The organism is Methylocaldum sp. (assembly GCF_039794385.1).
In the GTDB taxonomy this organism is placed as follows: Bacteria; Pseudomonadota; Gammaproteobacteria; order Methylococcales; family Methylococcaceae; genus Methylocaldum.
In genome coordinates this window covers 1-49,821 of the sequence record NZ_JBDIVO010000002.1, presented here as the reverse complement: position 1 = coordinate 49,821, position 49,821 = coordinate 1, and the positions used below count along the sequence as shown (strand labels likewise).

Here is a 49,821-nt window from a genome sequence, read left to right as displayed (position 1 = left end):
CATAAAGCAGATAATCCGATACGCCAAAATGTGGCTACAAAAACGAATCGCGTTGAAACCGCGAGCGCGCGGTTTTCACCTAATCACCGAAGAATTGCTGGGGCTTTTGCCTGAATTGAGGAAATTTCGCATCGGTATCGCTCATTTTTTCATTCAGCATACCTCCGCATCGTTGGTTCTCAATGAAAACGCCGACCCGAGCGTGCGGCGCGACCTGGAAACTCACCTGAGAAGTCTGGCGCCCGACGGCTCGGCTCATTACACCCATACATTGGAGGGGGAGGACGATATGCCGGCCCACATCAAATCCTGTCTGATGGGCTCCAGCGTAACCGTTCCGGTCGGCGACGGGCGATTGCTGTTAGGCACCTGGCAAGGCATCTATTTGGGCGAGCACCGTGATCTTGCTGGGTCGCGCTCGGTGGTCGCCACTTTGAACGGGGAAACGTTTTAAACCTGGAGTGATCAATGAAATTTTTGCGTTTGATGCTACTAACGGTAGTTCTGTCGCCGTTTTCGATCCGTGCCGAAGAGAGCGTATGGGACAAAGGCGTACCGGTCCTCGAGAACCCGGTGGAAATGACCGTTTATCGCAGCCCTACTTGCGGCTGCTGCGGAAAATGGCTGGAGCACATGAAAAAACATGGCTTTACCGTGCGCGATATCAAATCCAACGATATGGACAGGATCAAGAAAGAACTGGGAGTGCCGGAGAATTTGCAATCCTGCCATACCGCGCTGGTCAACGGTTACGTAGTCGAAGGCCATGTTCCCGCTGCGGATGTCCAGAAGCTGTTGCAAGCCAAGCCCGAGGCGGCGGGATTAGCCGTTCCCGGCATGCCTGCGGGTACGCCTGGAATGGAAATGGGCGGGAAAAAGGATCCGTTCGCCGTGCTGCTCTTCGACAAGAAGGGGAGGGTGAGCACGTTTCAGGAATACCGATTTTATTGATCTCTCCTAAGAGACAGGGAGGGCCGTCATGCTATTAGCGGGCGACGTGGGTGGAACGAAAACGATCCTGGCTTTGTACGACGGGGGGCTGGAAGGACTGCCCGCATCAATATTGAGGGAGGAGACCTATCCGAGTGCGGGATATGGCTCGTTCGAGGACATCGTTAAAGATTTCTTGAGGGATCAGAGCGAACCGCTGGACGCCGCTTGCTTCGGAGTCGCGGGCCCCGTCGTCGACGGCCGCTGTCAAACCACCAATCTACCCTGGTTGATTGACGAGAGGCGCCTGATGCCCCTGCTGGGCATCTCCAAGGTGAAATTGCTGAACGACCTTCAGGCCATGGCCTTAGGTTTGCTTTGGCTGCGGTCTGACGAGTGGGTCGAGCTGAATCCCCGTGCAGTGCCCGCAACCGGCAACCGAGCGGTCATCGCAGCCGGTACCGGGCTCGGCCAGGCGGTATTGTACTGGGATGGTCATCTCTATCATGCATTGGCAACCGAAGGCGGGCATGGGGACTTTGCGCCCAACAACACGATGGAAGACGGCTTGCTTGTATATCTTCGAAACAAGTTCGGAGGGCATGTGAGTTATGAACGGATCTTGTCCGGACCGGGAATCGTCAATGTCTACGAGTATCTACGCGACATAAACTATGCGCCCGAATCGCCCGAATTGGCCGGCGCGATAAAGAAGGCGGAGGACCCCGCACGGGAAATCACCACGCATGCCTTGCATCGGGGAGATGCGCTGTGTCGGGGAACTCTGGCCCTGTTCGCGCGCATTTTTGGTGCGGAGGCCGGCAACTTGGCCTTGAGGTGTTTCGCTACCGGCGGCGTGCTGGTCGGCGGCGGCATTGCGCCAAAGATTCTGCCCGCACTACAGGACGGCCATTTCATGCAAGGTTTTTGTGCTAAAGGCCGGCTTTCAGAGTTTCTCTGCGCTGTCCCGGTCCGTGTTGCCTTGAATTTTCACACTGGGTTGATCGGGGCGGCCGATTTTGCGGCACGCATGTTGCTTGAAAAGTCCTGAGACGCTTGATGGCTGGATTTCCTTAAGGCTGGTTTGGTCCTTGTAATGCAATCATCAACTTCGTATCTCAGAATTAATCGATTTCCGGAGGAGGTTCGTTATGCGTGTCGATGAAGTTCGGGAGATCGCCAAACGTATGGGCTTGGTTCCAGGCCGCATGAACAAGCGGGATCTGATCCGAAAGATCCAGATTGTCGAAGGAAACTTCGACTGCTTCGGTACGGCTCGCGATGCTGCCTGCGATCAGCATGGTTGTTTATGGCGAGAAGAATGTTTTTCACAGGCTAAAAAGGAGAATTAGGGGCTTTCAATTAATCGATAAGTTCGTTCCAAGGAAGTTGAGACGCGTAGTCGCGCTGTTTTTATGCATCTGAAACCAAGGAGAGATTGATGATCGCTGCAGAGCTATTGAATTTAGCCCGCCATGAGGGTATCCGAGACCTCGAATATTTCCGTACAGAAAAACAACTCGTGTGGGCTATCCAGCGAGCCAGGGGTAAAGCCGCATGTTTTTTGTCCGAGGATCGCATGGAGTGCAAAGAATTCGAGTGCCAGTGGCGCCGGGAATGCCTTAAGCTGGTTGCCGAATGGCGCCGGTGAGCGATCTCGGGGACCAGACCTTCCGGTCTTGGATTCGCGTGGCAAAGCGCGAACAAGATTGTCTGCATCGGGGCGGAGGCACAAACCTCCGCCTCGCTACGATATTGAGGCCGATTCAGCCGGGCTCTGATGTTCACTTTAGAATCGCGGAGATGTCGGCCTCGATAATTGTTTTTGCTGACTGATCGCTCGACAGAGTATGTGGCTCTGGGTTACACGCCAAAGCGTCGACTACGGTTAGACTAGAGAATAAGCTCGAGTCGTTCTGAGGATGGCCTGGTTCCTCCGAACGTATACAATCGTTCATAAGTTTCAAGTCTGTAGAGCTGCATACTGCTATGAGAATCGGGGTACCTAAAGAAATCAAGAATAACGAAAACCGCGTCGCGCTGACGCCGCATCAAGCATCGATACTTGTCGAGGCGGGGCACGAAGTTTTGATCGAAACGAATGCGGGGCTCGGTTCCGGATTTAAGGATGAGGAATACGTTCGGATGGGCGCTCGTATTTGCGGCGTCGAGGACGCATGGAATTCGGACTTGGTTCTCAAGGTCAAAGAGCCGATAGAACCGGAGTACCTTTTTCTCCGAAATCAGATCGTGTTTACCTTCTTCCATCTTGCGGGGGCTCCTCGCTCGCTCACTGAGATCTTACTGGAACGCCGCACTATGGCGGTGGCATACGAAACCTTGGAGGACAGATCCGGTCGATTGCCGATTCTCGCTCCCATGAGCGCGGTCGCGGGTAATATGGCGGCACTGGTCGGTGCTTATTATCTGGCCGAGTTCAATGGCGGTAGAGGGGTGCAGCTCGGCAAGGTTCTGGGCGCGAGACACGGAAGGGTGTTGATCGTAGGCGACGGGGTCGTGGCTTTTCACGCCGCGCAGACGGCGTGGGGGCTTGGGGCTCAGGTTTCTGTTGCAGGCATCGACAAGGCCAAGGGCGAGCGGATGCAGCGCGAAATTTCAGGGGAACTCGAGTTTTTTGCTTCCGAGCCGGACGTCATTGCACGCCGTATATGTGAAGCCGATTTAGTCGTCGGCGCGGTATTGCGGCACGGGGCCAAGGCAGACTACGTGGTGACCGAGAAAATGGTCGGATCGATGCAGCCCGGTTCCGTGATCGTCGACGTCAGCATCGATCAGGGCGGCTGCGTGGAAACTTCGCGGCCCACTACTCATTCAGAACCCGTTTACGAGAAGCACGGCGTCATCCATTACTGCGTGACCAACATGCCCGGCGCTTATCCCCGGACATCGACGATCGCTTTAACCGAGGCCAGCTTTCCCTATGTCCTCCAGTTAGCCAATCAGGGCTTGACGGCGTTTCGCGAAAATCCAGGGTTTGCCAAGGCCGTAAACACTTACCAGGGACATCTAACCTGCAAGCCCGTAGCCGAAACGTTCGGATTCATCGAGCGATACAGCGCATTTCCCGCATCGTGATCGTTCGGGCGGCGACGAGGCGAGTCAAGCCAAGCGAAAATCAATGCTCGTCTTCTTCGTTTAGAAAGTCGTCCAAGGTGAGATCCCGCTGATCCGGTTCATGCAAATCCGGATCGGTGTAACCGAGGTCATCGATTTCCACGTCATCGAAAGGAGCGCTCCAGTCTTCGGGGGGCTCTATAGGCGCAAAAGGCGATTCGTACCAAGAGGCAAAGTCAAATTCGCCGAGATCGCCGTTGAGATACTGGATTTCGATGGCGTCGTTTTCCTCGTCCAATGCGACAACACGAAACGATCGTCCGGTCTCGGCATCTTGATACCAGTTTTCGAGCAGCGGATCTGCAACCGTCGGCATGGCTTTATCCTCCGATTAGGCTTGGAAACATGGCTTCCAAAAGGTACGACCCATTGATCGGTCGCCGCAAGCATAGCACGAGTCTTTGACGAAAAAACGGGGTTGCGGACTCCGCTATATCTGAAACGGATGCGGAAAAACGTTTAATTTGTTCCCACCAGCGCGATGATCGCTTCGCTCAATTGGCGCTTCTGGAGTTCGCTGTTTAGCGGATGATCGCGATGGTCGGTGATATAGAAAATGTCTTCGGCTCTGCTGCCGATGGTGGAAATTTTTGCATTATAGAGGCGCACGTCACATTCCCTGAACGCTTGGCCGACCTTCGACAAAAGCCCAGGGCGGTCGGTGGCGACCAATTCCAGAATCGAATAACGGTTCTGCGGGTCGTCGTGAAAATAAATTTGAGTGGGTACCGTGAAATGTTTTATTTCCCGCGGTTCGCGCCGATGGACGCGTAGCGGTGTGCAGCTCGGTTGTAGCAGGCATGCCCGCAATCGGCTGCAAATCTGGGCCTGCCGCAGGTGATCGTTGATCGGTTCTCCAGTCTGCTCGAGGACGTGATAGCTGTTCAACACATAGCCATCGGCGGAAGTGATGATCTTGGCGTCGAAGACGGTCAATCCGAGTTGGTCCAAAACCGCCGTACTGTAAGCGAATATGAAATCCTGGTCTTTCGCATACAGGAAAATTTCCGCGCTCCCCCGCTGGCTGACCGGGCGCAACAGGACCAGGGGTAAGTCTCCCGGCTTGCAGGCGCTGATGGCCACGGTATGCCAGGCGATTTCCTCCGCCAAATAGCGCAGAAAATATTCGTCGTTAACCATCTGCCAGACTTTTTCGATGGTTCGGTCGCTGATGCCTAAGCGCCTCAGCAGAGCAAGGCTTTCCGCTTTGACCGCATTGATCTTTTCTTCTTGTTCCAGCGGTTTTGTGAGTCCTCGTCGGAATGTCCACCGCGTCGTGAGATACAGTTCCTTGAGCAGGGCGTCTTTCCACGAGTTCCACAGGTTCGGGTTGGTGGCGCGAATGTCGGCCACGGTCAAGAGATATAGATAATTCAGCGTGTCTTGGTTGCCGATGGCGGTGGCGAACTCATGAATGACGTCTGGATCGCTGATATCCTTGCGCTGAGCTGTCATGGACATGAGCAAATGGTTCTGAACCAGCCACTTGACCAGGTCGGTGTCCCGACGGCTTATGCCGTGGCGTTGGCAAAAACCCTCGGCAATGTCCGCGCCGATGACGGAATGATCGCCGCCGCTACCTTTGGCGATGTCGTGCATTAAGCCGGCAATGTATAGAAGCTCCGGTCTTTCGATGATCTGAAAAATTTCATTGCAGAGGGGATGCTCGGCTCTGTGCTTTTCTAGAGCGAATCGTCTGAGGTTGCGTACTACGAAGAGCGTATGTTCGTCCACGGTGTAAACGTGGAAGAGATCATACTGCATGCGGCCGACGACGCGGCCGAAAGCCGGGAGATACGCGGCCAGAATGCCGTAGCGGTTCATCCTCCGCAGTTGATGCGTGATGCCTCCCGGTTGGCGCAGGATTTCCATAAAAAGCCGGCAAGCTTCCGGATCGTTGCGGAAATTCTCGTCGATCAGGTAGAGATGTTGGCGAATGAGCCGGATGGTCGCGGCGCGTATGCCTAACAAGCTGGCGTTTTGCTGCAATAGGAGAAATATTTGCAGCAGGGCAAGAGGCTGTTCCCGAAAAACGTTCGGGTGCAGTGCCTCGATGTAGTTGTTGACCGCCTGAAAGTTTCTGTTGATCGGGAGGATTACGGCATCTTCATCGCGATGCAGTGCGGCTTCCTTGAACAGTTGCAATAGCATTTCGTTCAGCCGCTCCAGTCCCATGACGGTGCGGAAATAGCGCTGCATGAATTGCTCGACCGCTTGGTTGACGTCCGGATCCTGATATCCGAACTGTAGGGCCAGCTCCTTTTGATACTCGAACAGCAGGCGATCTTCGCAACGCCCGGTCAACGTGTGCAAGGCGAAACGGAGCTGCCAGAGGAAATGCTGCGCTTGCATGAGCTCGCCGTGCTCCGCTTCGGTTAGCCAGCCGTGCAGGAGCAGATCGTTCAGATTCGACGCATTGTAATGGCGCTTGATAATCCATCCGATGATTTGGATATCCCGGAGACCGCCCGGGCCCTCTTTGATATTAGGCTCCAGGTTGTAGGCCGTGTCGTGGTATTTGGCATAGCGTGCGGCTTGTTCAGCCATCTTGGCTTCGAAGAACTCTCGCGAGGACCAGAGATGTTCGGGGCCGATACGCGCCCACAGCTCCTTGAACAACGCCGAGGAACCATGGAGCAGTCGGGATTCCATGAGATTGGTGATGACCGTCACATCTTGCCGGGCCTGTTCCACGCACTCTTCGATCGTACGGACGCTGTGAGCGGGCTTGAGGCCAATGTCCCACAGCAAATTGAAGAAATCGGCCAAGCCTTGCCGGTAGGGCGGTTCTTCGGCTCGATTCGCGCCGCTGTGGTGAAAATCGAGGAGAATCAAAACATCGATATCGGAGTAAGGGTGCAGCTCGCGTCGGCCATAGCCCCCTACCGCAATAAGTGCGAGCTGTTCGGCGTCGGATCCGAGGAAATGATTCCAGCAGGCTCCGAGCAGTTCATCGATGAAATCGGAGCGCGCCTGAATCAGTTCGGCGGCTGGTATGCCGGCGTGAAAGCGCTCGGTTAGCTCCGCATTATTCTGTTGGATATGTTCTCTAAGCGACCTGATGCGCTCGGCGGACGAAAGGATATCGTCATAACGCGGCGAGTTTAAGTCGGCCGTTTTCAATCGCGTGTGCCTCTTCTTGACGCAGGGTGAGGATTTCGTAGCCATCCGCCGTAACTAAAACCGTGTGCTCCCACTGTGCGGACAGGCTGTGGTCTTTAGTTACAGCGGTCCATCCGTCGGGAAGTATTTTCACGTAGCGTTTGCCCAAGTTGATCATGGGTTCGACGGTGAAAATCATACCCGGTTCCAGCATTATTCCGGTATTAGATTTGCCGTAGTGGAGCACCTGGGGGTCTTCATGAAAGTTCCGGCCGATACCGTGCCCGCAGAACTCTTGCACGACGGAATAGCCGTGGGACTCCGCATGACGCTGAATGGCAAAGCCGATATCGCCCAACCGCGCGCCAGGACGTACTTGCTGAATTCCCAGATACATGGCCTCCTGACAGATCTTCACCAGGCGTTTGGCTCGTATGGGCACTTCACCGACCAGAAACATTTTACTGGTGTCGCCGTGATAGCCGTCCTTAATTACGGTGATGTCGATGTTGACGATATCGCCGCTTTTCAGTTTCTTCGGACCTGGTATGCCGTGGCATACCTGATGGTTCACCGAGGTGCAGATGGATTTGGGAAATCCCTTGTAATTCAGGGGAGCGGGAATGGCTTTTTGCACATCGACAATGTAGTCGTGGCAAATTTGATCCAGTTCTTCAGTCGTTACCCCGGGAACCACGAATGGCTCAATCATTTCCAATACTTGTGCAGCGAGTCGGCCCGCGACACGCATTTTCTCAATTTCGGCAGGCGTTTTCAGGATGATGCTCATCGCGAGATTCGTTGGTTCGTGTGGCGCTCGGTCGAGCGAGGATGCGGGAAAAGGGTCGGATTGTTGAATAAAGCAGGTTATGGTATAAAGCGCTGCTATTTTTGGCAATAACACACACGTATCGTCACGTCCGGCGGGGTGCCACATCCCCGTGATTTGGTCGCCGGTTGGGGTGCGTGGAGGCTCAACCCATCGCCGGTTCAATCCGGCTCAGCTCTATTAGGAGATTTGAATGTCCAATGTAACCATGCGCCAAATGCTGGAGGCCGGCGTACATTTCGGTCACCAGACGCGCTATTGGAATCCCAAGATGGCTCCGTATATTTTCGGCGCGCGGAGCAACATCCATATCATCAATCTGGAAAAGACTATACCTCTGTTCAATGAGGCCATGAAATACCTCGAACAGCAGGCGGCCAACAGAGGCAGAGTTCTTTTCGTCGGCACCAAGAGAACCACCCGCAAGGTCATCGAAGATGAAGCCAAGCGCTGTGGTATGCCTTATGTGAATTATCGCTGGTTGGGCGGAATGCTCACCAATTTCAAGACCATCAAACAATCTATCGCTCGCATGAAAGAGCTTGAAGCGATGCGGGACGACGGTCGCTTGCAGCGGTTCAACAAGAAGGAAGCGCTCGGCATGATGCGCGAGTTGGAGAAGTTGGAGCATAGTTTGGGCGGGATTCGGGATATGGACCGGCTTCCGGAGGTGTTGTTCATTATGGATGTAGGCTATGAAAAGAATGCCATCAGCGAAGCGAAAAAGCTGGGCATTCCGGTCGTCGGCATTGTCGATACCAACAACAGCCCGGTCGGCATCGACTATGTCATACCGGGCAACGACGACTCCATTCGTGCTGTTCAGCTGTATGCGCAGAGCGCCGCGACAGCCATCCTGCAAGGCAAGGCGCACAGTCTCGATTTTGCCGGAGGGGAAGACGAATTTGTGGAGATGGAGTCAAATACCGAGACGAGTTCGGATTCCGCTGCGGAAGCGGCTAGCGCATATGCCGAGTAAGGCATGCGTTTTTCGTGCCTGAATGCGTTGATACGCTCAAAACGCCTCCATCAGGGGGCGTTTTTATAAGCGTAAATGCTTGAATAGCGATGATAAGCAATTAATGATGAGGTTCGGTCAATGAATATCAGTGCCGCAATGGTGAAGGAGCTCCGCGAACGCACCGGTTCGGGGATGATGGAATGCAAGAAGGCGTTGCAGGATGCCAACGGTGATATGGAAGCCGCAGTTGAGTTGATGCGGAAAGCGGGTCTCGCGAAAGCAGACAAGAAGTCTGGCCGCACTGCCGCCGAAGGCCGTATTTCTACGAAAACGAGTGCCGATGGTAAGCGTGCGGTCATCGTGGAAATCAACTGCGAGACCGATTTCGTCGCCAAGGGCGATGATTTCGTAGAGTTCGTCAATAACGTCGTGCAAACCGCATTGGATTCGACAGCTAGTTCGCTCGACGAATTGCTCGCTACTGTGATGCCGTCCTCGGGATCCAGCGTGGAGGAAACGCGCCGGGCTATGGTTGCCAAAATCGGCGAGAATATCAATGTGCGGCGGTTCGAGAGCATTACATCGGAAAGCGGTAATATCGCGAGTTATTTGCACGGAACCCGGATCGGTGTTCTTGTCGAGTTGGTCGGCGGTGATCAGGAGTTGGGTCGGGATATTGCCATGCACGTCGCGGCTAGCAAACCCTTGTGCGTGGACGAAAAAGGCGTGCCTGCCGAAACGGTCGCCAAGGAGCGGGATATCGCCAAGGCGCAGGCTGAAGCCGAAGGGAAGCCTGCTAATATCGTCGAGAAAATGGTAGAGGGCAAGATCAAGAAATTCCTGGGGGAAGTTACCTTGCTCGGTCAACCTTTCGTCAAAGATCCCGATCAGACTGTCGGTAAGTTGCTGAGTAGCCGAGGAGCTAGCGTAGGTCGCTTTGTACGATTCGAGGTTGGCGAAGGCATAGAAAAGGTAGAAAGCAATTTCGCCGAAGAAGTGATGGCACAAGTAAGAAACAGTTAAACTTTCGTGAGTAAACCTCTGGCGGAGTGCTTTGCACGGCGACCCGTCAGGGGTTTGCGGATAACCAATCGACAACACAGAATTTGAACCGATGAGCGCGCCTAAATACACCCGAATTCTGCTGAAGTTAAGCGGCGAAGCGCTTATGGGTGAACAGGGAAGTGGTATCGACCCACAAACGATTAAGCGTCTAGCGCACGAAATAAATGATTTGTGTCAGATCGGTGTCCAGGTGGGGCTGGTCATTGGGGGCGGCAACATCATACGTGGCTCGGAAAAGGCATCAGAAGGCTTGGATCGGGTTACCGGCGATTACATGGGTATGCTGGCCACAGTCCTGAATGCCCTTGCTATGCAGGACGCCCTTGAAAAACTCGGGCAGCCGGTCCGCGTCATGTCGGCTTTGAAAATCAATCAGGTTTGCGAGGATTACATCAGGCGTCGTGCAGTCCGACACCTTGAGAAAGGGCGGGTAGTCATCTTTGCTGCGGGTACCGGCAATCCATTTTTCACGACGGATTCGGCAGCCAGCCTGCGTGCGATCGAGATCAATGCCGAGTTGCTGATTAAGGCCACTAAAGTGGAGGGGGTTTATTCGGCGGATCCGCTCAAGGATTCCAATGCGCGGTTTTACTCGAGGCTGACCTATGACGAGGCCTTGGATCAACGCCTTAATGTAATGGATGCCACGGCGCTGGTTTTGTGCCGCGACCATAATATGCCGCTGAGGGTGATGAACGTGTTCGATCCCGGGGCCGTCATGCGCGTGGTTCTGGGCGAAGATATTGGATCCTTAATTGAAACCGGTAGATAACCATGATCGACGATATTCAAAAACGGACTGCGGAACGAATGAAGAAGAGTATCGAGGCGCTCAAGCATGAGTTTGCCAAGATAAGGACCGGCCGAGCTCATCCCAGCCTCTTGGATCACATCATGGTGTCTTACTACGGCAACGAGGTACCGTTAACGCAAACGGCCAACGTCGCTGTCGAAGATGCCCGAACACTGACCGTGACCCCATGGGAGCGCAGTATGGTTCAGGCTATCGAAAAGGCGATCATGACGTCCGATTTGGGGCTGAATCCCTCGACTGCCGGTTCGGTAATCCGTGTCCCCATGCCGCCGCTTACCGAAGAACGGCGGCGCGACCTGATCAAGGTCGTGCGTCACGAAGCCGAAAATGCCCGGGTCGCGATTCGCAATATACGGCGCGATGCCAATAATGAGCTCAAGGCTGCGTTGAAGGAAAAGCAAATCTCGGAAGACCAGGAGCGACGCAGTCAAGAGCAAGTTCAAAAATTGACCGATCAGTACATTAAAGACGTCGATGGTTTGCTGAGCGAAAAGGAAGCGGACTTAATGGCAATTTAATCGGTCCCTTCCGGTCGTGTCGAAATTCGGCTCTTTCTTCAATAATTATCAGCCAGTATTCGATGGTGCCCCCGGCGAAACCGATTTCACTCAGGAACGGTTGGGCATCTCGTTTTCCAAAATGATGATCAGTTCGGAACCTAAATATGGAAGTGCCCGCTGTCCCTATCGATGATGACCGGCTGCCCCGCCATATCGCCATCGTTATGGATGGTAATGGCCGTTGGGCAAAAAAGCGTTTTCTGCCGCGTACGGCTGGGCATCGCGCCGGTGTCTCGGCAGTACGAAAGGTTATCGAACACTGTCTGAAGCGCCGAATCGAGGCGCTCACCCTGTTCGCCTTCAGCAGCGAAAACTGGCGGCGTCCTCCGCAAGAGGTGTCTCTGCTCATGGAGCTGTTTTTGACAACCTTGGAGCGGGAAACCGAAAAGCTTCATGAAAATGGCGTCCGGCTTCGGGTGATCGGCGATCGGGCGGCGTTTTCGCCCGCGCTGCAGGAAAAGATTTCGGCCGCCGAAAGGCTTACCAGTTCGAATACCCATTTGAACCTGACCATCGCGGCTAATTACGGCGGCCGCTGGGATATTTTGCAGGCTGCCCGTGCGCTGGCCGAAAAGGTCGCACGAGGCGAGCTGTGTTCCGGAGACATTAGCGCGGATGTCTTTGAATCTCAGTTGACCCTGACGGATCTGCCCGAGCCCGATCTTTTCATTCGCACCGGTGGCGAACAGCGGATTAGCAATTTCTTGTTGTGGCAGCTGGCTTACACCGAACTCTATTTCACGCCTGCCTTGTGGCCAGATTTCGACGAACAATCACTCGAACTCGCGTTGAACGACTACGCAAGTCGACAGCGCCGCTTCGGATATACGAGCGAGCAAGTCGAGGATCTGGTTCCAGAAAACGTTTGCACTAAGACAAGCGAATCCCGTTAATTTTGCTATTTACGAGACAGTCATGCTGAAAAATCGAGTCATTACCGCTTTGGTGCTGGCGCCGCTCATTATCGCCGCGATTTTATTCTTGCCCGCTGACGGTTTTGCGGTGTTTTGGGGCGCGATTATTTTAGCTGGCGCTTGGGAGTGGGCGAATCTTTCCGGTCTCGGTAGCTTATCGTCGCGTCTCAGTTTCGTCGGTGTGGTGTTCGCTTTTCTGCTTGCTGCGCGGTATTTCGCCATCGACTGGGCACCGGGTGAACTGCCTGAGTGGTTTTACTGGCCCGTAGTGGCCTGGTGGTTCGTGTGGGGAATCGCGTTCCGTCGGATACCTGAGCGTTTGGTCAAGATCCAGTATCCGCTTGCTGCGAAACTGGCCGCCGGTGCATTCGTGCTGATCACCGGTTGGATCTTGATGGTCTGGCTGCGCTTGAATTTTCGTCAGGAACAGGTTTTTTATCTGGTATTTCTCGTTTGGGCGGCCGATGTGACGGCTTATTTTGTGGGCAAGCGCTGGGGCCATACCAAGTTGCTGGAACCGATCAGTCCCGGCAAGACCGTTGAAGGGGTTTATGGGGCCTTGTTCGCTGCGGCGGTCCTGGCAATTGCGGTAGGGCTATTCGCAAAGCTCGAAGCTATCGCCCTTGCCGATTTCGTGTTCCTGTCTTTGTTTACAGTGGCAGCGTCAGTATGCGGCGACCTTTTCGAAAGCCTAGCAAAGCGCGTTCGCGGGGTGAAGGACAGTGGCGCCGTATTACCGGGGCACGGTGGAATTCTCGATCGCATCGATAGCTTGCTGGCGGCAGTTTCGATCTTTTATGCCGGTTCGTTGCTGCTCGGAGTATTTTTGACGGCGGAGTTGGAAACAAATATCGTCATTCCCGAGGAGCTGCCTGCTGAAAGTTCCGGAGACATAACGCCTCATGACGAGGAGGGGACAAACGATGAAGGTTTTGTGGAAGAAGGCGTCGTAAACGAAGAAAAATCTCCCTCGAACAAGGGAGCCCATTAAGATGAAAGGCATTTGCATTCTTGGCTCGACAGGATCCATTGGCGTCAGCACGCTCGATGTGGTTGCACGGCATCCGGATCGTTACCGGGTCGTGGCGCTTACCGCGAATAACAATCTGGACCGGCTTTATGAGCAATGTCAGCAGTTCCGGCCTTCATATGTGGTTCTCCGTAGCGAAGGGCAGGCTGAAGAATTGAGACGGCGGCTCTGTGCTGCTGGGCTGCCGGATACCGAAGTGCTAAGCGGCACGAAATCTCTGGAAGAGGTGGCCATGTTGCCTGAAGTGGATGGCGTCATGGCCGCTATTGTCGGGGCGGCGGGGCTTTTGCCGACTTTGGCGGCGGCAAGAGCCGGCAAGACCGTATTCTTGGCGAACAAAGAGGCGCTGGTGATGTCGGGGCAGCTTTTCATGGCCGAGGTTGCCAAGTCGGGCGCCAAGCTGCTGCCGATCGACAGTGAGCACAATGCCATTTTTCAGTGCATGCCGGCAGATTACTGCGCCGGTCAGACGGCTTCCGGCGTCCGGCGGATTTTGCTTACCGCTTCCGGCGGTCCTTTTTTGCGTAAGCCATTAGATGAGTTGGACGACGTAACGCCGGATCAAGCCGTGGCTCATCCCAACTGGGTTATGGGGCGGAAAATTTCGGTCGATTCGGCTACTATGATGAACAAAGGGCTAGAAGTGATCGAAGCATGCCTGTTGTTCAACATGCTGCCTGAGCGCATTCAAGTCGTTATTCATCGGCAAAGCGTCATTCATTCGTTGGTCGATTATGTCGACGGGACGGTGCTGGCGCAAATGGGTAGCCCGGATATGCGTATTCCCATCGCCCATGCCTTAGCTTGGCCGGAGCGATTCGAGTCTGGGGCGGAACCTCTGGACCTATTCAGTGTCAGACAATTGGACTTCGAGGCACCGGATGAAGCTCGTTTTCCATGTTTGAGTTTGGCTTATCAAGCTGTTCGTGCAGCCGGAACGATGCCGGCTATTCTAAATGCCGCGAACGAAGTGGCCGTTTCGTCGTTCTTGGATCGTAAGATACGGTTCACGGATATTCCAGAGACAATCAAGCATTGCATGGCGACTATTGTGCCGGGCCCCGCCAATACAATCGATGCCGTTCTCGATGCGGACCGAATCGCTCGCTCGACGGCCGAGTCATATATCAATCGGCTAGCGGTGTATTAACGCTCCCATGTTTTCGCTCCTTCATACGCTTTTTTACTTCATCGTAGCGTTAACAATCCTGATCGCCTTTCATGAGTTGGGCCATTTTTGGGCTGCGCGGAAATTAGGAGTTAAGGTTATCCGGTTTTCGTTGGGGTTCGGGAAGATTCTCTGGCGTCATCAAAGAACGCCTGATAGCACCGAATTCACCGTGGCGGCGCTTCCCTTGGGCGGCTATGTGAAAATGGTGGATGAACGGGAGGGAACAGTAGCACCGGCTGATCTGCCTTATGCTTTCAACCGTCAATCTCTAATTCGTCGCGTAGCGATTGTATTTGCAGGACCGTTCTTCAATTTCATTTTAGCGATTCTGGTCTACTGGGCGGTTTTCATGATCGGCGAAACCGGCATGCGCCCCGTGTTGGGACCCGTGGCCAGCGGCTCGTTGGCGGCTCAGGTCGGGTTTGCGGAAGGCGACGAGATTGTGGCTGTGGCAGGTGAAGCGACGCCTACCTGGAACCAAGCCATGGGCGAATTGCTGGAGCGAATCATGGAGGGTGAAGCGATTCCCGTCGACGTCAAGACGAAGGGCGGTGAACAACTGCAGCGAACCCTGACGGTACCGGAGGAACTCGCACAGCAGCCTAATTTATTGTATCAGCGCCTGGGCATTCGTCCTTGGGAGCCGGATATTCCGCCGATTATCGATAGGGTCGAGCCGGGCGGTGCGGCGGAGAGAGCCGGGTTGCAGGCTGGCGATAGGCTGGTAAGTGTGGACGGCAGACCGATTAGGACATGGCGGGAGTGGGTGGATCATGTGCGCGCCCATCCCAACGCTTCGCTCGAAGTCGTCGTGGAGCGCGGTGGCGAGCGCTTGTCTCGCTCGGTAACGCCGACGCCGGTTGAATCGGAAGAAGGTCGTATCGGGAGAATAGGCGCTGCAGTTCAGATACCCGAGCACCTTATTGATGCAATGCAGGTAGAGTATCGTCTCGGCGTGCTTCCTGCGTTTGTGGCCGCAGTAGAAAAAACCGGCGATTACTCCGTTTTGACTTTGAAAATGATCGGGCGGATGCTGGTCGGTAAAGCAGGCATCGAAAACCTGAGTGGTCCGATCAGCATCGCTCAGTATGCCGGAAAATCGGCGAGCATAGGCTTTAGTCAATTTCTTAAGTTTCTCGCCATTGTCAGCGTCAGCTTGGCCGTGTTGAATTTATTGCCGATTCCCGTGCTCGACGGCGGACATCTCATGTTTTATCTGGTCGAGGCTGTCAAAGGCAGTCCCGTGTCGGAGCAGACGCAAGCGTTCTTTCAGCAAATCGGCTTATTCATTCTGTTATCCTTGATGAGTCTGGCATTCATTCTCGACATCGAGCGTTTGCTGACATAAATCGAAACCGAAGCAACCCACGGATACATTCATGAAAACACATTGGGGCGTCGCATTCTTGGGCATGGCGGCTCTTTTTTTCGGGCCGGCCTATGCCGACAATAAAGCCATTGAACAAGCGTTAAAGGACGCTTTGCCCGGAGTCAAGCCGGATTCGATCACACCGTCCGCCATGTCGGGGCTTTACGAAGTCGTTGTTGGGCCGAAGCTGTTCTATGTTTCGGAGGACGGTCGGTATTTGTTTCAGGGCTCGATGATCGATATTAAGGCGCGCGAAGATTTAACGGAAGGCAAGCTGGCCGACGCTCGAGTCAGTTCTCTGAAAAAAGTCGGCTCAGACAACATGATAGTCTTCAAGCCTAAGAGTTCGAAGCACTTGCTATACGTGTTCACCGATATCGATTGCGGCTACTGTCGAAAACTGCATTCGGAGATCGATCAGTATCTAACGGAAGGTATCGAGATTCGTTACCTGTTTTTCCCGCGCGCTGGCGAAGGCTCTGATTCCTACAAGAAAGCGGTGTCGGTGTGGTGTGCGGACGATCGCAACGCGGCTTTGACCAAGGCGAAGCGTGGCGAGACCATCGAAAACCGGCAATGCGACAACCCGGTAGATCGGCATCTGACACTGGGAACGCAAATGGGCGCCGCCGGAACGCCCATGCTTGTCACCGAGAAAGGGAACATACTGCCGGGATACGTGCCGGCTAGTCAATTGGCCAAGATTTTGGCTCAAGAGAGCGAAAAATAAGCGCCCATTTAGGCGTGGTCGACTCCAGCGTCTTGCTCTCAGTTCGTCAAGTCCTTTAGGGTGAACAGCAAGTCCAAGGCCTGTTTGGGCGTGATTTCTTCGGGTCTGATCGTTCTGAGCAGATCCAACGCAGGGTGAGGCTCGGCATTCGCGAAAAGGTCGAATTGCCGTGCTTCGCTTTGATGTTCCGCATAGGTCTGGTTCTCCAGAACCGTCAACTTCTTGCGCGCGTTGTCAATCACCGTTCTCGGCACGCCAGCCAGAGCAGCCACCTGGAGTCCGTAGCTCTGGTTGGCCGGGCCGTCCTTGACGGCATGAAGGAACACGACCCCATCGCCGTGCTCTACTGCGTCCAGATGGACGTTCTGTACCCCGGGGCACTCGTCAGGCAGCGTAATCAATTCGAAGTAGTGGGTCGCAAAAAGCGTGAACGCCTGGATCTTGCGTGCCAAGTAGTCGGCCGTTGCCCAGGCCAGCGCCAAGCCATCAAAGGTGCTGGTGCCGCGACCGATCTCATCCATTAGCACGAGACTTGATGATGTCGCGTTATGAAGGATGTTCGCGGTCTCGGTCATCTCGACCATAAATGTCGATCGGCCGCTGGCCAAGTCGTCGGAGGCACCGATCCGGGTGAAAATCCGGTCGATCGGGCCTATCATCGCCGCTTCCGCAGGCACGTAGCTGCCGATATGAGCCATTAAGACGATAAGTGCGGTTTGGCGCATATAAGTGGATTTCCCGCCCATATTGGGGCCGGTGATAATGAGCATGCGGCGGTCGGAGTTGAGTTCCAAATCGTTGGGGACAAACGGCGTATCGGCAACCGTTTCGACGACGGGATGGCGGCCGCCTGTGATGCGAATGCCTGGTTCCTTGATTAGTAGGGGCATGGTGAGGTTCAGGCTTTCGGCGCGCTCGGCCAGGTTGGCCAAGACGTCCAGCTCCGAGAGCCCTGAAGCGCAGTCCTGCAGCGCTTTTATCGACGTGCCAAGAATATCCAATAGCTCGTCATAAAGGGCTTTCTCAAACGCTAGGGAGCGTTCCCGTGCGCTCAGCACCTTATCTTCAAAGGCTTTTAGTTCTGGCGTGATATAGCGCTCGGCACCCTTCAAGGTTTGGCGCCGGATGTAGTCTGCCGGGACCCTGTCGGCCTGCGTGCGGGAAAGCTCGAGATAGAAGCCTTGCACACGATTGTATCCGACCTTTAGGTTTGATAGCCCAGTTCGCTGGCGTTCCCGCTGCTCGAGGTCAACCAGGAAGCGTTCCGTGTTTTGGCTGAGGTTGCGTAGTTCGTCCAGTTCCGGATGGTAACCTTCGGCAATGACGCCGCCATCGCGGATCAGCATAGGCGGGTTTTCTATGATCGCGCGATCGAGCAGTTGGTAAATTTCAGGCTGCTCTCGAATCCGCTGCCGTATGTCCGTAAGGAGCGTGCTCTCCAGGGTTTCGAGCTGATTTAAGAGCTCGGGTAGCGTACCTAACGATGCTCGCAATACCACGAGATCCCGCGGCCGCGCCGATTTGAGCGCGATGCGGGCGACGATGCGTTCAATGTCCCCGACTGATGCAAGCACATCGCGAATGGAAGCGTAATTCCTATCTTTGCGTAGTGCCTCTATGGCCTCGTAACGCTGATAAAGAATGCGTTGATCTCGTAGAGGATGATGGAGCCAGCGTCGCAGCAGGCGTCCGCCCATGGCGGTTGAGGTGCGGTCGAGTACGCCGAACAGGGTAAGATTGACCCGACCCGACGGATGAAAATCCAATTCCAAGTTGCGCCGGCTTGCCGCGTCCAGGATGATGCTTTCCTCGCCAGTTTCTGTCCGTAACCCTTGGATGTGGGGCAGCGCGCTTTTTTGGGTGTCCTGAACATATTGAAGCAAACAACCTGCGGCGGCGATCGCCGCGGGCGAACCTTCGCAGCCGAAGCCGGAGAGATCTTGAGTTTTGAATTGAAGAAGCAATCGATGGCGTGCGCTCTCGGGGTCGAAGTGCCAAGACGGTCGCCGGGTGATCCCACGCCTTGCGGCTATGGTTGGTGGTGGCGACCATTCTTCGCTGATGAGTAGCTCAGAAGGATTTAAACGCTCCAGTTCGCCGGCTAATCTCTCCAGGCTGGTGACCTGCTGAACTGTGAATCGTCCGCCGGCCAGGTCTAATCCGGCGAGACCATAAATTTCGCCGAGCTGGACTATGGCGACCAATAGATTCTCTTTGCGATCCTCCAGCAAGGCCTCTTCGGTCACTGTGCCGGGGCTGACGATGCGTACGACCTTGCGTTCGACGGGACCTTTGGAAGCGGCTGGATCTCCAATTTGTTCACAGATCGCAACCGATTCACCGAGTTTGATCAGTCGAGCGAGATAACCATCGACGGCATGATAGGGGACACCCGCCATAGGTATGCGTTCGCCGGCCGATTCGCCCCTAGCGGTCAAGGTGATGTCCAGGAGTTGTGCGGCTTTACGCGCATCCTCGTAGAAGAGTTCGTAAAAATCCCCCATTCGGAAAAAGAGAAGCTGCTCGGGGTGTTCGGCCTTGATGCGCAGGTACTGCTGCATCAGTGGGGTATGTCTGGAGAGTGTGGTTGCTTGATCGGTCATCAGAGTAGTTTATCGGATAGAATAAAGGTCTGCGATTGAGCGAATGGCTGACATATGGCGGAGGACGAAGCGTTATACGCGTTGGCGCGCGAGGTTGGGCAGATCCTGAGGCTTCAGGAGCGAGTGCTAGTCTTGGCCGAGTCTTGCACCGGTGGGTGGGTGGCCCAATGTATCACCGATGTGCCCGGAAGCTCCGCTTGGTTCGATAGAGGGTTCGTCACCTACAGCAATCAGGCGAAGTACGAGTTGCTGGGCGTGCCGAGCGAAATCATCGAAGTTTATGGCGCTGTCAGCGTCGAAACGGTGCGAGCCATGGCTGCGGGTGCCTTGAGTCATAGTGCGGCGGGCGTGGCGGCGGCCGTTAGCGGAATCGCCGGGCCGACCGGCGGTACGCCGGATAAGCCTGTGGGCACCGTATGGTTCGCTTGGCAGCGGGGCGATGGCATCTGCCGCGTAAAACACATGCAGTTCGGCGGTGATCGGCGTCAGGTCAGGCGGCAAGCGGTTAGAGTCGCGCTTCAAGGTATTCTTGATGTCTGCCGAGATTAAAACGCTTCGTTTGTTTTTCGCTCTTTGGCCAGACGGGGCGGTACGCGCTTCACTGGCGCAGCTTGTCGATACGCTCAAGCAAACGGCTACGGCTAAGTGGGTAAAGGGGGAAAATCTTCATATTACACTGGCTTTTTTGGGAGAAGTGAATGAAGATCGGTTGCCGGTGGTCAGTCAGGTTGGCGACAGCATTGTCGGACAGTCATTTGAGCTGAGTCTCGATCGAATCGAGTTTTGGCCGAAAAAGGGAATTATCTGCCTGTCGCCCCTGAGTGCGCCGGAAGCGCTGAACCATTTGGCAAACAGTTTGACTGCCGGCCTCGGTCGAATTGGGTTTGTCATGGAAAACAGGCCATTCCGGGCGCATCTGACGCTGGCCAGGAAAGCTTGCCGCGACAGTGTGTCGTCACAGACTATCGACGATCCGATCCGTTGGCGCGTGAGTTCGTTCAGTCTGATCGAGTCCCAAATTAGCCGCGCCGGCTCACTGTATCTGGTGCGGAAGAGCTGGAACCTGCCGAGTTTTCAGGCTATTCCCGACGATTCGTCTGTGAGATAATTAGTAATTATTTACAACGGTTTAGTCAGTATTAATCTAATGGACGAAAACAAAAAGAAAGCGTTGAGTGCAGCGCTTTCGCAAATCGAAAAGCAGTTTGGCAAAGGGTCCGTGATGCGGATGGGGGATGTCCCCGCAATGCGTGACCTCGAAGTCATTCCCACGGGCTCGCTGTCTCTCGATATCGCATTGGGCTGCGGCGGTTTGCCTCGCGGACGTATCGTAGAAATATACGGTCCCGAATCATCCGGCAAGACGACTCTGACGCTCGAAGTCATTGCTCAGGCTCAAAAGCGGGGCGGGGTTGCGGCTTTCGTCGATGCCGAGCACGCCCTAGACCCCGTTTACGCGGAAAAAATTGGTGTCAATCTGGACGATTTGCTGGTATCCCAGCCCGATACCGGCGAGCAGGCACTGGAAATCGCCGACATGTTGGTTCGGTCGGGCGGCGTCGACATCGTCGTGATCGACTCAGTGGCGGCTTTAACGCCTAAAGCGGAAATCGAAGGCGAAATGGGCGACTCCCATGTCGGTCTTCAGGCTCGTTTGATGTCTCAGGCGCTGCGAAAACTTACGGCCAATATCAAGCGCTCGAATACTTTGGTCATTTTCATCAATCAGATCCGCATGAAGATCGGCGTTATGTTCGGCAATCCGGAGACGACAACCGGCGGAAATGCACTCAAATTTTACGCTTCGGTTCGTCTCGATATTCGCCGTTTGGGGGCGATCAAGAATGGTGACGAAGTGGTCGGCAACGAGACTCGTGTCAAGGTGGTGAAGAACAAAGTGGCGCCTCCGTTCAGGAATGCGGATTTCGAAATTCTTTACGGCGAAGGCGTTTCCCACGAAGGCGAATTGGTCGATTTGGGCGTGAATTACGGCATTCTGCAGAAGTCGGGCTCCTGGTACAGTCTCGGAGCGGAGCGTATCGGTCAAGGTAAGGATAACGCTCGCAATTTCCTGAAAGAGCGTCCGGAGTTGGCTGAAAGCATCGAGTCTAAGATTCGTGAAAAAGCCTTCGGCAGCAGCGCCCCTGCAGTGGGGCAGGTCGCTGCGTCCGATCCGCTTGAGGAGGCCGGATCCTGAGCGACGTTCCCGACTCGTTGCAGGCGGTAAAGGCTGCGGCCCTGCGTTATCTTTCACATCGCGAATGCAGCAGTGCGGAGCTGCGGCAGAAGCTTTGCCGCAAGGGGTATTCGGAAGCCGTGGTTGAGCAAGTCGTTGCAGATCTGGCATCTCAAGGCTTGCAGAGCGATGGGCGTTTCGCTGAAGTGTTCGCGCGCAGTCGCGCCGAAAAGGGATACGGAGCGTACCGGATTAGACAGGAGTTGCGACAGCACGGCGTCGACGTGGATAAATCGCTGGAAAATGATCGGGATTGGGACGCGTTGATCCATAAAACTTATGTCAAAAGGTATGGCGAGACCATTCCGGATTCGCTCCTAGAGCGTGCGGCGCGGGAGCGCTTTCTTAGGCGACGTGGCTTCGAATCGGATCAGATCCGCCGCTTGTTCAAACGCTTGAGATATCCTGACAGCGAATAATCCTCACAAGAATAAGAATGAAACCATCGGTAGCAGCGAAATGACCAGCGCAGAACTGCGTTCACTTTTTTTGAAGTATTTCGAGGAGCGGCAACATACGGTCGTTCCATCCAGCTCGTTGATTCCGGCCGATGATCCTACTCTGCTGTTCACGAACGCGGGTATGGTTCAATTCAAAGACGTGTTTTTGGGGCGAGAAGAGCGTCCGTACGTTCGCGCGGCCTCGGCGCAACGCTGCGTAAGAGCGGGTGGTAAGCACAACGACTTGGAAAACGTTGGATATACGGCGCGCCATCATACGTTCTTCGAGATGCTGGGGAATTTCAGCTTCGGCGATTATTTCAAGCGTGATGCGATTCATTACGCGTGGGAATTTTTGACCGGGGTTTTGAAGCTGCCGGCCGAGCGGCTCTGGGTTACGGTTTACGACCAGGATAAGGAAGCCGAGGCGATCTGGCTTAACGATGTAGGCGTTGATCCAACACGGTTTGCACGCATAGGCTCTAAGGATAACTTCTGGAGCATGGGCGACACGGGGCCCTGTGGCCCTTGTACCGAAATTTTCTATGACCATGGCGAAGGGATTCCGGGAGGTCCGCCCGGTTCGCTCAACGAGGATGGCGATAGGTACATCGAAATCTGGAATCTCGTATTCATGCAGTACGATCGTGCTCCGGATGGAACGCTTACGCCATTGCCTAGGCCGTCGGTCGATACAGGTATGGGCTTGGAGCGGATTGCTGCCGTCGTTCAAGGCGTACACAGCAATTACGAAATCGACATCTTTAAGGCTTTGATAAGGGCCGCAGCGGATCTTGCGCGAGTCGGAAGCACCGACAACAGCTCGTTGAGAGTACTGGCCGATCATATTCGCTCGTGTGCTTTCCTGATTGCCGACGGCGTTTTGCCGTCCAACGAGGGGCGCGGCTATGTGCTCCGTCGTATCATTCGAAGAGCGATTCGCCACGGTTACAAGCTGGGGATTCGCGAGACCTTCTTTTACCGGTTGGTTGGTCCGCTTTGCGCTCAGATGGGTGATGCGTATCCGGATTTGGCTGCGGCGCGGTCCATGGTGGAGCAAGTCCTAAAGAAGGAAGAAGAGCGTTTTGCCGAAACCTTGGAGCAAGGGATGAGAGTTCTGGAAGCCCATCTCAAGGGGATGAGCGGCAAGACGATTTCCGGCGATGCTGTGTTTCAGCTTTATGACACCTACGGCTTTCCGGTTGATTTAACAGCCGATTTTGCCCGTGAGCATGGTCTGATTTTGGACCTGGAAGGTTTCGAGAAAGCAATGGAGGAGCAGCGGGAGCGTGCGCGCGCGGCCAGTCATTTCGGCGTCGATTACTCCCACGATGTACATCTCGACGTACGCTGTGAATTCACCGGTTATAAGAGTTCGCATGAGGAGACAGCCGTTGAGGCGGCGCTACGGGATGGCAAGCCCGTTGAGACTCTATCGGCCGGCGAGGAAGGCATTCTGATTTTGGCCAAAACTCCGTTCTACGCCGAGTCTGGTGGACAGGTCGGCGATCGAGGCATCATTCGCGCGGGCGACAATCTGTTCGAAGTATCGGATACCCAGAAGAAGACCGGCGATTTGATTCTTCATATCGGGCGAGTATTGAAAGGCGAGTTCAAAGCCGGTTCGATTTGCGAGGCGGAAGTCGATGTCGAGTCTCGCAATGCTACGGCGCTCAATCATTCCGCGACTCATTTGCTGCATGCGGCATTGAGGAAAGTTCTAGGGGACCACGTGACTCAGAAGGGCTCCCTGGTTGATCCCGACCGGTTACGTTTCGATTTTTCCCACTTTGCGCCGGTAACGGCGGAGCAAATCGAGACGATCGAACGGTTGGTGAATGAACAGATTCGTGCCAACGATGCCGTAACGGCGGAAATGATGCCGAGGGAGACTGCCATCAAGGCGGGAGCGATGGCCTTGTTTGGTGAGAAGTATGGCGATAACGTGCGTGTCCTTCGGATCGGCGATTTTTCGACCGAATTGTGCGGCGGAATTCATGTCAAACGCGCTGGTGACATTGGCTTGTTTAAGATCGTGAGCGAAACCGGAGTGGCAGCCGGAGTTCGTAGAATCGAAGCGGTTACAGGTGAGGCCGCTGTCGATTGGATAGAGAAAAACGATCGCATCTTGCTGTCTCTCGAAGAGAGAGTGAAAGCCGGGCGGGACGCTTTGGATGAAAAAGTGAACCAGCTTCTCGAAAGAAATCGTTCTTTGGAGAAGGAATTGGACCGACTCAAAGCAAAGCTGGCGAGTGCCGCAGGTGACGATCTGGTCTCTCGGGCGATATCGGTCGACGGAGTGAAAGTTTTGGCGGCAAAAGTGGAAGAAAGCGATCCGAAAGGGCTTCGGGATATGGTCGATCAACTCAGGAATAAGCTGGGGAGCGCAGCGATCGTGCTGGGGTCGGTCAAAGAAGATAAGGTGACGCTGATCGCCGGAGTAACCAAAGATCAGATAAACCGGATCAAGGCCGGGGATTTGGTTAACGCAGTGGCCGTGCAGGTCGGCGGAAAAGGTGGCGGCCGAGCCGATATGGCTCAAGCTGGGGGGACCAATCCGGCAATGCTGGACGCAGCGTTGAAGAGCGTACCGGATTGGGTGCGGCGCCATACAGCATAATCACAGACAGACTTCTCAGAAGAACATGGCCTTATACGTACACAAATACGGCGGTACGTCGGTGGGTAGTACCGAGCGAATACGACATGTCGCCGACAACATCGTCAAGGCGCGAGGGAGAGGCGAGGACATCGTTGTTGTCGTATCTGCAATGAGTGGAGAAACCAATCGTCTGGTGACCTTGGCTCAGGAGATTCAAGCGCGTCCCGAGCCGCGGGAAATGGATGTACTGCTCGCTACGGGTGAGCAGATCACCATAGCTCTTCTGTGCATGGCTCTGCACGAAAAGGGCATCCCGGCATGCTCATACACTGGCGGGCAAGTCAGAATCGTCACCGACCGCGCCCATACGAAGGCGCGTATTTTGAATATCGACACCGATCGCATCTTGAGTGATCTCGGTCGGGGCAGGGTGGTGGTGGTAGCCGGTTTTCAAGGCATCACCGAGGATGGTGATATCACCACATTGGGGCGCGGCGGGTCGGATACCACGGCGGTAGCCCTGGCTGCGGCGCTCAAAGCGAGTGAGTGCTTGATCTACACCGACGTGGATGGTGTTTACACCACCGATCCGCGCGTTGAGCCGCGCGCCAGGCGGCTGGACCGAATTACATTCGAAGAAATGTTAGAAATGGCGAGTTTGGGATCGAAAGTATTGCAGATTCGATCAGTCGAGTTCGCCGGTAAATACAATGTCCCTCTACGGGTGCTTTCGAGTTTTAAGGAAGGCCCTGGCACGTTGATCAGTTACGAGGAAGAAAACGTGGAAAAGCCGCTAATTTCCGGCATAGCGTTCAATCGAGACGAAGCTAAGCTGACCATTATGGGTGTGCCCGATCGTCCAGGCATCGCCTATAAAATCCTTGGTCCCATCGCAAATGCGAATATTGAAGTCGATATGATTGTCCAAAATATCGGAGAGGACGGCACAACCGATTTCACGTTTACAGTGCATCGCAATGACTATGGAAAAGCTTTGGACATTCTGCATAGCACTTGCGCCGAACTCGGCGCGCGCGAAGTTGCTGGTGATGACAAGATTGTCAAAGTATCCTTGGTTGGTGTCGGGATGCGCTCGCACGCCGGGATTGCCAGCAAGATGTTCGAGGCTCTTGCAAAAGAGGGGATCAATATCCAGATGATATCGACCTCCGAAATCAAGATTTCTGTAGTTTTGAATGAAAAATATCTGGAACTCGCAGTTCGGAGTTTGCACGAAGCCTTTAATCTCGATCAGTCGGTGGAAGCGGCGTGAGGTCAAATTTTCATTATAAACATAAGAAAAACTGATATAATATAGCGCTTAACCGTTTGTGTTGGTTGGCTTGGTGTTGCGGCAAGCGGCACCATTTTAAGGTAGGTCACGAGCGACCGGAAAGGAAGGATTTATGTTGATATTGACTCGTAGAGTCGGTGAGACTCTGATGATCGGGGATGATGTAACGGTTACCGTATTAGGGGTAAAAGGTAATCAGGTTCGCATTGGTGTGAACGCGCCCAAGGAAGTTTCTGTGCATCGGGAAGAGATCTATGAGCGCATAAAAAGAGAGCAGCAGGCTCAAACACCAGAAAAAACAGCTGAGCATACGGAATAAGTCGATTATAATCTCGTCAGTTTCGGAGAGATGGCCGAGAGGCTGAAGGCGCTCCCCTGCTAAGGGAGTATAGGGTCAAAAGCTCTATCGAGGGTTCGAATCCCTCTCTCTCCGCCATTCCATTAAAGCGCAGAAGATCTCGAGTGGCGATTACCCGGTTCGGGTGGGTTCGGGAGCTGCGAGTCTGTTTTCAATCTAGCCCGTATGACGCAAATCTGTTTCAATTTTGGCGCTGAGTCTTGGTTTGGCATGATTTTGGCGGCCAAGTCTTCACATAAACAGGTTTTTCGGTAAAATATCTGGTTTTTTCGGGTTGTTCTTGCATCCTTAAGAGGAAATTTAATGGTCACGATTCGTCTTGCCCGTGGTGGCGCAAAAAAGCGCCCTTTCTATCATGTCGTTGTTGCCGACAGCAGATGTAAACGAGATGGTCGTTACATTGAGCGAGTTGGGTTTTTTAACCCGATCGCTTCCGGGAAAGACGAAAGACTGCGTTTAAATGATGCGCGTGTTCAGTATTGGCTGAGTCAAGGCGCCAAGACGACCGAACGGGTTCACTCCTTGATTAAGGAATTTCGGAAAGGCGCAGACTCGGCTGCGGCTTAAATTTATTCCCGCGACACAGGTTTACAGTGGCGCGGCAGATTGTCGCCGGTGAAGTGTTGGGTGCGTTTGGCGTCCGAGGGTGGGTAAGAGTTCGCTCACATACCGATCCGCCAGACAATATCTTGAGTTATTCGCCGTGGCTGATCGGCGATGAGAAAGCTCAAAAGGAATTTAAGATCGTCGGCGGGCGCCGGCATGGGAACACGGTCGTAGCGCATCTGGAGGGTGTGGATAACCGTGACCAAGCGTTGCAGTTATCTACGCTGAATATCTTCGTTAACAGAGAACAGTTTCAGCCAACGAAGCCAGGCGAATATTATTGGGCGGATTTGATCGGGCTTGAGGTCCGTACGACATCCGGCATTAGTCTGGGTGCCGTGACCGGCATGATGGAAACCGGTGCGAACGATGTTATGACGGTTCACGGCGAGCGAGAGCGCTTGATCCCTTTTGTGGTCGGCGAATTCGTTAAGAGTGTCGACTTGAATGAGGGTGTTCTAATCGTAGATTGGGATCCGGATTTTTAGAGCCGTAGCTCAATGCGTTTCGATGTCGTTACCCTGTTCCCCGAAATGGTCGAAAGTGCCGCCAGGTGCGGTGTAACCGGGCGGGCAATCGAAAGAGGGATTGTCGATCTCAAGCTCTGGAATCCGCGGGACTGGACCTCGGATCGGCATAGAACGGTAGATGATCGTCCCTACGGCGGTGGGCCGGGCATGGTTATGAAAGTCGAGCCGTTGCGCAGTGCAATCCGTGCGGCACGAGCTGACTCGAATCTAGCCGCAAAGACGATTTATTTGAGCCCGCAAGGCGGTTTGTTGACTCAAGATGTTGTCGTTCGTCTTTCTCGGCAGCCGAGACTTGTTCTGGTTGCCGGACGCTACGAGGGAGTCGACGAGCGCCTGATCGAAGCCGAAATCGACGAAGAGTGGTCGATAGGTGACTATGTCTTGAGCGGTGGCGAGTTGGCGGTGCTGGTGATGTTCGATGCGGTGGTTAGATTGCTGCCTGGTGTTTTAGGGCATGCAGATTCGGCTGTTCAGGACTCGCACATGGCGGGGTTGTTGGATTGCCCCCATTACACTCGGCCTGAAATGCTCGATGGCCGGCGAGTTCCTGAGATTTTGCAGAGTGGAGACCATGCTGCGATCAGACGCTGGCGCTTGAAACAGTCCCTGGGCCGAACTTGGTTAAGAAGACCAGATTTATTAGCTAAGCTTGAGCTCGATGCGGAGCAGCGGAATTTGCTGGAAGAGTTTAAACACGAATTGAAAGCCGGAACGAATTAAGGGGAATCGCAATGTCCAGTCACATTATTCAGCAACTTGAGCGCGAATGGATGAGCCAGAAAACGGTCCCGGACTTTGGTCCAGGCGACACCGTGGTCGTACAGGTGAAGGTGAAAGAGGGAAATCGCGAGCGCCTGCAGGCCTATGAAGGCGTGGTCATCGCCAAGCGGAACAGGGGATACAATTCCGCTTTCACGGTGCGTAAAATTTCTCATGGCGAGGGCGTGGAAAGGGTTTTCCAAACCTATAGTCCTCAGGTCCAGGATATTCAGGTTAAGCGCCGCGGCGACGTTCGTCGCGCGAAACTTTATTATCTCCGCAGCCGCACTGGCAAGGCCGCCCGTATCAAAGAAAAAATTTGATCGGAACGAGAAATCGCCGCGGCGATTGATGCGGGAATCGAGGACGGGCAGCGAGCGCTGCCCGTTTGTCGTATGGGGACCGAGATAAATCAGGCGCGTTTTGTGAAAACGCCATCGTTCATAAGGCATGAAGGCTGTTGGCTCGATTGAACCTCGCATTGCCGATTCGGATGGTGATCTGATCCGGCGTTTCATGAACGCCCTCTGGGTCGAAGAAGGATTAAGCGAGAACACTCAAAAAGCGTACGGAAGTGACGTCAGCCTGTTTGCCGTTTGGTTGAGCAATACGCACAAAAAATCGCTTTGCCAGGTAGAGGCGGGCGAGATAGAAGGCTACTTGGCGCTGAAATATCGTCAGAAGGCGAGTGAGCGGACCAGCGCCCGACTCCTTTCGAGCCTGCGGAAGTTTTACTTATTCGCCACTCGCGAAGGCTGCGTAGATAGAGATCCGACCGTGTCCATAGAGGCGCCTCGCATCGGGCGCCCGCTACCGAAAACGCTCACGGAGAAGGATGTGGAAGCCTTGCTGGAGGCTCCGAACACCGATGAGCCTTTAGGCTGCCGGGATCGGGTTATGCTGGAAGTCCTTTATGCCACCGGACTTCGTGTAAGCGAATTGGTCGGGCTTACGCTCGGGCAATTGAATCTCCGCCAAGGTGTCGTTCGCGTAGTGGGTAAGGGACGCAAGGATCGCTTGGTACCCATCGGCGAAGAGGCGGAAGATTGGGTGAACCGTTACCTGAAGTCGGCACGGCCGATGATCCTGAGGGGGAGACGCAGCGACGATGTGTTCGTCACGGATCGCGGAGCCGCAATGACGCGCCAGGCCTTTTGGCACCTCATTAAGCGCTATGCTTTGCTGGCCGGCATTCATAAGCCGCTTTCGCCCCATACTTTGAGACACGCTTTCGCTACGCATTTGCTGAATCATGGCGCTGATCTTCGGGTGGTTCAACTCTTATTAGGGCACAGTGATTTGTCGAGCACACAAATTTATACCCACGTCGCCCAGGAGCGCTTAAAAGACCTTCACGCCCGCTGTCATCCGCGCGGTTGAAACCGTTCTGAGCTTAGCCGAGGATTTATGATTGCGAATATACATCCTACCGCCTGCATCGCTCCGGATGCCAAACTAGGGATAGGCGTTTCGGTGGGTCCTTACGCCGTGATTGAGAGCCGCACCGAAATCGGGGAAGGTTGTCGCATCGAGGCCCATGCCGTCATTCATTCGTACGTTCGCATGGGAAGGAACAACCACGTCTGTCCACAGGCGGTCATCGGCGGATTGCCCCAGGATCTGGGGTTCGATCCTCTAACGGAAACCTATGTGGAGATTGGCGACGCCAATGTTTTTCGCGAAGGCGTGACCGTGAGTAGAGCCACCCGAAAGGGCGACGCTACGCGGATCGGCGCGAATAACTATCTGATGAACAATAGTCACGTGGCACACGACTGCCGGTTGGGCGACAACAATATTTTCGCCAGCGGTGCCACACTCGGCGGCCATGTTCAGGTAGGGGACCGGGTTTTTTTCGGGGGCGGGGTCATGGTTCACCAGTTCTGCCGCATCGGTAGCTTCGCGATCTTGCAGGGACTTGCGGGTATCAATAAAGACGTTATTCCCTTTACGATGGTAGGTGGAAGACCGGGTAAGCATTATCGGCTGAACCTGGTAGGTATGCGGCGCGCGGGGATCGACGGAGACCGTCTGAGGGCCGTATCGACCGCCTACCGGCGTTTGCGGAACAAAAAAAGCCTGGACGACTTGCCGGATACGCCGGAACTGGCCTATCTCCGTCGCTGGCTGGGGGAAGAATCGAAGCGCCACGGGACTTTGGGGTTTATCGATATACATGCCCGTGGTGAAGATTGAATCGGTCGATACATCGACGCATCCACTTTCTTTCTCAGTTTAAAAAGCGCCATGAGTTCACTGAAATGTGCCGTGATCGGAGTCGGTTACTTGGGGAAGTTCCACGCGGAAAAATATGCTGCACTTCCTGATTGCGAATTGGTCGCCGTAGTCGATACGGATCTGCGGACAGCCCAAGCCGTAGCGGATAAGACCGGTAGCCAGGCGCTGACTGACTACCGGGAACTGCTCGGCCGAGTCGATGCCGTGAGCATCGTGGTACCGACCAGCTTGCATCACCAAGTGGCCAAGGATTTCTTGGCGGTGGGAGCGCATGTGCTGGTGGAAAAGCCGATCACGGTGACGGTAGAGGAGGCCGATGAGCTTATCCGCATCGCCGAAGAAAAGTGCCGCGTGCTCATGGTGGGGCATCTGGAACGCTTCAACGCCGCTCTATTGGCTCTCGATCTGACCGAGGACAAGCCGATTTTTATCGAATCGCACCGTTTGGCGCCGTTCAAACCACGCGCCAACGACGTCAGCGTAGTGCTTGATCTTATGATCCACGATATCGATATCATCCTGGATTTGGTCGATTGTGAAGTCGACCGCATCGACGCCAAAGGCGTGCCGGTATTGACCGGTGACGTCGATATCGCCAACGCGCGCATTGCGTTCAAGAATGGCAGCGTGGCCAACGTCACGGCCAGCCGCGTCAGCCAGAAAGTCGAACGCAAGATGCGTATGTTCATGCCCAATGCTTATATTTCCGTTGATTTCCAAAATCGCGCGCTGACGCGCCATCGTAAAGGTGAGGGCGAGATGTTTCCCGGCATACCGGAAATCGTCAGTGAAGAGTCCGTGTTCGACAACGGAGATGCTCTGATGGAGGAGATCAAGCATTTCGTCGCTTGCATCCGGAACGGACGCGAGCCTTTAGTGTCCGGGCATGCCGGACGGCGCGCTCTGGCAACGGCTACCGAAATCACCCGGCTACTCAACGCCTGACCATTCACGCCTGAATGGTTTTCCTGCCCCTGGCGCTGCGGTCGCGGGGGCTTAATGTCGCTACGCAACGCTTGTCATGACAACGCCTACAGGAGAGATAGATCTCATGATCCCCATGGTCGACCTAAAAGCCCAATATCTGCAAATCAAGGACGAAATCGATCAAAGCTTGAGGCAGGTCTTGGATAGCTGCGCCTTTGTTCTGGGGCCGAACGTCAAGGCCTTTGAAGAGGAAACGGCGGCTTATCTGGGGGTCAAGCACGCGATCGGTGTCGCTTCGGGAACCGACGCCCTGCATTTGGCCCTTTTGGCAGCCGGTATCGGCGAAGGGGACGAGGTCATTACGACACCGTTTACCTTTATCGCGACGGCGGAAGCCATTCGCTACGTTGGCGCCAAGCCTGTTTTCGTGGACATCGATCCCAAGACCTTCAATATCGATCCTGATGCCATCGAGGCGGCGATCACCGAAAAGACTGCGGCCGTCATGCCGGTACACTTGTTTGGCCAGCCGGCGGACATGCAGCGGATTTCCGCGATCTGCGAAAAGCACGGGCTCAGGATGGTGGAAGACTGCGCCCAGTCGTTCGGCGCATCCATCGGCGGGCAGCAGACCGGCAGCTTCGGCGTGAGCGCCGGATTCAGCTTTTTTCCGAGCAAGAATCTCGGCTGCTATGGCGATGGCGGTTTGGTCACCACGAATGAGGATGATATCGCCGACAAGGTCAAGGTGTTGCGTAACCACGGGTCCGAGGTGCGGTACTACCACGACGTGATCGGTTACAACAGCCGGCTCGACGAATTGCAGGCGGCAATCCTGCGCATCAAGCTGCGACGTATCGACGATTTCAACCACAATCGCCGCCGTGTTGCCCATCTGTATTCGGACCTGATGGCGGATCTGCCGGTAACCACGCCTTATGAGGACGGCATAGGCGTACACGTTTACCATCAGTACACACTGCTGACCGACCGGCGCGACGCCGTCATGCAGGCACTCCAGAAGTCCGGCATCGCCTGCGCGGTTTATTATCCGGTGCCGTTGCATCGGCAGAAGGTATTTGCCGAAGAGTGTGCCGGGCTAACTCTGCCGGTCACGGAAGCGGTCGCGGCGCGTTGCCTGTCCTTGCCCATTTACCCCGAACTTCAGGAAGCCGATGTCCGCCGCATCGAGTCGGTCATCCGTGCGGCTTTGAATGACTGAGCGCTCGCCTCTCGTCATGTTGAGCGCCGGAGAAGCGTCCGGCGACCTCCATGCCGCCCATCTATTTCGGGAGCTCAAAAAACTCATCCCGAACCTCCGCGGCATCGGCATGGGCGGCGTCAGAATGCGCGAGGCGGGGATTGAACTCCGTTGCGACTCCACCCATCTCGCCGTCATCGGGCTCGCCGAAGTGGCCAAGCATTACGGTGAAATTCGGCGAGCGCTCCGTTCGATGCAGCAGATAGCTTGCGAAGAGAAACCGGATTTGCTGATCTGTGTCGACTACAAGGAGTTCAACTTTCGTTTGGCGCGGAAGGCAAAGGAATGCGGCGTCAAAGTCCTGTTCTATGTGAGTCCGCAGGTTTGGGCTTGGCGCCCTGGGCGGGTGAAGAGCTACGGCCGGATCGTGGACCACATGGCGGTGATATTCCCGTTCGAAGTGCCGTTCTACGAGGCCTATAAAATACCGGTGACCTACGTGGGCCATCCTTTGGCGGGAAAGGTAAAGCCCTCCATGGAGCGATCCGAAGCTATGGCTAAATTCGGATTTGCGGGCAAACGCCCGGTTATCGGACTGTTGCCGGGTAGCCGGGTCAACGAGATTAACCGGCTTATGCCTGTCATTCTCGACGCCGCGGGACGGTTGGCGCACGAGTTTCCGGGAGCGCAATTCGTTCTTTTTCGCGCCCCTTCGATATCGGACGAGTTGCTGCACAGCCATCTTGCGCTTAGCGATCTACCCGTCCGCGTGATCGAAGGGCAGGATTACGATGCCCTGCAATGCTGCGATGCCGTGATCACCGTTTCCGGCACCGCGACGCTTGAAGTGGCATTGCTGGGTATACCGATGGCAATCGTCTATCGGCTGACTCCGCTCAGTTATTGGTTGGGGCGCCTGCTGGTCCGCATCCCTTATATCGGATTGCCGAACATTTTGGCGGGTCGTCATGTGGTCCGCGAGTTTATTCAGCACGATGCGACGTCGGGCAATATCGCCGGCGAGATCACCCGAATTCTTCGGGATCACGATTATGCAGAAGCGATGCGGCAGGCGCTCAGGCAAATCAGGGACGACTTGGGAGACAAGAATGGCGCGCTCAAACTCGCGCAGCTGGCAGCGGAAATGCTGAACTTGGAATCGAAGCCGAAAGCGGCATCCGATCAATCAGTCAGTCAGTGCATGAACAACTTGGTTTGAATGGCGATTTCTTCCAGGGTCGAAGTCAGATTGATTCGTTCTTCGCTCTCGAGATTTTCGATGTACATCGCGTTGCCGCAAGATTCCTTAGCCTTCTTTTTGGCTATCGATGCCAGTTCGGCGATAACTTCCTTGGTCAAGCCATTCTGACTCGCGGCCACCGGCAAAATGCCGATCGAAAGAGATACGAAAGGAAAATATCGTTTCTCTCCATACCTGTCGCACGCTTCGATGCCGCCGATTTGTCGGTCTTTGGCGGTGTAATGTTCCGGTACGAGCGTCTCGAAGGTTTGTAACAGGTGTCGACAGCGTTCTTTCCAGTCGGCGCTCCGGAACAGGACGATAAAATCGTCGCCGCCGATATGCCCTACAAAGTCCAAATCGGTATCGGCCGTTTCTGTCATGAGTCGGCCCACAAGCTGGATGAGATCGTCGCCGCGTAAATAGCCATAAACGTCATTGTAAGCTTTGAAGTAATCGATATCGCAATATGCGACGACGAAATCCTCTCGATTACGCAGGAACTCATCCAGTTTCTGTTGAATCAAAACACTACCGGGCAATAGTGTCAGCGGGTTCGCGTAGCGGGCTTTAGTGATCTGCAAATCGGTGATCGTGCTCAGGAGATCCAGAAGAGTGCCTTTGCCGATCAAACGTCCGTTTTCCGTAATAATGAATTCGTCCGTTTGGTGATTGACCGCGCTGGTCAGGCAGCGACTGACGTCCTCGAGGGATGTGTGGAGGTCGAACTTGAGCGTTGGCCTGAAGGCGAATTCCTGTATGGGTTTTCGACCATGCAAGTCGCGTCCGTATCGGCTCGCCAAGAGATTCATCAGGTCGTTGCGCAAAATCAGTCCCAAGGGTTCGCCATTGTCTACAATGGCCACCGATTGGAGCGTTTCACTGATTCGGAAGAGATCGCCGACTTCTTCCATGGTTGATTGTGGCGATATGGTCGGAACTTCTTTCAACAGGTGTGCGATCGTCAGCTTTTCCGAATAAACGTTGCGTTTTTGTCGGTCACTGAACAGTTGCGGGTTAAGCGCGATATCGGGAGTCTTTTTCGGTGGAGCAAAATAGAATCCCTGGGCCATGTCGATGCCCAGGTTGCGCAAGGCAGCATATTCGTGTTTATGTTCGATACCCTCGGTTATAGTCTGGCAACCCAGAGACTTGGCGATTTCTATGATGGACTTGATGAATTGGCGCTTGGTTTGGTCTTCGTCGACGCCCTCGATGAAATGCCGATCGATCTTGACGAAATCCGGGTTCAGCTCTGACCAGAGCTTAAGACTGGAATGGCCGGCTCCGAGGTCGTCCAAGGCGACTTTGAAACCCATTCCGCGATAGTGCTGGAGGGCATGCTGAAAAACTGTCCAGTCTTGAATGGGTTGCGTTTCGGTGATTTCGACAACGACGCGATCCGGATCCAATTTGTGATTCTGTAGGTACATGAGTGTTCGTCCGTGAATGAATTCGTCGTCGGTCAAGGTAATGGGATTGATGTTGACGAAGAGATGTCCCGACAGAGCGAGTTTGGCGAATTGGCGGATGATGAGCTTGCGGCAGAGAAAGTCCAGTTCCACCAGGCGCCCATACTTGGCCGCCGCGGCGAACAGAACGTTGGGCCTATGTAGCAAAGATTCGGACGGTCCTCGAATTAAGCCCTCATATCCAAAAATCGCTTGTTTATCCAATACGACTATCGGCTGAAACAAAACGGTTAGCTGTTCCAGCGCGAGAATACGATCCAGCAGGCTTTTGACGTGGACTTCTTGCTTCTGCACCTAGGACTCGTCGCGATCGGTGAATGAGGCAGTCGTTTAATGATGAACTATAGCAGTTTGTATCATTTTGACCGACAAATATGACAGCAAACGTTTTAGGAACGTGTAAACATAAATTGCAACTGGCCTTGGCATTGGCTTCGGCAATGACGCCGAATGCCTCGGCACTTCCGGGCACGGGATTTTTCCATGCCTCTCTCGGTAAGATTTTGAGGTGGTTATCATGAGTCGCGCTTTTGTCAAAGAACCGGATGGCGAACAGCTTGGTGACGATCTTCCCGAACGGCCTCGGAGCTCGTATACCAATTATGTTACTCCGCAGGGATTGGCGCAGCTGCAACGGCGGGTTCGCGAGCTTAGTGCGCAAAAAGAGGCCCTGATTGGGAACGACGATCTGGGCGCCCGGCAACAGCTTAAGCAGGTGGAGCGCGATTTGCACTATTACGAGGAGCGTGTTCAAAGCGCCGTGGTGGTGCAGCCGGAAGCCCAGTCCGACGACAAGGTACGCTTCGGTTCAACGGTCGAGGTTCTCGATTCCGACGGCCAGACGCTGCGTTTTACCATCGTTGGCGAGGACGAGGCGGATGCGACTCATGAGAAGATCAGCTGGATGTCGCCTTTGGCACGGGCTTTACTGGAGGCTCAAGTGGGGGATGTAGTGACGTGGAAGAGACCGGTGGGGGATAAGGAATTGGAAGTCGTCGCGATTCGAAAAGGCTAGGCCGTGTCGTCAGGCTTTCCTTTGCCTTACAGCATTCGCCATAGCCGACGGGCCAAGCATCTTCGTTTGGTCGCGAAACCCGAAGGAATCGAGCTCGTCGTGCCGCCCACGATCAGCGAAGCTCGAGCCCTGGCGTTCTTGCACAAGCATCGCGACTGGGCCGAACGCAAGCTTTCGGAGATGCGTTCGACGACTGCTCAATCCGGGCCGGCGCAGCGTTTGGAGAACGGTTCGACCGTTCCGTTTCAAGGTCGTGAAGTGCCGCTCGTGATCCGCGAGCATACCGGGCGGCGGACGCATATCCAGTATGATGGCCATTTCCTGGTCTCCGTACCTGCGGGTACGGAGAACCAGCCGCATCTCGCCAGGAATGCACTTTTTAACTGGACGAAGTTGTGGATACGAGATCAGGCCGGATTCATCATACAAAGACATGCTGTTCGCTTCGGATTGTATCCGCGTCAAATCAGGGTCAAGCGGATGAGTAGCCGATGGGGGAGTTGCGGCCCTAGGAACGACATCAACCTGAACTGGCTTCTGGCTTTTGCGCCGCCGTCGGTATTGGAATACGTGGTTGTGCATGAACTATGTCACATCCGCCATCGGAATCACTCGGCCGATTTCTGGGCCTTAGTCGCCCGGCATCTGCCCGCCTATTCCGGCGAACGCCAGTGGCTGCGCCAGAACGGTGCTGCTCTTTTGAGACGGTTCGAGTAGCGCCGTGGCAAACAAGCTGAAGCAAATAGTGGTATTCGGCAGTACCGCGGTTGTGCTGTACATCGGTGTGCAGTTGATCGCCACTCGCAGCTTGGTGTCCGGGATGCCGCCCCCGATACGGGCAACTGCTTTGGACGGCACGGCGTTGGATGTACCCAAGCCGGAAGGACGGCCGGCCGTAATCTACTTTTGGGCGAGTTGGTGTCAGATCTGCAAGGCGATGCAGAGCTCCATTCGATCATTGGCACGAGATACGCCGCTGGTCAGCGTGGCGCTGCTTTCCGGGGACGAAACCGAGGTCCGTGAGTACGTCAAGCGGGAAGGATTCGAGTTTCCGGTAGTTCTCGACCAGGATGGCGCTATCGGCAGAGACTACGGAATTCGGGGTGTGCCGGCCGTGTTTATTTTGGGTCCTGACGGTCATATTCGTTTTTCCACCATCGGCTACACCAGCGAATTGGGGCTTCGGTTTCGGCTTTGGCTGGCGGGTCTATAGGAGTTTTTTGATTTGACTGGTATTTTCCCCGGCACGATGGCGGCCGTCGAGATCGCCCAATCGGGCGGTCCGGAGGTTTTGCAGTTGTGTCGGCGACCGATGCCGCAGCCGGGGCCTGGCGAAGTGCTGATCAAGGTAGCTGCGGCCGGGGTGAACCGGCCGGATGTCATGCAGCGCAAAGGGCTTTACCCGCCTCCGCCGGAAGCGTCCGATATACCGGGCTTGGAAGTCGCGGGCAAAGTGGTAGCTTTGGGCGAAAGCGTGCGTGAGCCCGCCATCGGCGAATCGGTTTGTGCCCTGGTGAGCGGCGGGGGATATGCTGAATATTGCGTGGCCGCCGCGGCACTCTGTTTACCTATGCCGAAAGGATTTGGGCCGATCGATGCCGCCGCCATGCCTGAGACGTTTTTCACGGTCTGGACCAATGTATTCGAGCGGGGCGGGCTGAAACCGGGAGAAAGCATGCTGGTACACGGGGGCAGCAGCGGCATCGGCACCACGGCGATTCAATTGGCCCGTGCATTCGGCGCCAGCGTGTTCGTAACCGCGGGAAGCGCGGAAAAATGCCGGTTCTGCGAGCAGCTCGGGGCTACCGCGATCAACTATCGCGAGGAAGACTTCGTCGACCGCATCAGGGCACTGACCGAGGGCAAGGGCGTGAACCTGATTCTCGATATGATCGGCGGCCCTTATCTCCAGCGGAATCTCAGTTGTCTCGCCGCAGATGGCCGCTTGGTCGTGATTGCGGTTCAGGGCGGACCCAAGGCGGAAATCAACCTGCTTCCCATTTTTTTGAACCGTCTGACCTTGACCGGCTCAACCTTGCGGCCGCGGAGCGTGGAAGAGAAGGCCACGATTGCCGATGCGCTGAGGCGGAAAGTGTGGCCGCTGCTCGAATCGGGTCAGGTCAAGCCGGTGGTGCACGCCACGTTTACCTTGGCCAAGGCAGCAGAAGCCCATCGACTGATGGAAAGCAGCCGGCATATGGGCAAGATCGTCTTGTCGGTCGCTTGAGTGCGGACAGGCTAGCGGCTTGCGCGCTTTTTTAGCTGAATTCAAGAAACCGGAATAAATCGTGATCTCAGTTGGCTACAAGAAATTTCCAGTTCTGACGTTATTGGCGGCGAGCGTCTGGCTGGTCTCCCCGGCATCGGCTTGGGCCGGATTCGAGGAAGGTATGGCGGCCATCGAACGGCGTGACTATTCCGCGGCCTTCGCTGAATTCAAGCCTATGGCGGAGCAGGGCATGCCGGAAGCTCAAGTCAATTTGGGCAATCTTTACATGAAAGGGCTAGGTGTGCCGCTGGACTATGTCGAGGCGCGGCACTGGTACGAGCAAGCGGCCAGGCAAGGCGATACAACGGCCGAAAGCAAGCTCGGCGTTCTTTACTTCTATGGTCTGGGAGCTCCGATCGACATGGGCGAAGCTGCGCGTTGGTTCAGCAAAGCGGCCGAGCAGGGCGATGCCAGCGCCCAAGCCGTGCTGGGTTCGCTTTATGCATCCGGCAACGGCATCGACAAGGACAATGCTCAGGCGTATTTCTGGTACACGCTTGCGGCAGAACAGGGTAATCAGAACGCGGCCGATGCCAAGGACAGCCTGGTCGAGGAAATGGCTCCCGGCGAAATGGCCCTGGCTTTGGACCGTCTCGCCGAGTGGCAGAAGCAAAAGGAGAATGCTGAGGCGCTTTCGCTAGAGAAGCCAAAGGCAAAAAACGCGCACGTTAAGAAAGCATCGAAGAAAGCGACTCAAAAGACCAAGATGAACCATAAGAGCCAATCGCGTTAGTTTTTGTTTGTCTTAGGCGAAGTGGCAAACATAATCCAGCATGTCAATCACTTCGATATCGAATCGGCTGTTGCCAGGAATTTCAAATGAATCGCCGGCCCCGTAAGTTTTCCATTCCGTCTCGCCCGCTAAGCGCACTCGGCAAGCGCCGGCATTGATTTCCATGGTTTCCGGCGCGGCGGTGCTGAAAGCCAGGGCGGACGGGAAGATCACGCCGACAGTCTTGCGGCTGCCGTCCGGAAAAAGGACGGTATGGCTGACGCATTTGCCGTCGAAATAGACATTGGCTTTCTTGACGACGCTGACGTTGTCGAATTGCGACATGGTGGCTCCTTAAAAACAAAGGCCGCCATTATACGTGACGGTTCGGCGTCTTGAAGAATCTCGCGGTTTCACGGAGAGCGTAATCGATATCGAGTTGGTGAATGAGCATTCAGGCCACCTGGCCGTCAAAGTCCTTGCCGGTTAATATGAAAGGTTTCGTAAACCTCGCACCTGTCGAATGTTCGAGCAACTCCTCTGGTCCTTGATCCATCGTCCGTACATCACGGTTTTTCTGATCGCATTCCTGCTGCTTTCCTGGCTGGAGCAAGGCGCTCGGCGAACGGTGATCTGGGTGATCAGCAGCTATTTGGTGGCTCTGCTGGCCGAATGGGGGAGCATCAACCATGGAATTCCGTTCGGGAAGTATGTCTACCATTACGAGGCGCTGAGCAACGATTTGGTCGTTTTTGGCGTTCCGTTCTTCGACAGCCTGTCGTTTTCATTTCTCAGCTATGTCAGTTTCTCGCTGGCGCAGTTCTTTATGTCTCCCCTATGGATCAAGGCGTACGACGTGCAGCGCGTAACCTCGGTAGAGGTCCGAAATTCGGTGTCGGTGTTGCTGCTCGGTGCATTTCTTATGCTGGTCGTCGACCTTATCGTCGACCCGATCGCCAACCTCGGCAAATATTGGTTCTTGGGGGACATTTATCATTATCCTGACCCTGGCGTTCATTTCGGCGTGACCCTCGAAAATTACGCCGGCTGGTATATCGTCGCGACGGTGACGATTTTGCTGAATCAGCGCATCGATCGGCTGTTGCTGGACCGGGAGCAAAGGCGCGGAGAGCCGGTTAGACTGGTCTATGTGCCGTTGAAGGGATTGTTCGCTCCGTGTTTCTGGAGCGGCATCGTGATTTTTCAACTGGGAGTGACTTACTGGCTCGCCTATGGGGTAGAGGCGGTTCCCGATCAAGAACAATTGAAGTTACAGGCGCTGACCGGCAGCTTCATCATCGCGCCGATCCTGGTACTCGCCGCGGCGCAGCTGACCAAGCCTTCCAACCGTGTAAAGGGCGACGATATACGGGAACGAATCGGTACCTATCCGTTGGGTTCTGCTGTCCGCAGCGACGACGAACCACGCGGGGCGTCGCCGCCGGCAACGCTCGTTGCGGCGTCGCAAGACCATGAAGGTTTTTGACAGCTCCGGCGTCGCACAAACCGGCGCGGCCCACATCCGACCGGAGATAATTCTTGACATAAGATCCGGGCAGGGTTACGAGGCCTTGGCGCGTGCCGGCTTTGCATGTGAACCGGTGTCGGCGTAGCGCCAGGTCAGGCCCAAGGATTTTTGCAGGCTGTTCAGCAAATCCCCGAGATCTACCGGCTTGGTGATGAAGTCATCGAAGCCCGATGCCAGGCACATGTCTCTGATGTCATCGAACGCATGCGCGGTGACTGCGATGACTTTGACGTTTTGCCCGGATTCCGTCTGCCGTAAATGTTTGACCGTTTCTGCCCCATCCATATCGGGCATCAAGAGATCGATCATGATCAGGTCAGGTTCGAAAAGCGCGAACTTGTCCAAGCATTCTCTGCCGTTCGAGGCCGTTTCTATGACAAAATCCAGTGATTCCAGAAGCGCCGACAGCATCGTCAGATTATCCGGATTATCGTCGACGATCATGATCCGTCGCGCTTTTCCGGTGTAACCAATGACCTGATTCTCATCGGCTTTCGGTTTCGACGGATTCGATGCTGCCGGCAACGCCAGCGAAACCGTAAAAACACTGCCTTGGCCGCGAGTGCTTTGCACGTCGATTTGTCCGCCCATGGCATCCACCAACCGCTTGCTGATAGCTAGCCCTAAGCCTGTTCCTTCCGTAGAGTCGTGATCGGCCACTTGCTCGAAGGCCAGGAAAATTCGTCCCATATCCTCTTCGGCGATACCCTGGCCGGTATCTTCAATCCGGAAATAGACGGTTTCTCCATGACTGAAGACTTTCAGAGCGGCATACCCCTGATGGGTGAACTTTATGGCGTTGCCGAGGAGATTGATGAGTATCTGCCGTAAGCGCTTTTCATCACCGATAACGTATTCGGGTAGAGTCGCGGCCTTTTCATAGATAAAACCAACGCCCTTATTTATTGCTCGGAATTCGAACATCTCGGCAATGCCGTCGAGAAACTCTACGAAATGGAAAATGGAATTTTCCACCTCCAGTCGCCCCGCCTCGATTTTGGATAAATCGAGCAGATCGTTGATCAATGTCAGCAAATGATGTCCGGAGCGGCCGATATAACCCAGATATTCCTTGTGTTTTGAGGTGAGATCGGTCTGTTTTTGAAGCACCTGGGTAAACCCGAGTATTCCGTTCAAAGGAGTTCTCAACTCGTGGCTGATGTTGGCGAGAAACTCGGTTTTGGCGCGATTCGCGGCTTCGGCGGCCTCTTTTGCTTCCTTTAGGGCCAGTTCGCCTTGCTTGCGTTCCGTAATATCGACCCAGGCGCCGATCGCTTCGATCATGTTTCCCTCGGAATCTCGAAGCGATCTAAGCTTGTCGTGAATCCACCGGTACGAGCCGTCCTTGTGTCGAAACCGGTATTGATGCGTGAGTTCGCCTTGACTAATCAGGAGGCTTTGATTTTCCAGAGCGGCAGCACGGTCGTCCGGATGAACATGATCGATCCAGAAGGTCTCGTCGCAATACCATTGGTGCGGTTCATAGCCGGTCACCAGGGTTATGGTTTCGCCCATGAAATCGACCTTGAAGGGGCATTCCGGATTGCCCGTTCGGGAGAGTATGTAAATTACGGATGGGCTGGTATTGACGATATATTCGAGCCGATTCTGGGATTGCTCCAATTTCTGCTGTTGGGTGCGCAGAGCAAGTTCAAGCTGTTTGTAGTCGGTGATATCTGTGAATACCGCTTGGATCAATTTTTTTTGATTGAGCTGAATGACCTTGGTGGTGACGCGGATATTCCGTACGATGCCGCTTTTTGTAATATGCTCGGTTTCGAATACATCTTCCCCGGTATCACGAGTTTTCTCGATATGTCGCCTGATGTCCTCTTCCGATTGCTGCCGATCGATATCGCTTATTCGCAGTTTCCGGAATTCGTCACGCCTATATTCGAGATTTTGGTGAGCCTTCGGATTGAAGTCGATCAATTTGCCGCTTTCGATATCCATCAGCACCAGCGCATCGGGCATTTGCTCGAATAACGTGCGATAGCGGCTTTCCGATTCGCGTAACGATTCCTCGATGCGGAGGCGCTCCAAGATTTCGTCCTCGAGTTGGGCGTTTGCTTCGACCAGTTGCGCGGTGCGTTGCTCCACCATTTTTTCGAGATTGGCGTTTAGTTGTCTGATTTCCTGCTCCTTCCCTTTGCGCTCTTCGATCTCATGCTGCAACTGGCGGTTTGTCTCTTCGAGCTTGGCAGGACTCGGGAGTTTGAGGGCGTGGGGAATCAGCGGCCAAAGCAGGACCGAGGTCGCGATCGAGACTAGGCCGGTAAACAGTTTGACGAATCCTTCCAGCACGTAATTGGGATGCCAAATCGTCCAGATTTCCATTAGATGCGTTGTCCCGCACGCCATGATGAAGATGCCGAACAGGACAAAGATCGAGCGGAACTCAAGGTCCCGCCGCTTGAGGACGAAGAAAATCAGTGCCGCGGGGATGGAATAATAAGCCGCCGTAATCAGCGAATCCGATAGGACATGAAGAAGCAGCAAATCGGAGCGCCAAAGAAGGCACGTCCCGTGAGGTATGAAATCTTTGATCGTCTGAGAATCGAAGAGATTTTCGAACATGGTAGGCTCACTTGAAGTGAAAACCGCATCCGGTTGCGCAGTCAGATCCGATTAAGGATTAACCTTTACCAGTTCCACATCGAAGATCAGAGCCGCGTTTGGCGGAATCACGCGGCCTGCGCCACGTTCGCCGTAGGCCAGTTCAGGGGGGATGAAAAAGCGGTATTTGGCGCCTTCCTTCATGAGTTGCAAACCTTCGGTCCAGCCGCGAATAACCCCGTTCAAAGGAAAACTCACGTTTTCGCCGCTGTCGAATTCCTGGCCCGAGATCAGGCTGCCGCGATAGTTAACGGTTACGGTGTCGGTGGCCTTCGGTGAAAGGCCGTTGCCCTCGCTAAGGATCTGGTACTGCAACCCGCTCGCGGTACTCAAGATGCCGGGCTTTTTCTCGTTGTCGACCAAAAATTTCAAGCTTTCCCGCTTGTGTTTTTCTGCATCGGCAGACGGCGAAGGGGTGCAGCCGGACAGCCCGAATATGACAAGAGCAACTGCTCGGGCAAAAGATCCGAGTTTCTTCATAGTGTTTACACTCCATTTTAGGTTTGATGTGCGAACCGGATGCCGTGTTGGGCGCCTCGAAAAAACTACTTGCGGCCCGAGTCCAAGACGTCCGGACAAATCCGCCGAAAGCGACCATTCCGCAGGGAGCGGAATGAGACGAACCGCGTTCGTCCGAAGGGCAAAGTCCACGGAAGGACATTGCCAATTTGGACTGCCGATGGCAGGCCCCGTTAAGGGCGGCTCCCACGGATGGGAGCCGCGACACAGGAACCGGAGTGTACATGGAGTACATGAGGATTCCGCAGTCCTGTGCGGCGTACGTCCCTGTGCCGCAGGACTGTCCGAGCACGCGCAACACAGCAATCGGGCCGCAAGTAGGTTCTTCGAGGCGCACTGTCGCACGGGCTCCAATGCGCGGCATATTGTCGGACAAGAAAAAAAGCCGAGTCCGAATAGCAGCTCGAATCATCGAGCGAACCACGTTTTTACTCGGCTGGGCCTGCTTCTGCAAGAGTGGCGTCAAGTAAACAGTCTCGCTACTGCGCTGCATAACGCGAGAGATCTGTGCTCGTATCGGGAAGAAAACCCCCTGCCTGCATGGTCCACAATTTGTGGTAAAAGCCTTTTGCTGCAAGCAATTCCCGGTGATTCCCGTCCTCGACGATGCGGCCTCGGTCGAAGACCAGGATACGGTCGAGATGCGCGATCGTGGATAAGCGGTGGGCGACGACGATGACCGTTTTTTGGCCCATTAGCCGATCGAGATTGTCCTGAATCGCCTTTTCCGTTATCGAATCGAGACTGGACGTAGCCTCGTCGAGTATCAAAATCGGCGCGTCTTTGACCATGACCCGGGCAATTGCGATACGTTGCCGCTGGCCGCCGGACAACTTGACGCCGCGTTCGCCCACCAGGGAGTCGTAGCCGTCTTTCATGCCGTCGATGAACTCGTCGGCGCGCGCCATTCGCGCTGCGGCGGCGATTTCGGCATCTTCGGCGTCCGGCCGTCCGTAACGTATATTTTCCCGCAGCGAACGATGGAATAGGCTGGGATCTTGGGGAATCAGACTGACTTGCTCGTGAAGCGAGTCCTGGGTTACGTGAGCGATGTCGGTGCCGTCGATCAGGATCTGACCGCCTTGAGGTTCGTAGTAGCGGAGGATCAGCCCGACGAAGCTGGATTTTCCGGAGCCCGAGAATCCGACCAGGCCGACCCGCTGACCGGGCTCGATGACGACGCTCAACCCGTCGAATACCCACTGTCCCGGCACATAGCCGAACCGGACATCGCGGAATTCGATCCGTCCGCGCGTTATTCGCAATGGTTGTGCCTTTGGCGTATCAACGATGTCATGGGGTCTGACGATGGTGGTGACGCCGTTGCCGACATTGCCCACATATTCGAAGAACTCCAGAAAGCGGCGGCTGAGATTGCGGGCATCACCGATGATCAGAAGCGCCAGTCCGGCGCTCATCGCGAAGTCGCCGACCCCGATCAGACCTTGGTCCCAGAGCCTCAAGGCGAAGTATATCGTGCCTACCTTCAAGGCAGCCGCGGATATGAACTGAAACCAGCGCACCCGCTCCATGTACCAGAAAGTCCGGCGCCCGGCTTTGACCTCCGTTTCGAGATAACGGTCGAGATAATCCCGCTCGTGACGCAGTCGGGCGAACAATTTGACATTCAGGATATTAGTCACGGAGTCGACGATTTTGCCGTTCACTTGGCTGCGGGTTTCGGCATAAGCCTGAGCGTAAGGACGGCAGCGTTTGGCCAGCCAGAACGATACGCCTACGTAGACCAGCACCCAGGCCGCTACGAACCATCCGAGATTATCGTGAGTTCTCAGCAGCAACGCGACGGACACGGCGAATACGACTCCGACCGGCCAGAAATCGAAGAGAATCGCCCAAGCGGTATGATTGACGCTCATGGCGGTTTCGGTGATCCGGTGCGCGAGTGCGCCGGCAAAATGCCCGCTGAAATACCGGACGGAATGGTGCTGCAGGTAGGCGTACAGTATTTGCGTTGTCCTTTTGCGCAAGCGCGGTCCCACCATGATCAGACAGGCGCCGCTGGCCCGGCTGAACAGGATTTCGGCGATATTCAATGCGGCGAAAAGCATCAAGGGCGTTTTCAAGCGCTCCGTCAAGGGAATCGAATCACCGCTTGCCTCGGTCACGCCATCGATGATTTGCCCGATGGCGTAGGGTACGAGGATGTTGCTCATGGCCTGTCCCGTTTCCAGAATCAGCATCAGCAGAAACCATCCACGAAACCCTGCCATACAGTGAATAATGAAGCGAACGCTGGTATTCGGCAGAGCGGGGGCGTCAGTTGCGCGTTTAAAAGCGAACCTTGTCGAATCGTTCATGATGAAGGCAGTGTGTTTGGGGAAACGGTGGCGGCGGTCAGTTTCAGGGCGACTCAGGCGCTATCTATCCGCACGAGCCCGGAAAATCTCGTCGATTACTGCTTTTGGGGCAAGAGGACAACTCTGTCGCGAAAGTCGCAAGACAGGCGTTGTTGACGACATGAGCGGCGGGCGGACTACGCCCGCGTCTGTGGTTAGCTTCGTTGCCCGAACGGATCGGGCAACGAAGCGAGGCGGAGCCTCTGGTCCTCGGGATTATAGGGATAGCCGAAATGCTCGGACGAGTGGGGTCGCGTCAATCCGTAAGCATTCGCTAACGGGCTTGCGCGTGGAAGCCAGACTCGAAGCCGATCGAATGGGGGCGTTCATAGCGGTCTTCGTTGTCTGCATCCATTTCGTCATCGGGTTGAATCCGGATATCCAGCCTATCAACATCGTCTGCCCATTTGTCTAAAAGCGCTGGCAGACTCTTCCTCAAATAGTCTCCTTTGATTCTCATGGTACTTTCCTTATTTTGAGTGAGTTTGCGAATTAAGTCCTGCACCTCGGCAAAGCCTCGGTAGTCAATTTATAAAAAAATTCAAGTCGCAGGTAAATCAGAATTCCTTATGAATATCGAGTTATAGATAAGTAACTATGAGTCATTCCTGAGACAGTGAACGTAAAAAAACCTTACGGATTCGAGCTCGAATCCGCCGGTTTCAGTACTGCCCGCAAGGGCAGATGATCGGAGGTTTCGCGCGCCAGAGGCGTTGAGTATGCCGCAATGTCCGCAAGAAGCTCGCGGGGTTTGACCCAAATTCGGTCGAGAGGGAACAGAGGAAATATGGACGGGTAAGTGGCGATATCGGGTATGTGTCCGAAATGGTTGCGCAGCCAGCGAAAAGGCCTTCCCCATAGAAACCACTCATTCAGATCGCCGAAGAGAAGCGCGGGCGGCGGGGCATCGGCCAGTATGCTCAGAAGCCGGGTCATTTGTTTCCGCCGCTCGCCGGGAAACAATCCCAAATGAGTCCCGATCGCGCGAAGAGGCCCGCAAGGACTGTCGACCGACAAATCGATCGCTGCACGGGGTTCCCGGTGCGGTATGCTGAGATCGACACGCCTAATGTTACGAACCGGCAGCCGGGTAAGGATGGCGTTGCCGTAGTGCCCGTTGCGGCGGAGCAGCGTCGGGCCCGGAACGGCCCGGTAGTGCAGACGGGAGGCGAAATGCTGAAGCAGGTCGAGAGCGACTTCAGGCTCCCATTGCAGTTCCTGGAGCGCGATGAGGTCGGCATCGAGTTCCCGAATGATGGTCAGGACTCTCTCCGGATCGTAACGTCCGTCTCGTCCGATGCAGTCGTGAACATTGTAAGTTGCAACGACTAACGACATGCCGGACCCGTTACCCGATCGAGCCGCCGGCGCATGCCGTGTTTTCCGCTTCGCGCCGACGCAGCCATCGGTGCGTAGCGAATGCGGCAGCCCCGATAATGGCGGCGGCGGCGACGAGCAAGGCGATATTGATCGGACTCGGGTGATGGACCGCAGCAGCCAAGCGATCCGAAAAAACCGTGATGGCCATGGCGCCGGGGACCATCCCAAAGATCGTTCCCAATAGAAAGTCGCGGAAACGGATATGGGAGGCTCCCGCAACTAAATTGACCACGGTGAACGGCGCGACGGGTATCAACCGGACCGTAAGCATGGCCAGCAAGCCACGATGACGCAGCCAGCGGCTGAGCGTATTGAGTCGGGCGCCGCCCAGGCGCCGCACGATATCTCGACCGAAAACGTGGCCGAGCGCAAAGGTGAGAGAGGCACCTACCAGTGACCCGAGAATCGCATAAACAAAACCCGTGATAGGACCGAACACAACTGCCGTCGTGAAGATCACCAATGTGATCGGTATCGCTGTTATAGCGGCAAGTATATAGGCGCCGATGACCCATACCGGCGTTGCCGGAGTCCGTTGCAGTGTGCGTCCGACATTGATCAGCGTCTCCTTGTCGAGCCATTCGTGCAGTGGCCCCCAGCGCCACGCGGCCGCAAGCGCCCCGATAGCTGCGAGCAGGCTGAGGGTGGCGGTAATCCGTTTGCGGGCGGAAGGCCGGTGTTCCACGGGGATGAGTTCGTCGATCAATCGATCGGGATCGATGGGCGCTTCCGGATCGACTACGCTGGCCTGGGGTAGAAGGGCATCGGCCTCGGGCGATACTTCGCCTTCAAGGTGCCGAAGCGTGTGCGGGTTTCCCCGTAAGCTTTCTATGGCGACAATCAGCGAGCCCGCCTGTCTGATAGCCAGTTCCATTCGATCCGTTCCGACGCCCAAATGCTCGGCCAGCAAGCGATTTCTTAAACCTGTAATCGCTTTTGCCGTATTTGGCTCGGTCGCTTCGATGGCAAGATTGCATTCCGTGTCCAGCCCCATCGAGCGATTGTTAAGATTCGCCGAGCCGACGAGCGCAAGGCGGTCGTCCACTACCATCAGTTTGGAATGTACGTTGATGCACTGATCGTTCAGCCCATCGCAGTCGGGATAATAGATCCGGAACTTGCCATGTCGGTCGGCTGCGCGAAGGCGGCGAAGCAATCGAGCCCGCAAGACTTCCATTGTGGTTTGCTCGAGCCAACCGCCGCCGGTCAGTCGCGATACGACGACGATCTCCGGCGGATTCGGCTCACGAAGTCTCAATTCGAGTAGAGCGCCGACCGAAGAAGCCGTCAGATACTGGTTCTCGATATAAATCGTGTTCTTCGCTGACCGGATTGCATCGACGTACAGCTCCCGGAGTTCGAGAATTTCGACACCGCCGTTGAACCGTGGGACCGTTCGGACGATTGCGACATCGACATCGCTGATGTCCGGGACGATCGACGGGGGCCAGGGATCGGTTCCGGCATCGCTGTCGGCACGGAGTTGGTTGCCTGTCGCATTGCGCCAGCGCTCACGGGCTAACATGCCGAGCGCCGCAGCTGCTTCTCCGTCCACCATCATCTGCACATCGTGGACCGGGGCGTAGGCTTGGCCGTTGGATCTTCGACGGTAGGGGGCGTTGGGTTCATGGTCCGGCGTATCCCAACGTTCCTGGGCGAGATCCATGCCACCGACAAAGGCCACGGCGTCATCGATCACGACGATTTTCTGGTGGTGCGAGGCACCGACCGGATGCCGGCCATCCAGATAAAAGTGAAGGTGCCGATGTCTTTGCCAGCCAAGCGTGTAAATCGGCAGGACTTCGCGGCCGGGTGCATAAAGCATTGCGAAGTCCCAATTCAAAATATAGACATCCAATCCGCGGCGGTCTTCGATAAGCGCTTTCAGAAAGTCGCCGAGCTGGATCGGAAATCCATCGCTGACGCCATCTTGGGCTAACTTGGTTCGGCTATCGATATCCCAGCCGATGATGAAAATAGATCGCTGAGCACGAGTCGCTGCCGCTCGCAAGGCCGGAAAATACGCCGAGCTGTCGATCAAAAATGAAGCTCGACGGGCGCGGGCAATTCGCCAACAGTTGCGTCCAGGTTGCAGTATGCGGTTCTCGCCTTCTCGTTGGGCATCGAAATTCCTCATTCTTGTCCCTTGGTGGTGATCTAAAGGCATTGAAAATTGCCGGAGCAAGTCTGCCGGCTTGTATGATCGAGATCGCGGAAACAACGGTCGGATCTCTTTTTAGAGTGTTTGACAAGCTCTAGCCCGCATTTCTCACACCCTCTCGTCGCGAGGGCGTCGAGACGATGCTGTG

The 49,821-nt window shown here is 55.0% G+C and carries 49 protein-coding genes and 1 tRNA gene; 38 read left to right on the top strand and 12 right to left on the bottom strand.

All coding sequences use genetic code 11. From position 1 onward, the window contains the following. Positions 1–28: 28 nt before the first annotated feature. The 6 genes from ABJK70_RS00255 to ald all read left to right on the top strand — a co-directional run bounded on the left by ABJK70_RS00255 (position 29) and on the right by ald (position 4,026). Positions 29–454 carry a secondary thiamine-phosphate synthase enzyme YjbQ gene (locus tag ABJK70_RS00255; RefSeq protein WP_077731275.1) on the top strand — a complete coding sequence of 142 codons (426 nt, stop codon included), beginning with the start codon at positions 29–31 and terminating at the stop codon, positions 452–454. Positions 455–468: 14 nt separating this feature from the next. Continuing rightward, entirely contained in the window at positions 469–951 is a 483-nt protein-coding gene (locus tag ABJK70_RS00250; protein WP_086134459.1) for a DUF411 domain-containing protein, read from the top strand. A gap of 28 nt (positions 952–979) precedes the next feature. Then, a complete protein-coding gene (glk, locus tag ABJK70_RS00245; protein WP_347257229.1) occupies positions 980–1,981 on the top strand; it encodes a glucokinase in 1,002 nt (333 codons plus the stop codon). Positions 1,982–2,081: 100 nt separating this feature from the next. Then, entirely contained in the window at positions 2,082–2,282 is a 201-nt protein-coding gene (locus ABJK70_RS00240; RefSeq protein ID WP_077731273.1) for a Rho termination factor N-terminal domain-containing protein, read from the top strand. A gap of 89 nt (positions 2,283–2,371) precedes the next feature. After that, entirely contained in the window at positions 2,372–2,581 is a 210-nt protein-coding gene (locus ABJK70_RS00235) for a hypothetical protein (protein WP_077731272.1), read from the top strand. A 338-nt stretch (positions 2,582–2,919) separates the two neighbouring features. Continuing rightward, complete coding sequence (gene ald, locus ABJK70_RS00230; RefSeq protein ID WP_077731270.1) at positions 2,920–4,026, top strand: alanine dehydrogenase; 1,107 nt, start codon at positions 2,920–2,922, stop codon at positions 4,024–4,026. A gap of 40 nt (positions 4,027–4,066) precedes the next feature. Here ald and ABJK70_RS00225 read toward each other — a convergent pair whose 3' ends face one another. From ABJK70_RS00225 to map, 3 genes are all read right to left on the bottom strand, one after another. Then, positions 4,067–4,381 (bottom strand): DUF6763 family protein, encoded by a 315-nt coding sequence (locus ABJK70_RS00225; RefSeq protein ID WP_077731269.1) that lies wholly within the window; start codon positions 4,379–4,381, stop codon positions 4,067–4,069. 143 nt (positions 4,382–4,524) lie between these two features. Further along, the gene (glnD, locus tag ABJK70_RS00220) at positions 4,525–7,188 is read right to left on the bottom strand and encodes a [protein-PII] uridylyltransferase (protein WP_347257228.1); all 2,664 of its coding nucleotides are present in this window, start codon (positions 7,186–7,188) and stop codon (positions 4,525–4,527) included. After that, complete coding sequence (gene map, locus ABJK70_RS00215; protein WP_077731267.1) at positions 7,154–7,957, bottom strand: type I methionyl aminopeptidase; 804 nt, start codon at positions 7,955–7,957, stop codon at positions 7,154–7,156. The genes glnD and map overlap by 35 nt, the downstream gene beginning before the upstream one ends. Before the next feature lie 232 nt (positions 7,958–8,189). Between map and rpsB the strand changes: the two genes are divergently transcribed. The 9 genes from rpsB (at position 8,190) to ABJK70_RS00170 (ending at position 16,610) form a co-directional block, all read left to right on the top strand. Continuing rightward, the gene (gene rpsB / locus ABJK70_RS00210) at positions 8,190–8,975 is read left to right on the top strand and encodes a 30S ribosomal protein S2 (protein WP_077731266.1); all 786 of its coding nucleotides are present in this window, start codon (positions 8,190–8,192) and stop codon (positions 8,973–8,975) included. A 120-nt stretch (positions 8,976–9,095) separates the two neighbouring features. Beyond that, positions 9,096–9,980: a translation elongation factor Ts gene (gene tsf / locus ABJK70_RS00205; RefSeq protein ID WP_077731265.1), complete on the top strand. Its 885-nt coding sequence runs from the start codon at positions 9,096–9,098 to the stop codon at positions 9,978–9,980. Positions 9,981–10,071: 91 nt separating this feature from the next. Then, positions 10,072–10,794, top strand: coding sequence for a UMP kinase (pyrH, locus tag ABJK70_RS00200; RefSeq protein WP_077731264.1), 723 nt, complete (start codon positions 10,072–10,074; stop codon positions 10,792–10,794). Positions 10,795–10,796: 2 nt separating this feature from the next. Continuing rightward, positions 10,797–11,354 carry a ribosome recycling factor gene (frr, locus tag ABJK70_RS00195; protein WP_077731263.1) on the top strand — a complete coding sequence of 186 codons (558 nt, stop codon included), beginning with the start codon at positions 10,797–10,799 and terminating at the stop codon, positions 11,352–11,354. Positions 11,355–11,500: 146 nt separating this feature from the next. After that, entirely contained in the window at positions 11,501–12,289 is a 789-nt protein-coding gene (uppS, locus tag ABJK70_RS00190; protein WP_077731262.1) for a polyprenyl diphosphate synthase, read from the top strand. 22 nt (positions 12,290–12,311) lie between these two features. Further along, entirely contained in the window at positions 12,312–13,301 is a 990-nt protein-coding gene (locus tag ABJK70_RS00185) for a phosphatidate cytidylyltransferase (protein WP_347257227.1), read from the top strand. 1 nt (position 13,302) lies between these two features. Continuing rightward, positions 13,303–14,490 carry a 1-deoxy-D-xylulose-5-phosphate reductoisomerase gene (ispC, locus tag ABJK70_RS00180; RefSeq protein WP_077731260.1) on the top strand — a complete coding sequence of 396 codons (1,188 nt, stop codon included), beginning with the start codon at positions 13,303–13,305 and terminating at the stop codon, positions 14,488–14,490. A gap of 7 nt (positions 14,491–14,497) precedes the next feature. After that, positions 14,498–15,859: an RIP metalloprotease RseP gene (rseP, locus tag ABJK70_RS00175; RefSeq protein ID WP_077731259.1), complete on the top strand. Its 1,362-nt coding sequence runs from the start codon at positions 14,498–14,500 to the stop codon at positions 15,857–15,859. Positions 15,860–15,890: 31 nt separating this feature from the next. Beyond that, positions 15,891–16,610 carry a DsbC family protein gene (locus ABJK70_RS00170; protein WP_077731258.1) on the top strand — a complete coding sequence of 240 codons (720 nt, stop codon included), beginning with the start codon at positions 15,891–15,893 and terminating at the stop codon, positions 16,608–16,610. A 38-nt stretch (positions 16,611–16,648) separates the two neighbouring features. On the opposite strand, the gene mutS is transcribed toward ABJK70_RS00170, so the two are convergent. Further along, complete coding sequence (mutS, locus tag ABJK70_RS00165; RefSeq protein ID WP_347257226.1) at positions 16,649–19,213, bottom strand: DNA mismatch repair protein MutS; 2,565 nt, start codon at positions 19,211–19,213, stop codon at positions 16,649–16,651. Between the two features lie 54 nt (positions 19,214–19,267). Here mutS and ABJK70_RS00160 point away from each other — a divergent pair, with 54 nt between their 5' ends. From ABJK70_RS00160 to lpxB, 17 genes are all read left to right on the top strand, one after another. After that, positions 19,268–19,762: a CinA family protein gene (locus ABJK70_RS00160; RefSeq protein WP_077731256.1), complete on the top strand. Its 495-nt coding sequence runs from the start codon at positions 19,268–19,270 to the stop codon at positions 19,760–19,762. After that, positions 19,746–20,321 carry an RNA 2',3'-cyclic phosphodiesterase gene (gene thpR, locus ABJK70_RS00155; RefSeq protein WP_077731255.1) on the top strand — a complete coding sequence of 192 codons (576 nt, stop codon included), beginning with the start codon at positions 19,746–19,748 and terminating at the stop codon, positions 20,319–20,321. Before ABJK70_RS00160 ends, thpR begins: the two co-directional genes overlap by 17 nt. A gap of 39 nt (positions 20,322–20,360) precedes the next feature. Continuing rightward, a complete protein-coding gene (gene recA, locus ABJK70_RS00150) occupies positions 20,361–21,410 on the top strand; it encodes a recombinase RecA (RefSeq protein ID WP_077731254.1) in 1,050 nt (349 codons plus the stop codon). Positions 21,411–21,427: 17 nt separating this feature from the next. After that, positions 21,428–21,868 carry a regulatory protein RecX gene (locus tag ABJK70_RS00145; RefSeq protein ID WP_168175468.1) on the top strand — a complete coding sequence of 147 codons (441 nt, stop codon included), beginning with the start codon at positions 21,428–21,430 and terminating at the stop codon, positions 21,866–21,868. A gap of 40 nt (positions 21,869–21,908) precedes the next feature. After that, positions 21,909–24,509: an alanine--tRNA ligase gene (alaS, locus tag ABJK70_RS00140; RefSeq protein WP_347257225.1), complete on the top strand. Its 2,601-nt coding sequence runs from the start codon at positions 21,909–21,911 to the stop codon at positions 24,507–24,509. Between the two features lie 25 nt (positions 24,510–24,534). After that, positions 24,535–25,764, top strand: a complete 1,230-nt coding sequence (locus ABJK70_RS00135) for an aspartate kinase (protein ID WP_347257224.1) — start codon at positions 24,535–24,537, stop codon at positions 25,762–25,764. 133 nt (positions 25,765–25,897) lie between these two features. Then, a complete protein-coding gene (gene csrA / locus ABJK70_RS00130; protein ID WP_077731250.1) occupies positions 25,898–26,104 on the top strand; it encodes a carbon storage regulator CsrA in 207 nt (68 codons plus the stop codon). A gap of 24 nt (positions 26,105–26,128) precedes the next feature. Beyond that, positions 26,129–26,221 (top strand) — tRNA-Ser (locus tag ABJK70_RS00125). 225 nt (positions 26,222–26,446) lie between these two features. After that, positions 26,447–26,710: a 30S ribosomal protein S16 gene (gene rpsP / locus ABJK70_RS00120; protein WP_077731249.1), complete on the top strand. Its 264-nt coding sequence runs from the start codon at positions 26,447–26,449 to the stop codon at positions 26,708–26,710. A 26-nt stretch (positions 26,711–26,736) separates the two neighbouring features. After that, on the top strand, positions 26,737–27,237 hold the full coding sequence (gene rimM, locus ABJK70_RS00115) for a ribosome maturation factor RimM (protein ID WP_240507009.1): 501 nt from the start codon (positions 26,737–26,739) through the stop codon (positions 27,235–27,237). Between the two features lie 12 nt (positions 27,238–27,249). Next, positions 27,250–27,999 (top strand): tRNA (guanosine(37)-N1)-methyltransferase TrmD, encoded by a 750-nt coding sequence (gene trmD / locus ABJK70_RS00110; protein ID WP_086134462.1) that lies wholly within the window; start codon positions 27,250–27,252, stop codon positions 27,997–27,999. An 11-nt stretch (positions 28,000–28,010) separates the two neighbouring features. Next, positions 28,011–28,361: a 50S ribosomal protein L19 gene (gene rplS / locus ABJK70_RS00105; protein ID WP_077731246.1), complete on the top strand. Its 351-nt coding sequence runs from the start codon at positions 28,011–28,013 to the stop codon at positions 28,359–28,361. Between the two features lie 127 nt (positions 28,362–28,488). Continuing rightward, the gene (gene xerD, locus ABJK70_RS00100) at positions 28,489–29,418 is read left to right on the top strand and encodes a site-specific tyrosine recombinase XerD (RefSeq protein ID WP_077731245.1); all 930 of its coding nucleotides are present in this window, start codon (positions 28,489–28,491) and stop codon (positions 29,416–29,418) included. Positions 29,419–29,445: 27 nt separating this feature from the next. Then, entirely contained in the window at positions 29,446–30,234 is a 789-nt protein-coding gene (gene lpxA, locus ABJK70_RS00095) for an acyl-ACP--UDP-N-acetylglucosamine O-acyltransferase (protein ID WP_347257223.1), read from the top strand. Positions 30,235–30,285: 51 nt separating this feature from the next. Further along, the gene (locus ABJK70_RS00090) at positions 30,286–31,221 is read left to right on the top strand and encodes a Gfo/Idh/MocA family oxidoreductase (protein WP_077731244.1); all 936 of its coding nucleotides are present in this window, start codon (positions 30,286–30,288) and stop codon (positions 31,219–31,221) included. A 106-nt stretch (positions 31,222–31,327) separates the two neighbouring features. Continuing rightward, entirely contained in the window at positions 31,328–32,425 is a 1,098-nt protein-coding gene (locus ABJK70_RS00085; RefSeq protein ID WP_347257222.1) for a DegT/DnrJ/EryC1/StrS family aminotransferase, read from the top strand. After that, on the top strand, positions 32,418–33,623 hold the full coding sequence (gene lpxB / locus ABJK70_RS00080) for a lipid-A-disaccharide synthase (RefSeq protein WP_156880763.1): 1,206 nt from the start codon (positions 32,418–32,420) through the stop codon (positions 33,621–33,623). Before ABJK70_RS00085 ends, lpxB begins: the two co-directional genes overlap by 8 nt. Here the strand turns inward: lpxB and ABJK70_RS00075 are convergent. Continuing rightward, the gene (locus ABJK70_RS00075; protein ID WP_077731241.1) at positions 33,599–35,410 is read right to left on the bottom strand and encodes a bifunctional diguanylate cyclase/phosphodiesterase; all 1,812 of its coding nucleotides are present in this window, start codon (positions 35,408–35,410) and stop codon (positions 33,599–33,601) included. The two genes, lpxB and ABJK70_RS00075, sit on opposite strands and share 25 nt — an antisense overlap. 223 nt (positions 35,411–35,633) lie before the next feature. Here ABJK70_RS00075 and ABJK70_RS00070 point away from each other — a divergent pair, with 223 nt between their 5' ends. The 5 genes from ABJK70_RS00070 to ABJK70_RS00050 all read left to right on the top strand — a co-directional run bounded on the left by ABJK70_RS00070 (position 35,634) and on the right by ABJK70_RS00050 (position 39,133). After that, on the top strand, positions 35,634–36,131 hold the full coding sequence (locus tag ABJK70_RS00070) for a GreA/GreB family elongation factor (protein ID WP_077731240.1): 498 nt from the start codon (positions 35,634–35,636) through the stop codon (positions 36,129–36,131). Between the two features lie 3 nt (positions 36,132–36,134). Next, on the top strand, positions 36,135–36,848 hold the full coding sequence (locus tag ABJK70_RS00065) for a SprT family zinc-dependent metalloprotease (RefSeq protein ID WP_077731239.1): 714 nt from the start codon (positions 36,135–36,137) through the stop codon (positions 36,846–36,848). 4 nt (positions 36,849–36,852) lie between these two features. Continuing rightward, positions 36,853–37,344 (top strand): protein disulfide oxidoreductase, encoded by a 492-nt coding sequence (locus ABJK70_RS00060; protein WP_347257221.1) that lies wholly within the window; start codon positions 36,853–36,855, stop codon positions 37,342–37,344. A 36-nt stretch (positions 37,345–37,380) separates the two neighbouring features. Further along, positions 37,381–38,358, top strand: coding sequence for an NAD(P)H-quinone oxidoreductase (locus ABJK70_RS00055; protein WP_347257230.1), 978 nt, complete (start codon positions 37,381–37,383; stop codon positions 38,356–38,358). A 61-nt stretch (positions 38,359–38,419) separates the two neighbouring features. Next, positions 38,420–39,133, top strand: coding sequence for a tetratricopeptide repeat protein (locus ABJK70_RS00050; protein WP_086134467.1), 714 nt, complete (start codon positions 38,420–38,422; stop codon positions 39,131–39,133). Between the two features lie 12 nt (positions 39,134–39,145). Here ABJK70_RS00050 and ABJK70_RS00045 read toward each other — a convergent pair whose 3' ends face one another. Next, on the bottom strand, positions 39,146–39,457 hold the full coding sequence (locus ABJK70_RS00045; protein WP_086134468.1) for a pyrimidine/purine nucleoside phosphorylase: 312 nt from the start codon (positions 39,455–39,457) through the stop codon (positions 39,146–39,148). A gap of 178 nt (positions 39,458–39,635) precedes the next feature. Between ABJK70_RS00045 and ABJK70_RS00040 the strand changes: the two genes are divergently transcribed. Further along, positions 39,636–40,598, top strand: coding sequence for a carotenoid biosynthesis protein (locus ABJK70_RS00040; RefSeq protein WP_077731234.1), 963 nt, complete (start codon positions 39,636–39,638; stop codon positions 40,596–40,598). Positions 40,599–40,673: 75 nt separating this feature from the next. Here the strand turns inward: ABJK70_RS00040 and ABJK70_RS00035 are convergent, their stop codons facing one another. The 6 genes from ABJK70_RS00035 to ABJK70_RS00010 all read right to left on the bottom strand — a co-directional run bounded on the left by ABJK70_RS00035 (position 40,674) and on the right by ABJK70_RS00010 (position 49,553). Beyond that, a complete protein-coding gene (locus tag ABJK70_RS00035; RefSeq protein ID WP_077731233.1) occupies positions 40,674–43,217 on the bottom strand; it encodes an ATP-binding protein in 2,544 nt (847 codons plus the stop codon). Between the two features lie 51 nt (positions 43,218–43,268). After that, positions 43,269–43,736, bottom strand: a complete 468-nt coding sequence (locus ABJK70_RS00030; RefSeq protein WP_077731232.1) for an FKBP-type peptidyl-prolyl cis-trans isomerase — start codon at positions 43,734–43,736, stop codon at positions 43,269–43,271. A 518-nt stretch (positions 43,737–44,254) separates the two neighbouring features. Further along, complete coding sequence (locus ABJK70_RS00025; protein ID WP_240502571.1) at positions 44,255–45,976, bottom strand: ABC transporter ATP-binding protein; 1,722 nt, start codon at positions 45,974–45,976, stop codon at positions 44,255–44,257. A 430-nt stretch (positions 45,977–46,406) separates the two neighbouring features. Further along, complete coding sequence (locus ABJK70_RS00020) at positions 46,407–46,592, bottom strand: hypothetical protein (protein ID WP_077731230.1); 186 nt, start codon at positions 46,590–46,592, stop codon at positions 46,407–46,409. A 173-nt stretch (positions 46,593–46,765) separates the two neighbouring features. Beyond that, positions 46,766–47,470, bottom strand: a complete 705-nt coding sequence (locus ABJK70_RS00015; RefSeq protein ID WP_077731229.1) for an endonuclease/exonuclease/phosphatase family protein — start codon at positions 47,468–47,470, stop codon at positions 46,766–46,768. 10 nt (positions 47,471–47,480) lie between these two features. Continuing rightward, entirely contained in the window at positions 47,481–49,553 is a 2,073-nt protein-coding gene (locus ABJK70_RS00010; RefSeq protein WP_168175467.1) for a VTT domain-containing protein, read from the bottom strand. Positions 49,554–49,821: the final 268 nt, after the last annotated feature.

Excerpts from the sequence above, each read along its gene's own strand:
- ABJK70_RS00255 (WP_077731275.1), top strand. The coding sequence starts at position 29 with ATGTGGCTACAAAAACGAATCGCGTTGAAACCGCGAGCGCGCGGTTTT.
- ABJK70_RS00250 (WP_086134459.1), top strand. The coding sequence starts at position 469 with ATGAAATTTTTGCGTTTGATGCTACTAACGGTAGTTCTGTCGCCGTTT.
- glk (WP_347257229.1), top strand. The coding sequence starts at position 980 with ATGCTATTAGCGGGCGACGTGGGTGGAACGAAAACGATCCTGGCTTTG.
- ABJK70_RS00240 (WP_077731273.1), top strand. The coding sequence starts at position 2,082 with ATGCGTGTCGATGAAGTTCGGGAGATCGCCAAACGTATGGGCTTGGTT.
- ABJK70_RS00235 (WP_077731272.1), top strand. The coding sequence starts at position 2,372 with ATGATCGCTGCAGAGCTATTGAATTTAGCCCGCCATGAGGGTATCCGA.
- ald (WP_077731270.1), top strand. The coding sequence starts at position 2,920 with ATGAGAATCGGGGTACCTAAAGAAATCAAGAATAACGAAAACCGCGTC.
- ABJK70_RS00225 (WP_077731269.1), bottom strand. The coding sequence starts at position 4,381 with ATGCCGACGGTTGCAGATCCGCTGCTCGAAAACTGGTATCAAGATGCC.
- map (WP_077731267.1), bottom strand. The coding sequence starts at position 7,957 with ATGAGCATCATCCTGAAAACGCCTGCCGAAATTGAGAAAATGCGTGTC.
- rpsB (WP_077731266.1), top strand. The coding sequence starts at position 8,190 with ATGTCCAATGTAACCATGCGCCAAATGCTGGAGGCCGGCGTACATTTC.
- tsf (WP_077731265.1), top strand. The coding sequence starts at position 9,096 with ATGAATATCAGTGCCGCAATGGTGAAGGAGCTCCGCGAACGCACCGGT.
- pyrH (WP_077731264.1), top strand. The coding sequence starts at position 10,072 with ATGAGCGCGCCTAAATACACCCGAATTCTGCTGAAGTTAAGCGGCGAA.
- frr (WP_077731263.1), top strand. The coding sequence starts at position 10,797 with ATGATCGACGATATTCAAAAACGGACTGCGGAACGAATGAAGAAGAGT.
- uppS (WP_077731262.1), top strand. The coding sequence starts at position 11,501 with ATGGAAGTGCCCGCTGTCCCTATCGATGATGACCGGCTGCCCCGCCAT.
- ABJK70_RS00185 (WP_347257227.1), top strand. The coding sequence starts at position 12,312 with ATGCTGAAAAATCGAGTCATTACCGCTTTGGTGCTGGCGCCGCTCATT.
- ispC (WP_077731260.1), top strand. The coding sequence starts at position 13,303 with ATGAAAGGCATTTGCATTCTTGGCTCGACAGGATCCATTGGCGTCAGC.
- rseP (WP_077731259.1), top strand. The coding sequence starts at position 14,498 with ATGTTTTCGCTCCTTCATACGCTTTTTTACTTCATCGTAGCGTTAACA.
- ABJK70_RS00170 (WP_077731258.1), top strand. The coding sequence starts at position 15,891 with ATGAAAACACATTGGGGCGTCGCATTCTTGGGCATGGCGGCTCTTTTT.
- mutS (WP_347257226.1), bottom strand. The coding sequence starts at position 19,213 with ATGACCGATCAAGCAACCACACTCTCCAGACATACCCCACTGATGCAG.
- ABJK70_RS00160 (WP_077731256.1), top strand. The coding sequence starts at position 19,268 with ATGGCGGAGGACGAAGCGTTATACGCGTTGGCGCGCGAGGTTGGGCAG.
- thpR (WP_077731255.1), top strand. The coding sequence starts at position 19,746 with ATGTCTGCCGAGATTAAAACGCTTCGTTTGTTTTTCGCTCTTTGGCCA.
- recA (WP_077731254.1), top strand. The coding sequence starts at position 20,361 with ATGGACGAAAACAAAAAGAAAGCGTTGAGTGCAGCGCTTTCGCAAATC.
- alaS (WP_347257225.1), top strand. The coding sequence starts at position 21,909 with ATGACCAGCGCAGAACTGCGTTCACTTTTTTTGAAGTATTTCGAGGAG.
- ABJK70_RS00135 (WP_347257224.1), top strand. The coding sequence starts at position 24,535 with ATGGCCTTATACGTACACAAATACGGCGGTACGTCGGTGGGTAGTACC.
- csrA (WP_077731250.1), top strand. The coding sequence starts at position 25,898 with ATGTTGATATTGACTCGTAGAGTCGGTGAGACTCTGATGATCGGGGAT.
- rpsP (WP_077731249.1), top strand. The coding sequence starts at position 26,447 with ATGGTCACGATTCGTCTTGCCCGTGGTGGCGCAAAAAAGCGCCCTTTC.
- trmD (WP_086134462.1), top strand. The coding sequence starts at position 27,250 with ATGCGTTTCGATGTCGTTACCCTGTTCCCCGAAATGGTCGAAAGTGCC.
- rplS (WP_077731246.1), top strand. The coding sequence starts at position 28,011 with ATGTCCAGTCACATTATTCAGCAACTTGAGCGCGAATGGATGAGCCAG.
- xerD (WP_077731245.1), top strand. The coding sequence starts at position 28,489 with ATGAAGGCTGTTGGCTCGATTGAACCTCGCATTGCCGATTCGGATGGT.
- lpxA (WP_347257223.1), top strand. The coding sequence starts at position 29,446 with ATGATTGCGAATATACATCCTACCGCCTGCATCGCTCCGGATGCCAAA.
- ABJK70_RS00090 (WP_077731244.1), top strand. The coding sequence starts at position 30,286 with ATGAGTTCACTGAAATGTGCCGTGATCGGAGTCGGTTACTTGGGGAAG.
- ABJK70_RS00085 (WP_347257222.1), top strand. The coding sequence starts at position 31,328 with ATGATCCCCATGGTCGACCTAAAAGCCCAATATCTGCAAATCAAGGAC.
- lpxB (WP_156880763.1), top strand. The coding sequence starts at position 32,418 with ATGACTGAGCGCTCGCCTCTCGTCATGTTGAGCGCCGGAGAAGCGTCC.
- ABJK70_RS00070 (WP_077731240.1), top strand. The coding sequence starts at position 35,634 with ATGAGTCGCGCTTTTGTCAAAGAACCGGATGGCGAACAGCTTGGTGAC.
- ABJK70_RS00055 (WP_347257230.1), top strand. The coding sequence starts at position 37,381 with ATGGCGGCCGTCGAGATCGCCCAATCGGGCGGTCCGGAGGTTTTGCAG.
- ABJK70_RS00045 (WP_086134468.1), bottom strand. The coding sequence starts at position 39,457 with ATGTCGCAATTCGACAACGTCAGCGTCGTCAAGAAAGCCAATGTCTAT.
- ABJK70_RS00040 (WP_077731234.1), top strand. The coding sequence starts at position 39,636 with ATGTTCGAGCAACTCCTCTGGTCCTTGATCCATCGTCCGTACATCACG.
- ABJK70_RS00035 (WP_077731233.1), bottom strand. The coding sequence starts at position 43,217 with ATGTTCGAAAATCTCTTCGATTCTCAGACGATCAAAGATTTCATACCT.
- ABJK70_RS00030 (WP_077731232.1), bottom strand. The coding sequence starts at position 43,736 with ATGAAGAAACTCGGATCTTTTGCCCGAGCAGTTGCTCTTGTCATATTC.
- ABJK70_RS00025 (WP_240502571.1), bottom strand. The coding sequence starts at position 45,976 with ATGCTGATTCTGGAAACGGGACAGGCCATGAGCAACATCCTCGTACCC.
- ABJK70_RS00020 (WP_077731230.1), bottom strand. The coding sequence starts at position 46,592 with ATGAGAATCAAAGGAGACTATTTGAGGAAGAGTCTGCCAGCGCTTTTA.
- ABJK70_RS00015 (WP_077731229.1), bottom strand. The coding sequence starts at position 47,470 with ATGTCGTTAGTCGTTGCAACTTACAATGTTCACGACTGCATCGGACGA.